Here is a 57,671-nt window from a genome sequence, read left to right as displayed (position 1 = left end):
GCGCCAGACCCAGTTTGAAACCGAGGTCGACGTGGTCGGACTCGGGACGCGGCGCCCGCCGCGGGCCATCGCCGAGGCGCTCCAGGCGTCCGGCGAGCTGCTGCAGGTCGTGCGGGTGCGCCGGCAACGCCGCACCGGCGAGCCGTTGATGGTCACCGACGCCTGGCTGCCGACGGAACTGGCCGGCGCCTTGACCGAGCCCGCGCTGCGCCAAGCGCCGCTCTATGAGTTGCTGGCGGACGCCGGGATCGTCGTCGATCGCATCCGGCACGAAATCACCGCCGAAATCGCGGGCCCGCGCACCGCACATCTGCTGGACATCTCGATCGGCGCCGCGGTGCTGCGCGTCAACCGCCTGGCATTCGTGTCGGACGCGCCGCATCACCACCTGTCGGTTCTGTTATCGCCCAGCCGCAGTCGCGTGTTGCTCAGCCAGACGGCGGACGAACTGGAAACGGGCGATGGTTTGACGATCGCTCACGATGTCGCGGCGCCGCGCTAACGAGCGAGCCCGACCCCGGGGACGAATCGACCCACCCTGGCGGCGTAGGAGCGATACGCGTCGCCGTGCGTCCGCAACAGGTACGGCTCCTCGACGCGACGGACCTGGAGCTCGATCGTGGCGACCAGCAGGATAAGGCCCGCGAACGCAACGACATTGGGCGTCACCAACGCGATACCGAAGCCGAAGGTGAACATCGCGGTATAGATGGGGTTGCGGATCCGGCCGTACACGCCGGTGTGCACCAGCGTCGTCGTCTCCCTCGGGTCAACCCCGATCCGCCAGGAATCGCCCATCTCGAGTTGCGCGTACACCGTCGCGGCGATGCCGCCCGTCGCCACCACGATGCCCACGGCCTGGATCCAGGCCTCGTCCAGCAAGCCGACGGGTTCAACGACCCTGGCCTCCTGCAGGATTGGCGCGCTGACCGCCACCGTGAGCGCGGCGACGAAGCCGACGCCGGCCAGGCGTTCCAAAACGCCACCGGTACGGATGCCGCGAAATCCCGTCGAGCCGGTCCGCCGGTACTGCAGCCAACTGCGCCAGCCGAATCCGAGGATTCCGAATATCGCGAAGAGCACCAAGGCCATGTCGGCGGCGGCCGTCGCCGGCATGCAGGCTCCCATGACCGCAGGCATCGCAGCGAGGGTACATCAATCGGTTTGGTCAGGAAAAGCGTCTCGCAGCGCCGTGTCGATCGCGTCGGCGCGCGGCGCGCAGTCACCGGCGCCGGGCACCAGGGTGGCCAGCGCGCCCGCGGCGCAGGCGCGCCGCAGCGCGGCCAGTCGCCCGGCCCTCGAGGCCGGACTTGGGCAGTCGCCGCGCGGCCAACTCGCGGCCAGCGCCCCGGCGAAAACGTCGCCCGCGCCGGTGGTGTCAACGGCTTTGACCTTCGGTGCGGGTACCACGAAATCGCCGTCTTCGCCGACATAGCGCGCGCCGCGCGCCCCCAGGGTGATCACCAGGTGGGTCGGCTGCCACGGCCAGCATTCGGCCTCGGTCTCGTTGGCGATCACCACGTCCGTGGCGGCCGCCAGTTCGGCCAACCGGCTTTGGTCCTGGCCGGCGGGTGAGGCGTTGACGACGACCACCGCCCCCGTCGAGCGGGCTTCGCGCGCCGCCGCAGCGGCCGTCGGCACCGGAATCTCCAACTGCGTCAAAAGCACATCGCAGGTGCCGACCGCCCGGCAAGCGTCGGCCGGGGTCAGCCGCCCATTGGCGCCCGGCGCGACGAGGATGGTGTTCTCGGCGCCGGCATCGACCACGACGACGGCGGTACCGCTCGACCCCGAAACCTCGATCGTCCCGTCGAGCCCAACATCGTTCGCCCGCAGGTGGGCCCGCAACCGTGCGGCGGCCGCGTCGTCGCCGAGGGCACCGACGAAGCGCACGCGCGCGCCCGCGCGGGCCGCCGCCACCGCCTGGTTGGCGCCCTTGCCGCCGGGAGCGGAGGTCAGCGACGAGGCCAACACCGTCTCGCCCGGCCGCGGCAGGGCATCGACGTCGAACGTCAGGTCCATGTTCACGCTGCCGACCACGCAGACCCGCGTCATGACGCCGACGTTAGTCGGGCGGGAATTCCGACGGACGATCGCCGCCGGGAACCGCGAAAACGACTATTGCGGCCGAACCGTAAGCCCGGGTTGGGCCTTTTGCCGCTAATCCTTCGCGGCATTCGCCAATATCGTGATGTCCGCGCGTTAGTCTGCTGCGTGATCGGTGTCAATCCGGTCGGAAGGAAGGGGGAAAGGCGAATGACGCTGACCGAGCCGAAAATGGCCGAACCGGCGTCTGAAAACACGCCGGAAACCGCCCCTGAATCCGTGTCGACCGAAAAGCCGCGCCGGGGAGCGCGCCGGCCGCTGGTGTGGCACCGCTTCCGCTTCGGCATCCAGTCCAAGATCCTCATCGCGATGCTCCTTTCGGGGATCCTCGGCGTGTCCGTGATCGGGCTCATCGGGGCCATATCCGGCCGCAATGCCCTGCGGCAAGTCGAGTCCGAGCGGCTGATCGAGCTGCGCGAGTCGCAGAAGAGGCAGGTCCAGGCGCTGTTCCGGGAGGTGACGAATTCCCTGATCGTCTACAGCAGCGGATTCAGCGTCAACGAGGCCACCGCGGCGTTGACGGCGGGCTTCAACCAATTGGGAAATTCGTCGATCACCCCCGCTCAACAGCAGGAGCTCGTCAACTACTACCAGAACCAGATGATCGCGCCGATCAAACGGATCAACGGCAACGAGATCGACCTCAACGCGGTGCTGCCGACTTCCCCGTCGCAGAAATACATTCAGGCGTATTACACCGCGCCGCCGAGGCCGACCCCCGACTCGCTGCCCGTCGAGGACGCGGGCGACGGCAGCGCATGGTCGACGGCCAACGCGCGCTTCGATTTCTACATGCGCTCCATCGTCACCCGCTTCGATTATCGCGACGCGCTGCTGCTCGACATGCAGGGCAACGTCGTCTACTCCGTCCGCAAGGGCCCCGACCTCGGGACCAACATCCTCACCGGGCCCTATCGCGAATCGAAGCTGCATGACGCGTACGACAGGGCGCTGCGCTCCAACGACGTGGATTTCGTCTGGATCACCGACTTTCAGCCCTATCAGCCCGCGCTCGACGCGCCCACGGCGTGGGTGGTCTCGCCGGTCGGCATGAACGGCAAGATGGACGGTGTCATGGCCCTTCCGGTGCCGATCGCGAAGATCAACAACATCATGACCGCCAACAAGCACTGGCAAGCCGCCGGCATGGGCTCCGCGACCGAGACCTATCTCGCCGGCGCCGACGGCCTGATGCGGTCGGACTCACGGGAATTCCTGGAAAACCCCCAGCAATACAAGCGAGACGCCATCGACGCCGGCACGGCGCCTGACGTCGTGGAGAGGGCGATCCGGCTGGGCGGCACGACGCTGGTGCAGCCGGTCGACACCGCGGGTCTTCGCGCCGCCAGGCGCGGGGAGACCGGCACCATGAGCTCCGTCGACTACACCGGCAACAAGGAATTGGAAGCCTATGCGCCACTGGACATTCCCAATTCCGACCTGCACTGGTCGATCCTGGCCACGCGGGACGACTCGGACGCATTTGCGCGGCTGGGCAGGTTCAGCAAGACACTCGTGATCGCGGTCACCGCGCTGGTGTTCGTGATCAGCGTCGCCTCGATGGTGATCGCCGGGACGGCGATGCGGCCGGTCCGGCGCCTGGAGGAGGGCACCCGCAAAATCAGCTCCGGCGACTACGACGTCAACATTCCGGTCATGACGCGGGACGAAATCGGCGACCTCACAGCGGCTTTCAATGAGATGAGCCGCAACCTCGCGATCAAGGAAGAGCTGCTCAACGAGCAGCGCAACGAAAACAACCGCCTGCTGCTGGCGCTGATGCCGGAGTCGATCGTCGAGCGGTATCGCGAGGGCGAGGCGACCATCGCCCAGAAGCACCAGGACGTCGCCATCATCTTCGCCGACATCGCCGGGCTGGACGAGCTTTCCAACGACCTGCCGGGCGACGAGCTGGTGCGGATCGTCGACGAGCTGTTCCGGCAGTTCGATTCGGCGGCGGAAACTCTTGGCGTCGAACGTATCCGCACCTTCCACAACGGTTACCTCGCCACCTGCGGGGTGATCACCCCGCGATTGGACAGCATTCACCGAACCGTCGACTTCGCCGTCGAGATGCGCCGCATCATCGAGCGGTTCAACAGCCAGACCGGCCACGAGTTGGGCCTTCGGGTCGGAATCAACACCGGCAACGTCATCAGCGGGCTGGTGGGCCGATCCAGCCTCGTCTACGACATGTGGGGCGCCGCGGTGAGCCTGGCCTCCCAGATGCACAGGGGCGCACCGCAGCCCGGCATCTATGTCAGCACCCCGGTCTACGAGGCGATGCGCGACGTTCGGCACTTCACGCCCGCGGGCACGATCTCGGTCGGCGGCACCGAGCAGGCCATGTACCGGTTGTCGGAGCGATGATGAACGCCTGGAACTCCTCGTGGTTCTACTGGGCGGTGGGTATCGCCGTCGGATTTCCGATCTGCTTGATTTTTCTTACCGAGCTGCACCACACGCTGGTCCGCCGGAACAGCCGCGTGGCCAGGCAGGTTGGCCTGCTGCGCAATTACCTGCTGCCCCTCGTCGCGCTCTTGCTGCTGCTCGTCAAGGCGTCGCAAATTCCCGCCGGGGAGGTGCCGGTGCGGCTCCTCACCACGGTGTTCGGCTTCCTGGTGCTGGTGCTGATGTTGTCCGGGCTCAACGCCACCGTGTTCGAAGGCGCGCCCGAAGAGAGCTGGCGTGCGCGCCTGCCCGCCATCTTCCTCGACGTCGCGCGGTTTGCCCTGATCGGCGTCGGGCTGGTGCTGATCCTGTCGTATATCTGGGGCGTGCGGGTCGGCGGCCTGTTCACCGCGCTGGGCGTCACCTCGGTCGTCATCGGCCTGATGCTGCAGAACTCCGTCGGCCAGATCGTGTCGGGCTTGTTCATGCTCTTCGAGCAGCCTTTCCGGATCAACGACTGGCTGGACACCGGCACCGCGAAGGGACGCGTCGTCGAGGTGAACTGGCGGGCGGTCCACATCGACACCGGCAGCGGAATGCGGGTGACGCCGAACTCGGTGCTGGCCACGACGGCGTTCACCAACCTGAGCCGCCCGGTGGGGACCCACAAGCTGGCGATGACGACGACGTTTTCGCCCGCCGACCCGCCCGACCGGGTGTGCGCCATGCTGTCGCGCGTCGCCCTCGGTCTGCCGCAGCTCAAGGCCGACAGCGTGCCCCGGTCGGTGCCCGTCGGCGCCGGGGAGTACCGCACCTCCATCGGGCTGACCTCACCCGCCGACGACGGCGCCGCGAAAGCAACCTTCCTGCGCTGGATCTGGTACGCCGCGCGGCGCGAAGGCCTGCACCTGGACAACAGCGACGACGACTACTCGACCCCAGAGCGGGTGGAGAAAGCGCTGCGCACCGTGGTGGCGCCGGCATTGCGGCTGAACGCCGACGAACAGCGGTCGCTGCATTCGTGCGCGAAACTCGTCCGGTACGGTGCCGACGAAACCGTGGAATACGCGGGTCAGATTCCGAGCGGTATGACGTTTCTGGTCGAGGGCCGCGTGCAGCTGACCGCGATGGCCGACGACGGATCGATCGTCCCGATCAGCACGCTGCTCGAAGGTTCGTTCCTGGGATTGACCGCACTCACCCGGCAGCCGAACATGGCGAGCGCGTACGCGCTCGACGAGGTGACCGCGCTGGAGATCGATCGCGAACACGTCGAGCACCTGGTGATGCGTGAACCGTTGCTGCTACAGAACTTCGGCCACATCCTCGACGAACGGCAGAGCAAAGTGCGGCAGGCGCGCCGCGGTGAGCGGGTCGCCTGAGGCTCCCGCTCTGACCTGGCCCGCTGGGGACCGTTACCCTTAATAAATGAGTCTGCAAGCCCCAACGCGCCCTGACTTGCGCCGGGAGGTCCACGACGCCGCGCGCCGCGCCCGGGTCGCCGCCCGCGCGCTGGCGTTGCTGCCGACCGTCGCCAAGGACGCGGCCCTGCAGTCGGCGGCCGACGCGATAGGCGCCCACACCGAGCGGATCCTGGCGGCCAACGCCGAAGACCTCGACGCGGCCCGGGCGGCCGGCACACCGACCGCGATGCTCGACCGGTTGGCGCTGGACCGCAAGCGCGTCGAGGGAATCGCCGCCGGCCTGCGCCAGGTCGCCGGGTTGCCGGACCCGGTCGGGGAGGTGCTGCGGGGCTACACCCTGCCCAACGGGCTGCACCTGCGCCAGCAGCGGGTGCCGCTCGGCGTGGTCGGCATGATCTACGAGGGCCGGCCCAACGTCACCGTCGACGCGTTCGGGCTGGCGCTCAAGTCCGGCAACGCGGTGCTGCTGCGCGGCAGCTCGTCGGCGGCGAAGTCCAATCAGGCGCTCGTCGACGTGTTGCGCGGGTCGCTGATCAGCGAGGACCTGCCCGCCGACGCGGTTCAGCTGCTCTCGGCCGCCGATCGATCCACGGTCACCCACCTGATCCAGGCGCGCGGACTGGTCGACGTGGTGATCCCGCGCGGGGGCGCGAGCCTGATCGACGCGGTGGTGCGCGACGCCCGGGTCCCCACCATCGAGACCGGAGTCGGCAACTGCCACGTGTACGTGCACGAGTCCGCCGACCTGGACGTGGCGGAACGGATCCTGCTGAACTCCAAGACCCGTCGGCCCAGCGTCTGCAACGCCGCCGAGACGCTGCTGGTCGATTCCGCGATCGTCGCGGAGGCCATGCCCAGGCTGGTCGGCGCCCTGCAGGATGCCGGGGTGACGGTTCATCTCGACGCGGATGAGTCCGACCTGCGCCGCGAGTACCTGTCGATGGACATCGCGGTGGCCGTCGTCGACGACGTCGACGCCGCGATCGCCCACATCAACGAATACGGCACCGGGCACACCGAGGCGATCGTGACAACGAATATGGCTGCGGCGCAACGGTTTAGCGACGGGGTCGATGCTGCCGCGGTGATGATCAACGCTTCGACGGCCTTCACCGACGGCGAGCAGTTCGGTTTCGGCGCCGAGATCGGCATCTCCACACAGAAGCTGCATGCGCGCGGCCCGATGGGATTGCCGGAACTGACCTCGACCAAGTGGATCGCGTGGGGAGACGGGCAGACCCGCCCGGCCTGACGCCAAAGCCTGAGGAGAACTGAGATCGTGAGTGTGCCCGCCCGGCCGGCGCCGCTATTCGCCGACATCGACGACGTCTCGCGACGGTTGGCCGAGACCGGCTACCTGCCCGACACCGCGACCGCGACCGCCGTGTTCCTGGCCGACCGGCTCGGCAAGCCGCTGCTGGTGGAGGGACCGGCCGGCGTCGGCAAGACCGAGCTGGCCCGCGCCATCGCCCAGGCCACCGGCTCGGGGCTGGTGCGCCTGCAGTGCTACGAGGGCGTCGACGAGGCCCGCGCGCTCTACGAGTGGAACCACGCCAAGCAGATCCTGCGGATCCAGGCCGGGTCGGGCGACTGGGACCAGACCAAGGACGACGTGTTCAGCGAGGAGTTTCTGCTACAGCGTCCGCTGCTGACCGCCATCCGGCGCACGGACCCGACGGTGCTGCTGATCGACGAGACCGACAAGGCCGACATCGAGATCGAGGGCCTGCTGCTGGAGGTGCTGTCCGACTTCGCGGTGACCGTGCCCGAACTGGGCACCATCACCGCCGCGCGGACACCGCTCGTGGTGCTGACCTCCAACGCCACCCGCGAATTGTCCGAGGCGCTCAAGCGGCGCTGCCTGTTCCTGCACATCGACTTCCCGAGCCCCGAGCTGGAGCGGCGCATCCTGTTGTCCCGCGTCCCCGAGCTGCCCGCGCACCTGGCCGAGGAATTGGTGCGCATCATCGGCGTGCTGCGCGGGATGCAGCTGAAGAAGGTGCCGTCCATCGCCGAGACCATCGACTGGGGCCGCACCCTGCTCGCGCTGGGCCTGGACACGATCGACGACGCCGTGGTCGCGCAGACACTCGGCGTGGTCCTCAAGCATCAATCCGATCAGCAGCGCGCCGCCGGCGAGCTCCGGCTCAATTAGGACGCCGTGATGGCCGCCCGCCGCATCCGTCCCAGCCGCCCGCTGGCCCCCCACGGGCTGCCGGGCCATCTGGTCGGTTTTGTGGAAGCGCTTCGCGCGCAGGGTATTTCGGTGGGCCCGTCGGAGACGGTGGACGCCGGGCGGGTGATGGCGACCCTGGGCCTGGCCGATCGCGAGGTGCTGCGGGAGGGGATCGCCTGCGCCGTTTTGCGCCGGCCCGATCACCGCGAGACCTACGACGCCATGTTCGACCTGTGGTTCCCCGCCGCGCTGGGTTCGAGGGCGGTGGTCACCGACGACGAGGGCGGCGCGGCGCAAGACGACTCGCTCCCGCCCGACGATGTCGAGGCGATGCGCCAGATGCTGCTGGACCTGCTCACCGAAAACCCCGAGCTTGCCGACCTGGACGAGCGCCTTGTCGCGATGATCGCGCGGATCGTGGAGGCCTACGGCAAATACAGTTCCAGCCGGGGCCCGTCGTTCTCGTCGTACCAGGCGCTCAAGGCGATGGCGCTGGACGAGTTGGAGGGCAAGCTGCTGGCGGGACTGCTCGCCCCGTACGGTGACGAGCCCACCCCCACCCAGGAACAGATCGCCAAAGCGCTGGCGGCCCAGCGGATCACGCAGCTGCGCAAGATGGTCGACGCCGAAACCAAGCGGCGCACCGCCGAGCAGTTGGGCCGCGACCACGTCCAGATGTACGGCATCCCACAGCTTTCGGAGAACGTCGAGTTCCTGCGCGCGTCGGGCGACCAGCTGCGCCAGATGCAGCGGGTGGTGGCGCCGCTGGCCCGCACCCTGGCGACCCGGCTGGCGGCCCGCCGGCGGCGCTCCCGGGCGGGGACCATCGACCTGCGCAAGACGCTGCGCAAGTCCATGTCCACCGGCGGGGTGCCGATCGACGTAGTGCTGGCCAAACCCCGCCCGGCGCGGCCGGAACTGGTTGTGCTGTGCGATGTTTCGGGTTCGGTCGCCGGGTTCAGTCACTTCACCCTGCTGCTGGTGCACGCCCTGCGGCAGCAGTTTTCGCGGGTTCGCGTCTTCGCGTTCATCGACACGACCGACGAGGTGACCCACATGTTCGGCCCGGAAGCCGACCTGGCCGTGGCGATCCAGCGGATCACCCGGGAGGCCGGTGTGTACAGCCGCGACGGGCACTCGGACTACGGCAACGCGTTCGTCTCGTTCGTACAGGCCCACCCGAACGCGCTGTCGCCGCGCAGCTCGCTGCTGGTGCTCGGGGACGGGCGCACCAACTACCGCGACCCGGCCATCGATGTGCTGGTCGACATGGTGACCGCCAGCCGCCACGCGCATTGGCTCAACCCCGAACCCAAGCACCTGTGGGGCAGCGGCGACTCGGCGGTGCCGCGCTACCAAGAGGTCATCACGATGCACGAATGCCGGTCCGCAAAGCAGTTGGCGGCGGTGATCGACCAGCTGCTGCCGGTGTGACGGCGCGTCGGCCCGCTGAGCTGGGGAATCAGCGCCGCGCCTGAGCTCAAGTAAGCTGGCAAATCGTGCAAAAGCAGCTTCGCCGGCTCGGGGTGATGGGCGGGACGTTCGATCCCATCCATTACGGCCACCTGGTGGCCGCCAGCGAGGTCGCCGACCTGTTCGACCTGGACCAGGTGGTCTTCGTGCCCAGCGGCCAGCCGTGGCAGAAGAGCCGGCACGTCTCCGCCGCCGAGGACCGGTATCTGATGACGGTGATCGCCACCGCGTCCAATCCGCGGTTTTCGGTGAGCCGGGTCGACATCGACCGCGCCGGGCCCACCTACACCCGGGACACGCTGGCCGACCTGCACGCGCTCAACCCCGAATCGCAGCTGTACTTCATCACGGGTGCCGACGCGCTCGAGTCGATCCTGTCGTGGCAGGGCTGGGAGGAGCTGTTCGGGTTGGCGCGCTTCATCGGCGTCAGCCGGCCCGGATACGAGCTGCGCCGCGAACACGTCACCGGCGTTCTGGGCGAGCTGACCGAGGACGCGCTGACCCTCGTCGAGGTTCCGGCGCTGGCGATCTCGTCGACCGACTGTCGCCGGCGCGCCGAACAGGGCCGCCCGCTGTGGTATTTGATGCCCGACGGTGTCGTGCAATACGTTTCGAAGCGCCGGCTGTACCGCACAGCCGAAGGATCAACGCGCCCAACGACATTCGCGGCGGGAAACAACACGTGACCGCCACCCGGGAAGCCATCGAGATGGCCACCGTCGCGGCGCGCGCGGCCGCCTCCAAACTGGCCGACGACGTGCTCGTCATCGACGTCTCGGGCCAGCTGGTGATCACCGACTGCTTCGTCATCGCCTCGGCGTCCAACGAGCGGCAGGTCAACGCGATCGTCGACGAGGTCGAGGAGAAAATGCGTAAGGCGGGCTACCGCCCGGCGCGGCGTGAGGGTGCCCGGGAAGGGCGCTGGACGCTGCTCGACTACCGCGACATCGTCGTGCACATCCAGCACCAGGACGACCGCAACTTCTATGCGCTGGACCGGCTGTGGGGCGACTGCCCGGTGATACCGGTGGACCTGGATGAGCGGGGCGAAGACCCATCCGATTCCGACGACTCGGACGACGCGGCGAGCGCGCGATGAGGATCCGCCGTCTGGTGATGTTGCGGCATGGGCAGACCGACTTCAATCTCGGCAGCCGGATGCAGGGCCAGCTGGACACCGAGCTCAGCGAGCTGGGCCGCGCGCAGGCGGTCGCCGCGGCCGAGGTGCTGGGCAAGCTGCAGCCGCTGCTGATCGTCTCGTCGGACCTACGGCGCGCGTACGACACCGCCATCAAGCTGGGGGAGCGCACGGGCCTGAAGGTCTGGGTCGATGAGCGGTTGCGCGAGACCCACCTGGGTGACTGGCAGGGTCTGACGCACGCCCAGATCGACGTCGAGGCGCCCGGCGCCCGCCTGGCCTGGCGCGAGGACGCGACGTGGGCGCCGCACGGCGGGGAAAGCAGGGTCGACGTGGCCGCCCGCAGCCTGCCGCTGGTCGCCGAACTGGTATCGGGGGAGTCGGAGTGGGGCGATGAGAACCAACCGGATCGGCCGGTGGTGCTGGTCGCCCACGGCGGCCTGATCGCCGCCCTGTCGGCCGCGCTGTTGCGGCTGCCGGCCGCCAACTGGCCGGTGCTGGGCGGCATGGGCAATGCCAGCTGGGTGCAGTTGTCCGGCCACTCCGACGATTGGGGCGCCGGCGCCGATTTCGATGCCGTCCGCTGGCGCCTCGATGTGTGGAACGCTTCCGCGCAGGTTGCGAACGATGTCCTCTGAGCCGTCCCGCACGCAGGGGTCCAGGCCCACCCTGTTGGTGTTCGCCGATTCCCTGTCATATTACGGGCCGACCGGGGGCCTGCCCGCCGACGATCCCCGCATCTGGCCCAATATCGTTGCCACGCAACTGGGTTGGGATGTGGAGCTGATCGGGCGCATCGGCTGGACCTGTCGCGACGTCTGGTGGGCGGCGACGCAGGACCCGCGGGCCTGGGCGGCGCTGCCCCGGGCTGGCGCGGTGATCTTCGCGACCGGCGGGATGGATTCGCTGCCCTCGGTGCTGCCGACCGCGGTTCGCGAGCTGATCCGCTACGTGCGGCCGCCGTGGCTGCGGCGCTGGGTCCGCGACGGCTACGCGTGGCTGCAGCCCCGGCTCTCGCCGGTGGCCCGGTCGGCGCTGCCGCCGCACCTGAGCGCCGAATACCTCGAACAGACCCGCGGCGCAATCGATTTCAACCGCCCCGGCATTCCGATCGTGGCGTCACTGCCGTCGGTGCACATCGCCGAGACATACGGCAAGGCCCACCATGGCCGCGCGGGGACGGTGTCCGCGATCACCGAGTGGGCGGAGCAACACGACGTCCCCCTGGTCGATCTCAAAGCCGCTGTCGCGGAACAGGTCATGAGTGGGCGCGGTAACCCCGACGGCATCCATTGGAATTTCGAAGCCCACCAGGCGGTCGCGGAGCTGATGCTCAAGGCCCTTGCCGAAGCCGGCGTTGCCGGCGAGAAGCCGCGCGGGTAACGCGATGCCAGTCGTGGTGGTGACCGATGCGTCGTCGCGCCTGCCCGCCGATCTGCTCGAAAAGTGGTCCATCCGCGTGGTTCCGTTGCATATCCTGCTCGACGGCCGCGACCTGCGCGACGGCGTGGACGACATTCCCGACGACATCTACCAGCAGCACGCGACCACCGCGGCGGCCACCCCGGCCGAACTGGCCAACGCCTATCAGCAGGCGCTGGCCGACAGCGGCGGTGACGGCGTGGTGGCGGTGCATCTTTCCTCGGCGCTGTCCGGAACCTGCGGCGCCGCCCAACGCACCGCGGCCGACCTGGACGCGAACGTGCGCGTCATCGACTCGCGTTCGGCCGCAATGGGAACGGGGTTCGTGGCGCTGGCCGCCGCGCGCGCCGCGGCCGACGGCGGCGACCTGTCCGTCGTCGCGGGCGCCGCGACTTCGGCGGTGTCGCGCGGCCACGCGTTCGTGGTGGTGCACCGCCTGGACAACCTGCGCCGCAGCGGGCGGATCGGCGGGGCCAAGGCGTGGCTGGGGACCGCGCTGGCGCTCAAGCCGCTGTTGCGCATCGATGACGGCAAACTCGTTCTCGCCCAACGGGTGCGGACCGTGACCCACGCGACCGCGGCGATGATCGACCGGGTCTGCGAGGTCGTCGGCGAGAGCCCCGCCGCCCTGGCCGTGCAGCATGTGGCCAACCCGGAGGGCGCGAACGAGGTGGCGGCGGCGCTGGCGCAGCGGCTACCGGCGTGCGAGCCGGCGATCGTCAGCCCGCTGGGGCCGGTGCTCGGGCTGCACGTCGGCCCGGGGGCCGTCGCGGTGTGCCTGGACTTAGCTCCTGGCGGCTGACGCCACCGGTGCCGTGACGGCGCGCGGACGGCCGTAGTCACCGCGCGGGTGAACGACGAGCGGCCACCAGAACCAGCGACCGAGCAGGGTGGCGATCGACGGCATTAGTAGTGTGCGCACGACCAGGGTGTCGAGCAGCAGGCCGATGCACACCGTCGACCCGAACTGCCCCAGCACCCGCAGCTCGCTGCCGAGCATGGACGCCATGGTGAAGGCGAACACCAGCCCCGCGGCGGTCACCACCCCACCGGTGCCGGCCATCGATCGGATGATCCCCGTCTTGAGTCCGTGATGGATTTCCTCTTTGAACCGCGACACCAGCAGCAGGTTGTAGTCAGATCCGACGGCCAGCAGGATGATGACCGACAGCGCCATCACGATCCAGTGGATTCTGATGCCGAACAGGTCCTGCCAAATCAGCACCGACAGCCCGAATGACGCGGCGATCGAACTGGCCGCCGTGCCGACGATCACCAGCGCGGCAACCACGCTCCGGGTGAGCAGCAGCATGATCGTGAAGATCAGCGTCAGGGCCGACACCACGGCGATCATCAGGTCGTATTTCTCGCCGTCGGCCATGTCCCGGAACGTCGCGGCGGTTCCACCGAGATACACCCGGGCATCCGACAGCGAGGACTGTTTCAACGCCTCCTGCGCCGCGGTGCGTTCGGCGTCGACTCGGGCAATGCCCTCTGGACTCATCGGATCGCCCTGATGGGTGATGAAGAACCGGGCCGACTTGCCGTCGGGTGACAGGAACATGCGAAGGCCCGTCTGGAAATCGGGGTTGTCGAAGGCCTCCGGCGGCAGATAGAAGAAGTCGTCGTTCTTGGACTGATCGAAGCTCTGCCCCATCACGATGGCGGTGTTGCTCATCGCTTCCATCTGATCGATCATCGCCTTGAACGTCTGGTAGAGCGTCAGCGTGATGCCCCTGGTGTTCTTCAGGGTCGAGATCAGTACGGGGAACAGCGCATTCAGGTCGTGGGTGGCCTTGGCGGTGTGTGCGATATCGGCGGTGAGGTAGTGGAACTGCTCGGCGAGCTGGTCGAAGCCGTCGAAGGTGTCGAAGAGGGACCGTATGCCGATGCACAACGGGATGTCGTAGCAGTGCCGCTCCCAGTAGAAGTAGCTCCGTACCGGCCGGAAGGTGTCGTCGAAATCCGCGATGTGGTCGCGCAACTTGTCCGTGATCTGCGACGTCACCTCGGTGGTCTTTGCGCTGTCGTCGGCGGCGTTGGCCAGGTCCAGCGACACCTCGTACTGGCGTTGCGTGGTGTCGATCTGGGTCTGCAGATCGTCGGCCATCCTCAGGATGTCGGCGATGCGGTCCTTGAGGAAGCTCATGTTCTGCATCGTCGTCTGACTCTGGATGCTGTTCTGGAACGGAATCGAGCTGTGCTGGATCGGGATTCCCAGCGGCCGGGTGATGTCCTGGACCATGGCGATGCCCTGCGTGCGCATCTCGTTCTTTGCCACCCGGTCCAACACCAGCATGTCGGCCGGGTTTCGCATGTCGTGGTCGGACTCGACCATCAACAGGTCGGGGTTCATCCGCGCCTCGGAGAAATGCCGGTTCGCGGCCTCTTGCCCCTGATTGGACGGGGCTGACAACGGCAGGTAATGGCGGTCGTTGTAGCTCGTGTGGAAACTCGGCAGGGCGATCATGCCGACCAGCACGACCGCGGCACTGACGGCCAAAATCGGTGCGGGCCAACGCACTACCGCGGTGCCAACCCGGCGCCATAGCCGGCCACGCTTGGCTTGCTTTTCGAAGAGGTGGAAGCGACTGCCGATGAAGACCACCGCGGGGCCTAGGGTGAGCCCGGCCGCGACCACGACCAGCATGCCGATCGCCACGGGTGCGCCCATGGTGTTGAACCAGGGTAACCGCGAAAAACTCAGGCAATAGGTCGCCCCTGCGATCGTCAGGCCCGAGCCGAGGACGACGGGAGCAACACCCTTGAATGTGGTGTAGTACGCGCTTTCTCGATCCTCACCGCTGGCCAGCGCTTCTTGATACCGGCCGACCAGGAAGATGCCGTAGTCGGTCCCGGCGGCGATCGCCAGCATGGTGAGGATGTTGGCGGCGAAGGTCGTGAGCCCAAATGCGTCGTGATACGCCAGAACCGCGACGACCCCTCGCGCACACGCCAGGGCCACGAAGGTCATGAACAGCTGCACGAGCGTGGTGACGATGGACCGGTAGACCAGCAGCAACATGATCGCGATGGCGCCCAGCGTGAACAGCGTGATCTTGGCCAGGCTGGCGTTGCCGATGATGTGCATGTCGTCGGACAGCGCGGCGGGACCGGTGACGTAGGCCTTCACCCCGGGTGGCGCCTTGTTCTCGTCGATCACCTTGCGGACCGCGTCCACGGACCCGTTGGCCTGCGTGGTGCCTTGATTACCGGCAAGGTTTATCTGCACATAGGCGGCCTTGGCGTCGGCGCTCTGCGCCCCGGCCGCGGTCAGCCGGTCTCCCCAGAAGTCCTGGATGTGCTGGATGTGCTTGGAATCCTGCCGCAGCTGGCGAATGACGTTGTCGTAGTAGCGGTGCGCGTCGTCGCCCAGGGGTTGTTGGCCTTCCAGCACGATCATGACGGTGCTGTTGGAATCGAATTCGCGGAAGTTGTGCCCCATCCGCATCATGGCCTTCATGGACGGAGCGTCCAGTGGGGCCATCGGCGCCGAATGCGCTTCGCCGACGACTTCGAGTTTGGGAACGATCGTGTTCACCAGCACCGTCACGAACACCCAGGCCAGGATGATCGGTATCGCGAAGATTCGGATCGCGTGGGGAAGATAAGGGCGGTGGCCGCGATCCGCCATGCTGGGCTTCTTGGTCGTGATCGGGCCCGTGGCGTCGTCGTCTTCGGCGCTTCTGGTGCCGGAACCGGCCTTGTCGATGTCGGTCATGCGGACTTCACCAGGCAGAAGGTTTGGGCGTTATGGCCGTCGGAATTCTGGTTGTCGCGGACGACGCCGTCGACGGTGATCTTGCAGCTGATCCGGCTGCCGTCGCTTTGCGCCATGATGTTGGCGCTCACCGAGGGAAGCGTGGTGGAGATTGTGGTCGACCAGGGCAGCGGCGCGTTGTTGATTTGGTGGGTGTTGGCGTTCTCGTCCCAGTAGTTGATGTTCGCGGTGGATCCGGGCGGTCCCGAGATGTCGTACACGACGACCTTCGGATTGAACTGCACGATCTCGATCCCCCTGCCCGCATTCGCGTTGAGGTCCTGGGACCCGAAAATTTTGTGTAGCCGCGAGACCACCAAAGCCGAGACGGCGAGCACGACCACCAACACCACAGGAATCCACGCTCGCTTGAGCGCCCGGGCTAGGGCCTTCACTACCTTGACCGCCTTCCGCTCGCCCCCGCGGCCACCGCCGCCGACAACGCCGGTTGCCGATACATTGCTCAGCTAAGCATCGTAGACCTAGTGCACGGAACCGTTCCTCCGGGTTTGGGCTTTCGGGGCGGCCGACACGGGGTCAGCGCGCCACCCGGCCCGTGACCGGCGGCAGATCGGCAAGCGTCACTATCCCGGGCCTGGCAGCGACGACGGCCGGGACGGCATTGGTCACCGGCATCGCGGTGTAGATCATTCCCAGCCCCATGAATCCGGGCTCCGTCCAATCCTTCGGCGGCAGGCAGTGCAGGACGGTGCGCATGTTGGGCAGGCCGAACACCTGGATGACGTGGCCGTGCTCGAGCGGTTTGGGGGGGACGACGTGGCTGCCCATGGTCCAGTTGAATCCGACGCTGACGACGTTGCGGTCGCCTTCCCAGCCGCGGTGGTAGCCGTAGACGCTGCCGACCGTTCCCTCGGGGATCTTCATGAAGCCCAGATCGGAGTCGGCGGTGGCCGCGGTGAACGTGACGTCGAACGTCATCTTGTCCAGTTTGGCGCCGATCGCGTCGGCCATCATCGCGGCCGATTCCGCGAAGACCTCGCTTTCCCGGCGCACGTTCTCCGCCAGTCCCGGGGTGTCGGGGTCTTGCGAGAACCCCATCGCCGTCTGCGTTTCCGCCGACTCGTAGGTCGAGCAGTCCACCGACTCGGTGATGCGGATCTCGTCGACGCGCTCGCACGATGCGGACAGCACCATCCCGACCATGTTGGTCATCCCGGGGTGCGCTCCGCTGCCGAAGATCGTGGAACCGCCCCGTTCGCAGGCGTCCTGGATGCGCTTGCGGTCCTCCGGCGTCTGCTTGCCGCCGGTGATCCAGGCGGCGCTGGTGCACACGTTGACGCCCGCCTCCAGCAGCCGCACCAGTTCGTCGACGCTGGGCCACAACGGGTTGTAGCAACACGCGTCGGGTCGAAGCGCCAGCAGCGCATCGATGTCATTGGTGGCCTTGATCCCGGTCGGCTCCGGCCACCCGGACAGCTCGGCGGCGTCCACGCCGACCTTTTCGGCTCCGTGCGCGTACACCCCGACCAGTTCGATGTCCGGCCGGCCGATGATGGCGTGCAGCGACCGCCGCCCGATGTTGCCGGTCGTCCACTGGATCACCCGGAACGGGCGGTCTGCGCTGGTCGTGGTCATCAGGGGGCTCCTTTGCCGGTGCGATTGGACTCATTATGTTCAACCAGGCCCACGCGCACGCGGGCCGGTCGTCCCAATCACCAGGCCGGCCGAGTCCTCAAGCAGGTTCTGTCCGCGCGTCCAACCGGGCGAACTGGTCCCGGCGGTATTGCTCGACACAGGCCGCGCGCCGGATCTTGCCGCTCGTCGTGGTCGGAATCGACCCCGGCGGCACCAGGACGAGGTCCCCGACATTCACGCCGTGCGCGTTGGATATTGCGGAGGTGACATCGCGCTTGACACAGGTGAGCCAGCGCTTAATGTCCTGGGCATCCTCGTGGGAGCGGCCTCGCTTCTTGAGCTCGACGACGGCGACCAGCTTCTCGGTGCTGCTCACCGGAACCGATATCGCCGCGACCCGACCACCCGTGATCTCCTGAACGGTTGCCTCGATGTCCTCGGGGTAGTGATTGCGTCCACGGATGATCAGCAGATCCTTGATGCGACCGACGATGAACAGGTCACCCTCGAAGACGAAACCCAGATCGCCGGTCCTCAGCCACGGTCCGTCGGGTGTGCCCGGCGACGGGTCGGCGAGCACCGCGCCGAAGCAGCGCTGCTCCTCCGGCGGTTTGCCCCAGTAGCCGTCGGCGACGTTCGGCCCGTGTATCCAGATCTCGCCGACCGAACCCGGCGCGCACTCGCGGTTCGTGTCGGAGTCGACGATCCGCAGCGTGGGTGATTGCGGCACTTTGTATTTGACCAGCGCCGTGCCGGCCCCTTCCGCAGATCGCCGGGCACGGCCCGCGGACAGCTCCTCGATGTCGAATGCAACCGCGTCCGATGATTCGTTCCAGGTGCCGGCCGTCACGAAGACGGTCGCCTCCGCCAAACCGTACGAGGGACGCATCATATGGTCCCGAAAATTGAAGTGGGCGAACCGATCAACGAAGCGGTGCAAGGTGGCCGACTCGACGCGTTCGGCACCGCTGATGATGCCCAATACCTCGCCGAGGTCGAGCCCGGCCAGGTCGGCGTCGGTCGTCTTGCGGGCGGCCAGATCGAAGGCGAAGTTGGGCGCCGCCGACCACGTATGGGGATTTTCCGCCAGGGCTCGCACCCACCTGGCCGGCCGCTCCAGAAACGCAACGGGACTGGTCAGCTCGCCGCGATAGCCGCCGAGGATCGGCGCGCAGATTCCCAGCACCAAGCCCATGTCGTGGTAGAAGGGCAACCACGACACGATCGTGGCGTCCGCGGGGGCTTTGACGTTGGAATCCGCGAAGAAGCTGCGCATCAGCTGCTCGAAGTTCACCTGCAGATTGCGGTGCGAGACGATGACCCCGGTCGGCGCCCGGGTCGAACCCGAGCTGTACTGCAGATACGCGATGCTGGGCGGATCGGCTGCCCGGACGCCTGTTCCGGGATCGACATCCAGGTTCATCGAATCGATTTCGACAATCTCGGGCACAGCGTCGAGGCGCGCCTGGTCGACGTACTCGGCGATGTCTTCGGCCACCGCGGAGGTCGTGAGGACAACTGACGGAGCCGCGTCGGCAAGGATCGGGCTGACGCGTTCGTGACTGGAACCGCGGTGGGGCAACGGGAGCGGGACGGCGATCAGCCCGGCCTGCATGGATCCCAGGAATGCCGCGATGTAGTCAAGGCTTTGGGGGGCCAGGATGACCGCCCTGTCTCCGACCGACCCGTGCGGGCGGAGCGCGTGCGCCACATTCAAAGTCCCGCGGGACAGCTGCGCCCACGTGAGGATCTCGGGAACTCCGGCCCAGTCGTCGGCGTAATCGGTAAAGGTGTACGCCACGTCGTGGGGCCGCAGGCTGGCGCGTCCGTGCAGCATCGACAGAATCGTTGATCGAGGCATCGGGGTTAGATCACGTCCGTACTAGTTGGTCGACTCCGCTGGAGTCAGTGGTCGGTTTGCAGTGCGCTGTGCGACAACACGGACATGGCACCGGCGAGGATCTGGGAGAACGGGTCGGCGCCGCCGCCGAACGTCGCCTGGTTGGCCGGCGCGGTGACCTCCGCCGGATCGAAACCGTGCACCGGGTCCACCTGAACCGGAGCGGTCGACGGGTCGTCGTTTCGCGAATAGCCGGCGTTCACCCGGGGCAGCAGGATCGCGTCGAGCTTGTTGAGCGTGTCCTCCGGAATCCCGATGTATTTCAGCGGCATGACCAGCGGAAGGTGTTTCTCCGGCACCATGATGGTCGTGTCTTTCGCGCCCCGGGAGTTGATCGTGGTTCGGATGTTCTGCGGCGGCACCATGCTCCGGTTCGTGAAGGCCACCGCGGTGTGACCGGTCGCGAGGCCCATGAGCGTGTTGGCGAAGGCGAACAGGTTGTCGGGCCGGTCGGGGAAGTCCGCGATCGAGTCGTACGCGGCCACGAACCTGTCGGTGTCGTACTGGCTCTCGTAGGTCGGCGGCATGGTGTAGTCGAGCGCGGGAACGGTGCTGCCGACCGGGAACACGGCGGTCAGGAAACTCTGACCGAAGGCGTGATGCCCGATCGGGTCGCCGAATGTGGCGAAGTTCAGCGTGTCGGGCGGGGGAGCGGTCGGGTCAGTCGCCAGCCGCGCCTGCGCGCCGTCGACCACGAACCCGCCCTCGGACAGGCCGATCGCCGTACCAGGGCGACCGCTTTTGATCGCGGCAACAAGGTTGTCCACTCCCGCGTCGACCGACTCGCCGACGCTGGGGCCGTCCAGGCCCAGACCCGGGATGATCTCGTCGCCGGCCTTGCCGATTCCGGGGAAGAGCCGCCCCAGCACGTGGCCCTGAACCTGTCCCGCCGGGTAGTTTACGATTTCGCGCTGCTGGCCGGGGAACCATTGCGCACCCTCCTGACGGATGTACTCGTCGTAGGGGATGCCGAGAACGTGAGCGCCGCCGAGAGCGTACGCCGTCTGGTCGCCCGGGGCCCCCGGTGTCGGCGGTCCGCCGATGGGCGTCTCGTCGGCCGATGCCGCCCCGACGCCGAAATACACTGTGGCGCCGACAGTTACCAGCGCGGTAGCCCTTGCGAGTGTTTTATTCATCCTTACTCCCGACCGCTCTGCTCTAGTCTCACACATCACGCTGGCCCGTCAACGGATTGCTGTTCCGCGCGTCCGACCGTCGATGTCGGCCGCCGTACCTGCACTTCTGACGGCCACCAGTTCGCCCACCCGAACAGCGCCGCGATGGCCGGAACCGTGATGGTGCGCACCAGGAAGGTGTCCAGCAAAATTCCCACACCGATCACGAAACCGCCCTGAACCACGGTACCGATGCTGGAGAACAGCAGGCCGGCCATCGAGGCCGCGAAGATCAGACCCGCCGCCGTGATCACGCCGCCCGTCGAACCGAGCGTGCGAATTATGCCGTAACGCACACTGTTCGGGGACTCGTCACGCATTCGCGAGACGAGCAGCATGTTGTAGTCGGCGCCCACCGAGACCAGCACCACGAATGCCAGCGGGGGCACGCTCCAGTGCAATTGCTGGCCCAGCATGAACTGGAAGAACACGACTCCGATCCCCACCGCCGACAAATACGAAACGACCACGGATGCAACCAGATAGAGCGGCGCGACAATCGCACGTAGCAGCGCGATCAGGGTCAGGAGCACGACCAGGAGGGTCACCGCGATGATGAAGCGGATGTCGTGCTGGTAGTAGTCGCGCGTGTCCTTCAGGCCGACGGTGTATCCCGCCATCGAGACCTTGGCGTCCGCCAGGGCGGTGTTCGGTTGGGCTCCCCGGGCGGTCGCAGCGATCGTGTTGACCTGATCCATGGCTTCGGTGCTGAACGGATTGAGCTTGGTCTGAACCAGATACCGCACCGAGTGGCCGTCCGGCGAGATGAAAACCTTTGCAGCCTCCTGGAACTCTTTGAGATGTAGCAGCTGGGCCGGGATATTGAACCCGGCCATCGCCGGTTGTGCCGCGTCGTGCTTCAAGGACAGCAAGAATGCCGCTGACTCACTGAGCCCGGCGCCCAGCTTCTTGACCTGCTCGACGAGTTGCGCCACCGCGTCGGCCACTTGCCTGCTCCCACCGGCGAACCGGTCCGCGCCGTTTTGCAGGGTGTTCAGGTTCGACTGCAGGCCACCGGGCTGATCCACCCCCATCGAGTGCAGCACGTTGGTGAGCTTCGTGACCGCATTGCGCAGCCGGTCCGTCGACGCCTTCAGGGTCTGTTTGTCCGGATACGCCTGCAGCTGGTGGGACAGGTCGTTGATCGCGTCGAGGTCTGCCTGGTCGCGCGAGCCGACCAACTGCTCAAACGTGCCTCGGGTCGCGCTGCACGACGGGTCGGCGTCGCAGACGGGGTTGCCCTGCAGCGCCGCCAGCACCGGGCCAATCCAGGCAAACATGTTCTTGGCGGCTGAGAAATTCCAGCCCATGGCGTTGGTGAGCGAGTTGACATGGTCGACCAGTTGGGCCGCGATGTCGACCTGTCTGACCAGCGCGTCGCCGCTGTACTGGGTTTTTGTCGCGGCAAAGGCGTTTTCCAGTTCCCGGACGCCGGCGGCCAGCTGGCTGACCTGGCCGCGGACTTCGCCGAGGCTGTCGGCCAGCGTGCCGGCCCCCTCGACCAGCCGGTTGAGGTCGTTGGTGCGTTCGTTGATCAGGGTGGACCCGCCCGCCAGAAAGCTGCCGATCGCGCCCGCCTGATAGGTGGCGCGGAATTGTTCCGGCACGTTTCCGGTGGGACGGGTGATGCCGCTGATCGCGGCGATATTCGGCAGTTGGCTGACGCGGTCCGCCATCTGTTCCAGGTCCGCGAGGGCCTGCGGCGTCCGAAGATCATGCGGTGATTGGACGAGGATGTACTCCGGAATGGATTGATTGACCGGGAAATGGCGATCCAGCGCGGCATACCCGATGGAGCTCGGGGCCGAAGGCCGCAGGGCTTTGCGGTCGTCGTAGTTATAGCGCACCAAGCCGGCGCAGCTGGCCAGGATGATCAGCACCAACGCGCTGGCAACCAGGTGGGCCCTCGGCCGGCGCACGATGCGGATGCCCGAGCGCCGCCAGAACCGGGCGGTCAGTTCGCGCCGCGGCTTGACCCAGCCGCGTGGCCCGGCGAGCACCAGAATCGCGGGCAGCAACGTCATGGCCGCGAGGAATGCCACGCCGATCCCGATCGCCGACGACACTCCGACCGTTTCGAACACTCCCATCCGCGCGAAGCTGATCAGGAGAAAGGTGAGTCCCACGGTGGTGGCGGACGCGGTGATCACCTTGCCGATCGAGATCATCGCCCGCCTGACCGCCTGATCGAAATCCGCACCCGTCCGCAGATAGTCGTGATAGCGGCTGGTGAGAAAGACCGCGTAATCCGTTCCGGCGCCGGCCATGATCGCGCTCAGAAACACGATCGACTGGTTCGACACGCCCGAGCCGGTCAGCTGCGAGTAGCCCGCCACCAGCGCCTGGGCTATCACCAGCGACAAGCCGATCGTGATCAACGGCAGCAGCATGGTGACCGCGCTGCGGTACACCACCAGCAGGACGATCAGCACCAGAACGGAGATCGCCAACTCGATCGGAAGCCGATCCCGGTTGCCCGCGACCGTGAGGTCGGCGACGGTCGCCGCGGGGCCGGTGAGGTTCGCGGTGAGATGTGTCCCGGGGGGAGCCTGTGCCAACGAATGTTTGACGATGTCGCTGATCCGGTTGAACGCGGCGTAGGACTGCGGAGTGCCCAACTCGCCCGCGACGCCGACCGGCAGCACCCAGGCCTTATGGTCCTGGCTGGTCACGACCGAACGCAGGGGCGGCGTGCTGATGAAATCCTGCAGCATCACGACGTCTCGCGGGTCCGCGCGCAGGGCGTCCACCACTTTGCGGTATCCGGCCTCGTCGTCGGGGCTGAGCCCCTTGGCCCCATTGTCGCTGGTTAGCACCACCAGCAGCAGGTCTTCCGAGCCCGATTCGTGAAACGCCTCCGTCATCTTCCGCGCGGTGACGCTCGACGGTGCATCGCTGGGCAGGATCGCGAGCGGATGCTTCTGGGCCATCTCGCCCAGGGACGGGAGGGACAGTGGCAGGGCGACCGCAATCGCGACCCAGAGCCCTATCACCGCCCAGGGCCACCGCACCACGAAATCGGCTAGCCGTCGCATATTGGCCTCACCTCAAACCACACAATTTCCCACTCCGAGCCATTGAACTACTCCGCGCTAGGCGACGCGTCCCCAATGCCCGCTGTCCGCGACCCGCGCGCATACGGACCTCATCGCTTCCATGTAGCGGGTAACCGATTTCTGGGCGATCGGATTGTCGGGATACATGATCGCCATTGCCGTGCCCTCCCCGTATCGAAACACATAGATGGTCAGTTGATACGAATAGCGGCCGTCGGAATAGATTCCTAAATTGTTCGCGTAACCCAGGTCGGCCGCGGCCAGGACGGCGTTGAGCGGTGCGGCTCCGCCATGCAAGAAGTTCGAGACCGGAAAATTCGGCTCCGGCCAGTGCAACCACGGCGCCAGTTCCAGGACGCGGTAATACGGCACCTTCGCCAGGTCCAGGCCCGAATCGAAAGAGGCCTGCGCCGCCCAGGCGGCGTCGGCGAACGAGGCCGCGGCTATCGGCACGGTGATCGGGACAAGGCCGGTGAACCAACCCTGCGTCATGAAATTGTCCGTGGTCCGGCGGGTGTCCCTGGGGGTGAGGCCGTAGTAGGTGAGGGCGCCCGTGAACTCGTGCTCTACCAGGGCGAAGCAGGCGAACAGGCCGCCGATGAAGCGCGCACCGACCGCCGTGCAGGCCGATTCGAATCGCTCCGTCTGCTCCGGGTCCATCAGGAATTCGGAGAGCAATTCGCTTTTGCTCGGCTCCGAAGGATCACCCAGCGGGAGCGGAAATTCGGGAAAGCCACCGTTGTTGTTCTCGGCGAAGTCGATCCAGGCACGCACCTGCGGTGAATCCAGGGTCAACGTCGACGCGTACTGGCGCTCGCGCGTGCAGAAGTCGTTGAAGCTGCCGGCCCGGGGCAGCGCGAGGGGTTCACCGCCGCCGCTCAACGCCGCGTACATTCCGTTGGCCTCGAGCATCGTCGTGCCGATCAACGTCGCGTCCCCGTGGACGTGGTCCATGGCGACAAAGAAAGTGAAGTGATCGTCGTTTCGGACGATTCCGAAGGTGAAGCAACCCCACTCCAACGGATTCGGAATGGCCACCAGGTGCGCGCGTATTTCGTCGACCGTCATGGTGCCGTGGTCGATCGGCGTGAATTCGATATCGGCGGCATCCGCGAGGGTGTGCCTGATGAATTCGCCATTCTCGGCGGGCTCGAACCAGCTGCGGAACGTGTCATGCCGACGGAGGTACGCGTTGACGGCGTGGTCCATGGCGGAAATGTCGCACTCGCCGGGTACCTCACAGGTGGCGATGATCTGTCGCGAAAAGTCGAGCCCGGCGGCGGTCCGCTCGTGGTAGTTGCGCAGATGCTGGCCCTGCATGTAGCTGACCGGCACCGAACTGACCGGCGCTTGGCGGGCCTTCTCCAGGGCCGCGGCGGTCGGATGCCACGAGATGACCGCCCCCGCGGTCGGCCTCCAATCACCGAGCGAGCCGATCCTAATTTTCCCGATGCGCAAATGTGCTCCCCAGTTTCACGGCGGCACGTCCGCTCCGCCGGTAGCGAGACCCAAGATAGCCCCTCGCGCTGCCAACGTCCCCGACATGCACAGATCCGCGCGCAACGGCTCACCCGCCCGGCCCGCCGTGGTGATCGAACCCCCTGGGCGACCGTCGAGGCGGGCGCGGCGGGACCCGCACGCGACAACCTGTGCGCGTCGCGCCACCGCGAATCGGCCCGTGCTTGTAATACTGGTAGGCGTAGTGGATTCGGCTGCGGCAACCCGGCCCGGATGTGTAGATTCGCGATGACAGTCGCTGTAAGGCAGTACCCGGGGGGGTTCTGCCAGCTCTGGTCCTGGGTGTGTGCAGTGGGCGGCCTAGGACGTGGTTCGAAGAAACCACGGCTCCGGCGCCGCAAGGGCCCGCGGGCATCAAATTTTCCGGTCGAAACGGGGAGGACAACCGCATGACATTCGTCGAAGACCCGATGGAGCGGTCGTTGGCTTCCGGGGGCTTCGCGATCGTCGGGTACGCGGCGCGTTTTCCGGGTGCGGCGGATGCGGACGAATTCTGGCGGGTGCTGGCCGAGGGCCGGGACGCGATATCGGAGGTGCCCCAGGACCGTTGGGATGTCGACGAATTCTTCGATCCGGATCCCGATGTGCCCGGGAAGGTTGTGACCCGTCGGGCGGGTTTTGTCGATGACGTAAGGGGGTTCGACGCGCCGTTCTTCGGGATGTCGGCGCGTGAGGTCAGGTTGATGGACCCGCAGCATCGGCTGCTGCTGGAGACGGCGTGGCGGGCGGTGGAGCATTCGGGCACCGCGCCAACGGCTTTGGCGAACACCAACACCGGTGTGTTCATGGGTCTATCCACCCACGACTACCTCGGAATGATGTCGCACGACCTGACTTCCGCCGAGATCGAGGCATATCTGGCAATTGGGACGTCGTCTGCTGCAGGATCGGGGCGGATCAGCTATCGAATGGGTCTGCAGGGCCCGTCGGTCGCCGTCGACACCGCGTGCAGTTCGTCGTTGGTGGCGATCCACCAAGCATGCCAAGCGCTGCGGTTGGGGGAATGCGACCTCGCGCTGGCCGGCGGCGCGAACGTCATGCTCACCCCGGCGACCATGATCACCTTTTCCCACGCGCACATGCTCGCGCCCGACGGCAGGTGCAAGACCTTCGATGCCGCCGCGGACGGCTATGTGCGCGGCGAGGGTTGCGGTGTCATCGTCGTCAAGCGGCTCGAGGACGCGATCCGAGACGGCGACCGGATCCGGGCCGTCATCCGGGGCAGCGCGATCAATCAGGATGGCGCGTCGGGCGGATTGACGGTGCCCAACGGCATTGCCCAGCAAAGGGTTATCGCCGAGGCGTGCAAGCGCGCCGGCGTCGCACCCGGCGACGTCGGATACCTGGAGGCACACGGGACCGGGACGTCGCTCGGCGATCCGATCGAAGCGCAGGCCGCGGGCGCGGTGTTCGGCGAGGGCCGCGACCCCGCCCGGCCGCTGTTGATCGGTTCGGTCAAGACGAACATCGGCCATCTGGAGGCCGCCGCGGGAATCGCGGGCGTGATCAAGGTCATCCTGTCGCTCGAGCACGAGTTGCTGCCGCAGCACCTGCACTTCCGCAATCCGTCGCCGCACATTCCGTGGGAACGGCTTCCCGTCCAGGTCGTGCAGGAGGCCATTGCCTGGGAGCGCGACGGTCGGCCACGCATCGCGGGAGTCAGCTCGTTCGGCTTCGCCGGGACCAATGCGCACGTCGTGATCGAGGAAGCTCCGGTGACGGTCGGTGGGGCGGGTCAAGGCGCGGTGGCACCGGGTCCGGGCGACCAACGGTTCAGCGTGCTTCCGCTGTCGGCGCGCACGCCCGCCGCGCTGGTGCAGATCGCCGATCAATACCGCAGCTGGTTGAGCGCGCACCCTGAGGCCTCGTTGACCGACGTGTGCTTCACCGCCGGGGTGGGGCGAGCGCACTTCGAGCACCGGGCCGCGTTGGTGATCAACTCGAAGGAATCGGCCACGGAACTGCTCGGTGCGCTCGCGGACGACCGTCCGGCGCTCGGGCTGCTGCGCGGGATATCCGACGACACGCCGAAGACGGCGTGGCTGTTCACCGGTCAAGGCAGCCAGTACCCGGGCATGGCCCGCGAGCTGTTCGACACCGAGCCGGTGTTCGCCGAGGCGGTGACCCGCTGCGCGGCAGTGGTCGCGGACGTCCTCGAAAAGCCGTTGCTGGATGTGATTTTCGACGTGGACGGCCCCGGCAACGAAGAGACGCTGCGGCAGACCTCCTACGCCCAGCCTGCCTTGTTCGCCGTGGAGATGGGCCTGGCCCGGCTGTGGCAGTCGTGGGGCTTCGAACCCGACGTGGTGCTGGGCCATAGCGTGGGCCAGTACGCGGCCGCCTGCGTCGCGGGCGTGCTCAGCCTGGAGGACGGCGCGCTGCTGATGGCCGAGCGTGGCCGCCTTTTCGGGAGCTTGCCCGCGGGCGGCCGCATGGTCGCGGTGTTCACCGCCGCCGAGCGGGTCGAGGGCCTCACCGACGAATTCCCGAGCCTGTCGGTTGCCGCCTACAACGGTGCCAACACCGTACTTTCCGGACCCGCGCAGGATCTGGACCAGGCGGTGGCCGGGCTGGCGGCCGACGGTGTCCGGTGTGACTGGTTAGACACCAGCCACGCGTTCCACTCCTCGCTCCTGGATCCGATCCTCGACGAGTTCGAGGCGTACGCGAACCGGTTCGATTTCCGCCCGCCGCAACGGATTTTGGTGTGCAACCGCACCGGCGCAGCGCTCGGCAGGAGCGTGAAACTCGATGGCTCCTATTGGCGTCGCCACGCGCGCCAACCGGTGGAATTCGCCAAGAGCGTGCGCACCCTCGCCGAGCTGAATTGCAGGGTGTTGCTGGAGATCGGCCCGCAACCGGTGCTCACGGCCGCGGCCCTGCGGGCGTGGCCCGACCCGGGCACGGCGCCGCGGGCCATCGCCTCGCTGCGGCGAAACGCCGCCGACCACCGCCAGCTCAGCGAAGCCCTCGCGGGCGCCTACGTGCTGGGCCACCTACCCGACTTCGGCGGCGTCATCGGACCGGCGCACAAGGTCGACCTGCCGCCCTACCCGTTCCAGCATCGCGAGTACTGGTACCGCGACACTCGGGAGCGCCCAAACCAACAACAGAACACCGCCGCGAGCACCGAAACCGTCCGGCTTCTCGAGGACGGCCGGATCGAGGAACTCGCCGCACTGCTCGACGGTGCGAACGGCGATCAGCAGACCGTGAACGTGCTGACGAAGCTTGCGGCACAACACAACCAGCAGCGTGAGATCCGGTCCATCGTGGACGACCGCTACGAGGTTCGCTGGGAGAAATCCATCGCCGAGGCCGCAAACGCCACCGGCGCGGAAGCCGGCGAGCGATCGGCGTGGCTGCTCATCGGCAATGATGCCGACGCGGTTGGGCCGTTGGTCGACGTGCTGACCTCGCGTGGCCATCAGCATCGGGTTCTCGGGTTGCCGGTGTCCGACGCCGACGAGGAACAGCTGGTGGCCGCGTTGCGCGCCGCGGAGGCGGACGAATCGACGTCGCACATCCTGCACGTCGCGGCGCTCGACTCCGACGCCGCACCGTCGGCGCGGTCGCTGCTGCGGATGCAACACCGAATCCTGGGCGGCACACGGCGGCTCTTCCGCGCCGCGGTGTCCGCCGAACTGCGCCGGCCCATCTGGGTGGTAACGCGTGGCGCGCAACGGGTCACCGACGCGGACACCGTGTCACCGGATCAGAGCTGCCTCTGGGGATTCGGTCGGGCCGCCGCGCTGGAGCATCCGCAGGCGTGGGGCGGACTGGTGGACCTGTCGCCGGGCCGGGAAAACGAAGCCGACGAATGGTCGCGGCTGATCGACCAGTTGACGGCGGCGCCGCGCGACACGGCCGTCCGGGAAGATCAAGTCGCGCTGCGTGATCAAGCGGTCTACGTTCCCCGGTTGGTTCGGCGGGGCGGGCAGGCGGGCGCCGCACCGCTGGCGCTGCGCGACGACGCAACCTACCTGGTGACCGGGGGACTGGGTTCGGTCGGACTGGAAATTGCCGGATATTTGGCCGCGCACGGCGCCCGGCACCTGGTGCTGACCGGCCGGCGCGCGCCCACCGATGCCGCCCAACGGCGCATTGATGCCATCGGCGAACAGCACGGCTGCGAAGTCCGGGTCATCGCGGCCGATGTCGCCGACGCGCACGCCGTCGCCCGCCTGCTGGCCATCATGCAGGCCGAACTGCCGCCGGTGGCCGGCATCGTGCACGCCGCGGGCGAGATCGGCACCACGCCGCTGCGCGCCCTGGACGACGCCGAGGTGGATCGGGTATTCGCCGGGAAGGTTTGGGGTGCTTGGAATTTGAGCGAAGCCGCCTTGGACACCTTCGGCCTGCGGCTGGACTTCTTCGTGAGCACCTCCTCGATCGCCTCGGTGTGGGGCGGTTTCGGTCAGACCGCCTATGGCGCGGCCAACGCCTTCCTCGACGGGCAGGCCTGGCGGCTGCGCGAGCACGGCGTTCCCGCGATCAGCGTGAATTTCGGTCCCTGGTCGGCGGGCATGGCCGACGAGCAGGCCCGTGCCCAACTGGATCGGCGCGGGGTCCTGACGTTGGGGCCCTCCGATGCGTTGGCGGGGATGGCCGAGCTCATGGCGGCTTCCTCCGCGCAGGGGGCGGCCAACGGGGTGGTGGCCCGGATCGACTGGGCCCGCTTCCTGCCGCTCTATCAGCAAGCGGGGCGGCGGTCATTGCTGGCGGAGCTGGAACGTGAGGTGCCGGCTTCCGTGCAGGCGGCGACGCTGTCCGGGCCGTCCGGGACGACTCGACTCGTCGAGCGGCTCACCAACGCGCCGGTGCAGCAGCGCAAAAAGCTTGTCGTGGATTACCTGCGCGAGGCGGTCGCGGAGGTGACGCGAGTCGACGCCTCGGAGATCCGCGAGGACGCCGGGTTCTTCGATCTCGGCATGGATTCGCTGATGGCCATCGAATTGCGGCAGCGGCTCGAGCAAGGAGTGGGCCAGGAGATACCGGCGACCCTGGCGATGGACCACCCACGCCTGGTCGACGTGGCCGACTATCTGCTGGGCGACGTACTCGGTCTCAGCGAGCAGGCGGACGCCAGGCCCCGTCGGGCGCCGGTCGTGACGACGCGCACGGATGAGCCGATCGCGATCGTCGCGGTGGCGTGCCGTTTTCCCGGCGCGCCGAATCCCGAAGCGTTCTGGGAGGTGTTATCCGGCGGTGTCGATGCGATCCGGGAGATCCCGGAGGACCGATTCGACATCGACGAGTTCTACGACCCGGACCCGGAGACGCCGGGCAAGATCTACAGCCGCTTCGGCGGATTCATCGACGAGATCGACGGATTCGACCCGGAATTCTTCGGGATTTCCCCGCGCGAGGCCGTTTGGATCGATCCGCAGCAGCGGCTCATGCTGGAAACGGTCTGGGAGGGCCTCGAGAGGGCGGGGTACGCGCCATCCGCCTTGCGCGGCAGCCGAAGCGGCATCTTCGTGGGGGTGGGCGCCAACGAGTACTCGCATCTGCTGTCCGCCGAGTCGGTCGAGAAGCTCGAGCCCCACTTCATCACCGGCAATGCGCTGAACGCCATTTCGGGCCGGGTCGCGTTCGCGCTCGGACTGGAGGGACCGGCGGTCGCGGTCGACACCGCGTGCAGCTCGTCGCTGGTGGCCGTCCACCAGGCCTGCCAGGCACTGCATTCCGGTGACTGCGATTTGGCGTTGGCCGGTGGGGTGAACGTCTTGCTGAGTCCGGTGACGATCATCGCCGCGTCGCGCGCCAGGATGCTTTCCCCCGTCGGGCGATGCAAGACCTTCGACGCCTCCGCCGATGGTTATGTGCGCAGCGAGGGCTGCGGGATTCTGGTACTCAAGAGGCTCAGCGACGCGGTGCGCGACGGCGACCGCGTTTGCGCCGTCATTCCGAGCAGCGCGGTCAATCAGGACGGCGCATCCAGCGGTCTGACGGTGCCCAATGGTGGTGCGCAGCAACGGCTTATCAGCGCGGCGCTGTCTCGCGCCGGTCTCGTCGGCGGGGACGTCGACTATCTGGAGGCGCACGGGACGGGTACCGCTTTGGGTGACCCGATCGAGGTGCAGGCGGCGGGGGCCGTGTTCGGCGCCGCCCGTGCCGCGGACCGGCCGTTGCTGATCGGATCGGTGAAGACCAACATCGGCCACCTCGAGTCGGCATCGGGGGTCGCCGGCCTGATCAAGGTCGTGCTGTCGCTGCAGCATGAAATGCTGCCGCAAAGCCTGCATTTCGAGACGCCGTCGCCGCACATCCCGTGGGATTCGCTGCCGGTGCGGGTCGTGGACAGGGCCATTCCGTGGCAGGCCAACGGAAAACCGCGTCGTGCCGGCGTCAGCTCCTTCGGGTTCACCGGCACCAATGCGCACGTGGTGATCGAGGAGGCGCCACCGCTTGCCGCGACCGCCGACGAGTACTCGACGAGCGACATCTTCCGCGACGACACCGCCTCGTCGGAGTCGGACGCTCAAGCGGAACCGGTCGAGGTGCTGCCGCTGTCCGCGCGGTCACCGGAGGCGCTGGTGGCGTTGGTCCAGCGATACGGGGAATGGCTGAATGCCCACCCCAAGGTCGACATCGCCGACGTGTGCTTCACGGCGGGGGCGGGGCGTTCGCATTTCGAGCACCGGGCCGCGCTGGTCGTCGATTCGGTTCAGGGCGCCCGCGAGGTGTTGGCCGAGTTGGCCGAGAACCGGATGCGACCGGGGGCGGTGCGAGGCGAGTGCACCGACCGGCCGACGACGGCGTGGTTGTTCACCGGGCAGGGCAGCCAGTACCCGGGGATGGCGCGCGAGTTGTTCGACGCGGAACCGGTTTTCGCGGACGCGGTGACCCGCTGCGCCGAGGCGGTCGACGGGATGCTGTCGCGCCCGTTGCTGGAGGTGCTGTTCGCCACCGACAGGGAAACCGGCGGTGCAGCCGCAAAGATGCTGCGGCACACCTCTTTTGCTCAGCCGGCGCTTTTCGCCGTCGAGATGGGCCTGGCCCGGCTGTGGCAGTCCTGGGGCATCGAGCCCGACGTGGTGCTGGGGCACAGCGTGGGCCAGTACGCGGCGGCGTGTGTGGCCGGGGTTTTCAGCCTCGAGGACGGGGCACGGCTGATCGCCGAGCGCGGCCGGCTGTTCGGCAGCCTGCCCGACGGCGGCCGAATGGCGGCGGTGTTCGCCGATGCCAAGTACGTCGAGGAGATCGCCGGCGACTTCCCCCGGGTGTCGGTCGCCGCCTACAACGGGCCGAACACCGTGCTCTCTGGACCCGGCGGGGATCTGGAACAGATCTCCGCCCGGTGCGGCGGTGACGGGATCCGGTGCAGCTGGCTGGAAACCAGCCACGCGTTCCACTCGGAGCTGCTGGACCCGGTGCTGGATGAATTCGAGTCGTACGCGGCGCGGATGGAGTTCGCCGTGCCGACGTTGCCGCTCGTCTGCAACCGCACCGGCGCCGTGCTCACGGCGGAAACCCCGCTGGACGCGCAATATTGGCGGCGGCATTCCCGCCAGCCGGTGCAGTTCGCCGAAAGCGTGCGCACCATCGCGGCGCTGGGCTGCTCGGTGTTGATGGAAATCGGCCCGCAACCGGTTCTGACCGGCGCCGCGGTCCAGGTCTGGCCGGAACATCTGGCCGCCCCGCGGGCGATCGTTTCGCTGCGCAAGGGCATCGGCGACCGGCGCCAGATCGCGGAAGCGGTGGCCGCGGCCTACGTCAGCGGCCACCGGCCCAATTTCGCCGCGCTGCATCGTCAATCCCGCCACCGACTGGAACTGCCCACCTATCCGTTCCAGCGCCGTCACTTCTGGCCCAAAACGTCCGGGATCGCCGGTCTCGACGGACCGGGGGCCGGCGTGTCCGGAATTTTGGGTAACGCAAAAGATCTCGCGTCCGGCGACTGTGTCTATACGAGCCGGCTGTCGGTCAAGTCGCAGCCGTGGCTTTCCGATCACGTCATCTACGGCACCGTCGTCGTTCCCGGCGCGACCTACGCGGCGATGGCCCTCGCCGCCGTCGGGACACCGGCGCGGGTGCAGGACGTCTTCTTCTACGAGCCGATCATCCTGCCCGAGAAGGCGTCTCGCGAGGTGCAGCTGACCCTGCATCCGCTGGACGCAGGCGGCTGGAGCTTCCGCGTGCACAGCCGCCCCTACGGCGTCAGCGATGCCGAATGGTCGCTGAACGCCGACGGAACGGTCGCCACCGGCGTCGCCGATGTCGAGGCGGAGTCCCCGGACTCCCCGGAATCCGCGGAATCCGTCGACGCGACGATCGAGCGGATGAACCGCATGCGTCCGCAGCAGCTCTTTGAGACCTTCGCGGACATGGAGCTGGCCTGGGGCCCCAGCTGGTCCGGTTCGTTGAAGTCGCTGTGGCTTGGTGAGGGCGAGGCGATCGGCGATATCAGCGTCGGCGAGGAACTGACCGAACACCTCGGAACCGAGCCGATGCATCCGGTGCTGATGGACCTCTGCACCGGCGTCGCGTTCCCGGCGTTCCCGGCGCTTCTCGCCGCCGAACAGGGTGTGAACGATTTGTTCCTGCCGCTGCGGTACGGCGCGGTGGAGCTGCGGGAGAAGATGCCCCGGCGGTTTTACTGCCGCGCGAAATGGCACGCCAGCGACCTCGACAGCGAAACCCAGGTCTTCGATCTCGACTTCGTCGACCGGGATGGCCGCCGCCTCGGCGGGATTCGCGAGTTCACGGTCAAACGCGCGCCGCGGGAGGCGTTACTGCGCGGGCTCGGCGGCGACGCCACCCGGCTGTTGTACACCCTCGGCTGGCACGAGGTGCCGGCGCCGCCGTCGAACGCCGACGCCGAGGGCACCCGAAATGTGAACGGCACCTGGCTGGTTGCGGGATTCGATGAGCTGGCGGCCGAGCTACCGGGCTGCATCGCTTTCGATCCGACCACCGATCAGGAGCCCGTGGGGCGGCTGTTGGCCCAGGCCAAGGAGCGCGGTATGCCGTTCTCCGGGATCGTCTGGCGCAGCGCCGGACCGAGCGCGGAAGAGTCGGAGGCGCAATCCGCCGCGCGCCTGGAGGCGGAGATCGCCCAGCTGCTCAGCGTCGTGCACACCGTGCAGGCCGACGGGACGGTCAAACTTCCCAACGGGCTGTGGATCGTCACCGAACGCGCCGTGGCCACCGAATCCGGCGAGCCGGTCGACCCGGTGCAGGCGGCCCTGTGGGGCCTCGGGCGCACCATCCTCAACGAGGAACCCGCCCTGCGCTGCAGGCTGGTCGATTGCGACGGGTCAGAGCAGGCCGTGCACTTGCTGGCCGGTCTTCTCGGCGCGCCGATCGAGGAGCCCGAACTCGCGGTGCGGCAAGGCAAATTCTTGGCGTCCCGGCTGCTGCAATGGTCGCGCAGCGGTCATCTCGCGATGCCGCGGGCAACCGATTACGTCCTGGCGCCCACCGAACGCGGCGCCATCGACAACCTGCGCCTGAGCGAGGCCGAGGTGCCGCCGCCGGATGGCGGCTATGTGCAGGTCCGCGTGAAGGCCGCCGGTTTGAACTTCCGGGACGTGCTCAACGTGCTGGGTCTCTACCCGGGCGATCCGGGCCCGATCGGCGGTGACTTCGCCGGTGTCGTCACCCAATTGGGTGGCGGCGTCACCGGGCTCGAGGTCGGCCAGCGCGTCTTCGGCTTCATGCAGGGCGCGTTCGCCAGCCGGTTCAACGTGCCGGCCCAGTTGCTGGCGCCGATTCCCTCTCGCCTCAGTGCGGTGGATGCGGCGACGATTCCCGCCGCTGCGCTGACGGCGCGGCTCGCATTCGACTGGGCGCAGCTGAAGCCCGGTGACCGCGTCCTCATCCACGCCGCCAGCGGCGGTGTCGGGTTGGCCGCGATCCAGCTGGCGCAGCAGCACGGCGCGACCGTCTTCGCCACCGCCAGCGCCTACAAGCGCGCGACGCTGCGCAAGATGGGCGTGGAACACGTCTACGACTCGCGCAGTACGGATTTCGCCGACCAGATACTGGCGGACACCGGCGGCGCGGGTGTCGATGTGGTGCTCAACAGCCTGACCAACGAGGGGTTTGTCGAGGCGACGGTGCGGGCCACCGCACAGGGCGGCCGGTTCGCCGAGATCGCCAAGCGCGACATCTGGACTCCGGAGCAGATGGCGGCGGCCCGCCCGGACATCGCCTACGAGATCGTCGCGCTGGACACGGTTACCTTCCAGGAGCCCGAACGCATCCGTGGCCTGCTGGGCGAGGTGTCCCACGGGTTGGCCAGCGGCGAGTGGACACCACTGCCCGCCGAGATCTACCCGCTGACGGAGGCGAAGACGGCGTTCCGCCGCATGCAGCAGGCGCGCCACGTCGGCAAGATCGTGGTGCAGATGCCCAAACCGCTTCAGCCGCGGGGTGATCGGAGCTACCTGATCACCGGTGGGCTCGGCGCGATCGGCCTGCACATGGCCGCCTATCTGGCCCAGCTCGGTGCCGGTGACATCGTGTTGACCAGCCGCCGCGCACCCGACGCGGACGCACAACGCGCGATCGATGACATCACCGAGCGCTACCGGTGCCGCATCCACGTCTTCGCGGCCGACGTCGGCGACGAGGCGCAAGTCGAAAGTCTGCTGGCGCGGATCCGGGCGGAGTTGCCGCCGCTCGCGGGGGTGGGGCATTTCGCGGGCGTCCTCGACGACGCGCTGCTGTCCCAGCAGAACCTGGAGCGCTTCCGCACGACGCTGGCGCCCAAGGCCTTCGGCGCCTGCTACTTGGACAGGTTGACCAGAGACGACGATCTCGACTTCTTCATCGTGTCCTCCTCGGTGGCCAGCCTGCTCGGTTCGCCCGGCCAGGCCAACTACTCGACCGCCAACGCGCTGCTCGACGGCCTGGTCGCGGAGCGAAAGGCGCACGGCTTGCCGGCGACCGGCGTCAACCTCGGTCCCTGGGGCAAGGGGGGCATGGCGTCTTCGGAGGCCGCGCGCGCCAATCTCGGTGCGCAAGGCCTGATTCCGTTGGAACCCACGGCCGCCCTCAATGCGCTCGCCGAGGCCGTCGCCAGCGGGACCGGGCAGGCAACCGTGATCAAGGCCAACTGGCAGCGCGCCGCCAAGCTGCTGGGCGCGTCCCGGCCGCCGATTCTCGACCTGGTGTTGCCCAGCGCGGTCACGGAGGCGACCGGCGACAGCGAGTTGTTGCGGCAACTGCAGGAAATACCGGTGGCCCAGCGCGCCGGCTTCATCACCGAATTCCTGCAGCGCGAGGTGCAGGGCTTCCTTCGGCTCGCCCAGCCCCCCGCCGCAACCAGCCGGTTCCTGGACCTCGGTACGGATTCACTGATGGCGGTCGAGCTGCGCAACCGACTGTACAGCCAGTTCGGTGGGGCGTTCACGATCAACGCCACCGCGGTATTCGACTATCCGACGATCGGGGGGCTCGCCGAGTACCTCGCCGGTCAGCTGCTGGATTCGGAGCCGGAGCCGGTCCCGGCCCCGGAGGAGGCGGAAGCGCCGGCGGTGGATGCGGAATCGCCTACCGCGGAGGCGGAATCGCCTACCGCAGATCCGAGTTGATGCCCGCTCGCGTCAGTCGGCGATATCGAATCCGGAGATGACCTTGGTGGGGCGCACTCGCACCACGAGTTCGCCCGGAACGGCGTTGCGGCGCCCGAACTCGTCGGCGCGCTCGGCACCCATGTAGCGCGCGCCGGTCCGCGTCGCGATGTCCAGCACGTCGGGCTGGTGCTCGCTCACCGAGGCCACGCCCTGCACCTGGACGAACGAATACGGCGGATGCGGGTCGTCGACACAGATCGCGACCCGCGAATCCCTGGCCAGCGCACGACCTTTCGAGGTGTCGCGGCCGGTGGTGAACACCAGCTGGCCGTCGTCGACGACGAACCAGACCGGTGCGACCAGCGGCCGCCCGTCGGCGGCGACGTACCCGAGCATCCCGGTGCGGGTGCCGGCCGACAGGAACTCGACCACCTGCTCGGAGAGCTCGGCCATGCGCTAGAGGCGGGCCAGGTCGTAGTCGCCGAGGTGGTCGATCAGGTTGTGCAGGTGGTCGTTCGAGGTGCCCAGCGTGTGCTCGATCGCGGTGAGCCGGGCCGCGTAGTGGCTGACGGGGTACTCCGCGGTCACACCGATTCCGCCGTGCATCTGGATCGACTCCTGCGCGATGTGCCGCCCCGACCGGCCGATCTGCACCTTGGCGCGCGACGCGATCAGCGGGTCGAGGTTGCCGTCGGCGATCGACATCGCGGCGTAGAAGCTCATGCTGCGCGCCACCTCCAGCGACACGTATATGTCGGCGGCCCGCTGGGTCAGCGCCTGGAATTTGTTGAGGGTCACGCCGAACTGCTTGCGGGTCTTGAGGTAGTCGGTGGTCAGGCGGAGCGCTTCCTCCATTGCGCCGACGGCTTCGGAGCACAACGCCGACTGGATGCGGATGACGGCGTCGCGAATGGCGAGCGAGGCGTCACCCCCCTCGCCGAGCGGTTCGGCCGCGGCGCCGTCGAGATCGACCTGCGCGCCGCGCTGCCCGTCGAACGTCCGGTAGGGGTGCCTCGCCACCGCGGCCGCGTCGACCAGGAACAGGCCGGTGCCGCCGTCGGGCAATGCGGCGCTGACCACCAACGCGTCGGCGCAGTCACCGGCGAGCACCGGGTTCTTGCGGCCGCTCAACGTCCATGAATCACCTTGCCGCACAGCGGCAGTGGTGACCATAGCGGTTGGGGTGCGGTGGCCCGGTTCCAGGTGGGCGAAGGCCAGCAGGCGTTGGCCGGCCGCGACCTCGTCGAGCTGTTGTTTCTGCGCGTCGCTGCCCAGCTCGGCTATCAGCGCGCCCGGTGCCAGCGCCGCGTGCAGGATGGGTTCGGGGGCCAGCCGGCGCCCGACCTCGGTGAGCACCACCATGATCTCGATCTGGCCGGCCTCCTCCGGCTCGAACCCGAGGCCGAGGATCCCGGTGTCGGCGAGCTGGCTCCACACATCCCGGCTCCAGCCGAGGTCGGACCCGATGACCTTGTTGCGACTCTCCGGGTCGTAGGTGCGCGACAGCAGGTCGCGGGTGGTGTCGCGAAGCAGGGCCTGCTCGTCGGTCAACTGAAAGTCCATTGCTGCCTCACAATCCGAGAATGGTGGACGCGATGATGTTGCGCTGCACCTCGCTGCTGCCGCCATAGATCGACGTCTTGCGATAGTTGAGGTAGTGCGGCGCGCTGTGTTGCGCCCACGACGGCGATGAGATGTCTTCGCCATCGGCGGGCAGCGCGTCCGGGCCGGCGACCTCGACCAGCAGCTCGGTCGCGATCTGCTGCAACTGGCTGCCGCGCAGCTTGAGCACCGACGACGCCGGGTTGGGCTGGCCGTCCGCGGAGTCCGAAACCACCCGCGACTGCGTGAGTTCCAGTGCCAGGACCTCGTTTTCGGCCTCGGCGAGCCGCGCCGCGAACAGGGGATCGTTGAGCATCCCGGTTTCGGCGGCGTGTTTTTTCACCTCGGCGAGGCGCACTTTGGTGCGCCCCACACCGGCGATGCCGGTGCGTTCGTTGCCAAGCAGGAATTTCGCGTACGACCAACCCTGGTTCTCTTGTCCCACAAGCTGATCGACGGGCACCCGGACGTCGGAGAAGAACAGCTCGTTGACCTCCTGGCCGCCGTCGATCGTCTTGATCGGGCGCAGGGTGATGCCCGGTGTCTTCATGTCGAAGAGCAGAAACGAGATGCCGGCCTGCCGCTTGGGCGCCTGCGGGTCGGTGCGCACCAGGCAGAAGATCCAGTCCGCGTATTGGCCGAGGGTGGTCCAGGTCTTCTGGCCGTTGACGATGTAGTGGTCGCCGTCCCGGACCGCGGTGGTGCGCAGCGACGCAAGGTCAGAGCCGGCCTCGGGCTCGGAGAAGCCCTGGCACCACCAGATGTCGAGGCTGGCCGTCGGCGGCAGGAAGCGTTCTTTGATCTCCTCGGAACCGAATTCGGCGATCACCGGGCCGACCATCTTGGTATTGAAGTTCAGCGGCTCGGGCACGCACGCCAGTTGCATTTCGTCGGCCCAGATCTGGTGCTGGGTGGGCGTCCAGTCCTTGCCACCCCATTCGACGGGCCAACTCGGCACCGCCAGACCGTGCTCGTGCAGGATCTTGTGGCTGGTGACGATGTCTTCGCGGCGCACCGAGGCCGAGCCCTGGCGCACCCGGTCCCTCAGCTCTTCGGGGATCTGGGTGGTGTAGAAGGTGCGAAGCTCGTCGCGGAACGCGGCTTCCTCCGGTGTGAGCGCCAGTTGCATGGCCGCCTCCTTTGGTTGAGGTGAACGTCGCGACCCTTCCCATCTTTACCCATCCTGTTCGGTGGTTGTGCACAGCCTCGAATTGGTCCACACCCCGGCACCGGGACGCTGTCGCGCGGGGCCGTCGTGGCGGTCGGCGCGCCTACCGTCGGCGCATGCGAACAGAACTGCCCGGCGAGCGACTGCAGCGGCGCCTCGGTGCCGACCCGGAGACCGATTCGGCAGCCGAGCCCGCCGACGAATCGTCGGACCCAGAGGCCCCGGACTCGGCCGAATCAGAAGACCCGAACTCACTGTTGCCGCGCTGGCTTCCCGACTCGGCCGACGACCGGGGCTGGGTGGCGAAGATGCGCGCCGACCCCGGCCGCGCCGGTGCCATCGCCCTGGCGGTGGTGGCCGCCCTCGCGGTGCTGGTGGCGGTGTTCACCCTGCTGCGCGACCGGCCGGCGCCGGTGATGTCGGCCAAGCTGCCACCGGTGGAGAAGGCCGCCACCGCGAGCCCCAGGTCGTCGGCCAGCCCGGGCGCCGGGCAGCCCGCCGGCCCCGACCGGCCGATGGTGGTCAGCGTGGTCGGGCTGGTGCACACCCCCGGGTTGGTCACCCTGGCGCCCGGCGCCCGCATCGCCGATGCGCTGCAGGCCGCCGGGGGACCAGTGAACGGCGCCGACACCATCGGACTGAACATGGCCCGCCCGGTCGGCGACGGCGAGCAGATCGTGGTCGGGCTCGGTCCCGTCCCGGGGCAGCGGACGGCGCTGGGCAGCGCGGTGTCCGCCGGCACGTCGCCGGCAGCCGGGGCGCCGGGGCCGGCGTCGGGGACGGTGAAGCCGAGGGCCGGCGAGGTGCTCGACCTCAACACCGCGACCCAGGAGCAGCTGGACGCGCTGCCCGGGGTCGGGCCGGTCACCGCCGCGGCGATCGTGGCCTGGCGGCAAGCGAACGGGAAATTCGCCAGCGTCGACCAGCTCGCCGACGTCGATGGCATCGGCCCGGCGCGGCTGGAAAAACTGCGCCCGCTGGTTCGTGTCTGACGGCGGTGCGCGACGCGGCCCACGCCGACCCAGCCTCGGCGCGCCTCGATGTGCGCCTGGTCCCGGCCGCGCTCACCACCTGGGTGGTCACCGCCGCCGGGATCTGGTGGCCGATCGCACGCGCGGCCGCGTGCTGCTGCGTCGTGCTGCTCGGCGTGGCGGCGGCGCTGGCGTGCTACGCGGCGCGCGGGCCGGCCCGCGCCCGGCCGCTGCGGACGCTCGGCGCCGGCCTGGTGGCGGTCGGCGTGGTGGGCGCGGGGTACGGGCTGGCGATAGCGCTGCGCACCGACGCGGTCGCTCACCACCCGATCGCCGCGGCGTTCGGTACGACCGCCCCGGTGACGGTCAGCCCCACCGAGAGCGCGCTGCCCCTGGGCCCGGGCCGGCTGATGTTTCGCGCCACCCTGCAGCGCCTGCGCGACGACAAGGTGTCCGGTCGGGTGGTCGTCTTCGCGCGGGCATCGGACTTCGGCGACCTCACGGTGGGCCGGCCCGTGCGGTTCACCGCACGCATCAGCCGTCCGGGCCGCCGTGACCTGACGGTCGCGGTGCTCAACGCGTCGGGCCGTCCGACAATGGGCACCGCCGGTGCCGTGCAGCGCGCCGCCCACGCCGTGCGCGGCCGGCTCGCCGTCGCCGCCCGCGAGACCCTGACCGCCGACGAGGCCGCGATGCTGCCCGCCCTGGTTCTCGGCGACACCTCGGCCGTCACCGGCCAGACCAGCCGCGACTTTCGCGCGGCGGGCATGACACACCTGACCGCGGTGTCGGGGGCCAACGTCACGATCGTGTGCGGTGCCGTGCTGTTCTCGGCGCGGTTGATCGGCCCGCGCGCCGCAGTCGCTCTCGCCGCGGTGGCGCTGGTGGCGTTCGTCATCGTCGTGCAGCCGACGGCCAGCGTGCTGCGGGCCGCCGTGATGGCCGCCATCGCGCTGACGGGCGTGCTGTCGTCGCGTCGGCGCCAGGCGATTCCGGCCCTGTCGGCCGCGGTGCTGATGTTGCTGGCGCTCGCTCCGCAGCTCGCCGTCGACGTGGGCTTCGGGCTATCCGTGCTGGCGACGGCCGCGCTGATCGTCATCGCGCCGGCCTGGTCGCGGCGCCTCGTCGGCAGGGGCTGGCCCAAGCCGCTGGCCGACGCGCTCGCCGTCGCGTGCGCCGCGCACATGGTGACCGCCCCGCTCGTCGCCGGCATCTCGGGCCGGGTCAGCATGGTCGCCGTGGCGGCCAACCTCGCGGTCGCGCCCATGATCGCGCCGATCACGGTGCTCGGCAGCGCGGCGGCGCTGCTGTGCGTGGCGTGGCCCGCCGGCGCGCAGCTGTTGATCCGCTTCACCGGCCCCGAACTGTGGTGGGTCCTGCACGTGGCGAGGTGGTCGGCCGGCGCGCCCGCGGCGACGCTGCCCGTGCCGGCCGGTGCGCCCGGTGTGGCGCTGGTCGCCGCGGGCACGGTGTCGGTGCTTTTGGCGGCCCGGCTGCTCTGGCGGTGGCGCTGGTTTCGCCGGGCGGTCGGATGGGCCGGGGGAGTGGTCGCGGTGTGCGCGCTCGGCTGGTCGCTGTCGGGGGTCGTCGCTGGGTCGTGACACCATCGTGGGGTGAGCGATGTTGCGCACCTGCACCTGGTGTTGGGGGACGAGGAGCTGCTGGTCGAGCGGGCGGTGGCCGACGTGCTGCGGTCGGCGCGCGAGCGCGCCGGTACCAATGACGTCCCGGTGAGCCGGATGCGGGCCGGCGACGTCGGCACCTACGAACTCGCCGAGCTGCTGAGCCCGTCGCTGTTCGCCGACGAGCGCATCGTCGTGCTGGAGGCGGCCGCCGAAGCGGGCAAAGAAGCGGCCGCGGTCATCGCCGGGGCCGCCGCCGACGTTCCTTCGGGCACGGTGCTGGTAGTGGTGCATTCGGGCGGCGGGCGCGCCAAGGCGCTGGCCACCGAGCTGCAGTCGCTCGGCGCCGAGGTGCATCCGTGCGCCCGGATCGCCAAGCTCAGCGAGCGCGTCGACTTCATCCGCAAGGAGTTCCGCGCGCTGCGGGTCAAGGTCGACGAGGAGACCGTGACGGCCCTGCTGGACGCCGTCGGCTCCGACGTGCGCGAACTGGCCGCCGCCTGTTCACAACTCGTCGCCGACACCGCCGGTGACGTCAACGCCGCCGCGGTGCGCCGCTACCACAGCGGAAAGGCGGAGGTGAAGGGCTTCGACATCGCCGACAAGGCGGTCGCCGGCGACGTCGCGGGGGCCACCGAGGCGCTGCGCTGGGCGATGATGCGCGGCGAACCGCTGGTGGTGCTGGCCGACGCGCTGGCCGAGGCCGTGCACACCATCGGCCGGGTGGGTCCGTTGTCCGGCGACCCCTACCGCCTGGCGTCGCAGCTGGGCATGCCGCCGTGGCGCGTGCAGAAAGCCCAGAAGCAGGCCCGGCGCTGGACGCGCGAGACGGTTGCGGTCGCGATGAAAGTGGTGGCGGAACTCAACGCCAACGTGAAGGGGGCCGTCGCCGACGCGGACTACGCGCTGGAATCGGCGGTCAGGCAGGTCGCCGAATTGGTGGCCGACCGGGGCCACTGACAGGCCTCAGCGGCCCGGTACTCAGATCTTGTTGAGGGCCCGCGCCAGCGCCGACTTCTTGTTGGCGGCCTGGTTCTTGTGGATCACGCCCTTGCTGGCCGCCTTGTCCAGCTTGCGGTTGGTCGAGACCAGCAGCTCCGCGGCCTTCTCTTTGTCGCCGCCGTCGGCGGCCTCGCGGAACGCGCGGACGGCGGTACGCAGCGAGGACTTCACCGACTTGTTGCGAAGCCGGGCGCGCTCGTTGGTCTTGATGCGCTTCTGCTGCGACTTGATGTTGGCCACGCGTGAGTTCCTTCTACGAATCGGTGTTTGCGGTGCTTTTCGGGGGGCGCCCCACACCCAATAGCGACTGCCCAGGTTATCAGTCGGTTACGTTTTCTCCCAAAACGGGAACCCGTGGCCTGCCAGAATGGCGATGTGAGGCAGCATCTGAAAAGTGAGTCTTCAACTGGAGAAAACCAGGCGTGGATCCCGCGGTGCCAAGCGTTCTGAGGTGCGCTTCGAACGGATTTTCAGCGGCTACAACCTGACGTCGGACGCCTACGCGCTGGCCTTCGACGAGATGTTCGACGCCCAGGGCAATGTCCGCGGCCCGTACAAGGGCATCTACGCCGAGCTGGTGCCGTCGGACGCCTCAGACCTGGAAGCCCGCTCCGAAGCGCTGGCCCGTGCCTTCATCGACCAGGGCATCACCTTCTCCCTGTCCGGCCAGGAGCGACCGTTCCCGCTCGACCTGGTGCCGCGGGTGATCTCGGCGGCCGAATGGACTCGGCTGGAGCGCGGCATCATCCAGCGCGTCAAGGCCCTCGAGATGTACCTGGACGACATCTACGGCGATCAGGAGATCCTGAATGACGGCGTCATCCCGCGCCGGCTGATCACGTCCTGTGAACACTTTCACCGACAGGCATTCGGCATCGTCCCGCCCAACGGCGTGCGTATCCACGTAGCCGGCATCGACCTGATCAAGGACGAGAAGGGCACCTGGCGGGTGCTCGAGGACAACCTGCGCTCGCCGTCAGGGGTGTCCTACGTGATGGAAAACCGGCGCACCATGGCCCGGGTCTTCCCGAACCTGTTCGCGACTCACCGGGTGCGCGCGGTCGACGACTACGCCGCACATCTGCTGCGGGCGCTGCGCAACTCCGCGGCCACCAACGAGGCCGACCCGACCGTCGTGGTGCTGACCCCTGGCGTCTACAACTCGGCCTATTTCGAGCATTCGCTGCTGGCCCGGCAGATGGGCGTCGAACTCGTCGAGGGGCGCGACCTCTTTTGTCGGGACAACCAGGTCTACATGCGCACCACCGAGGGCGAAACCCAGGTGGACGTCATCTACCGGCGCATCGACGACATCTTCCTGGACCCGCTGCAGTTCCGTGCTGACTCGGTGCTCGGGGTCGCCGGTCTGGTCAATGCCGCGCGCGCCGGCAACGTCGTCATCTCGAGCGCGATCGGCAATGGCGTCGGGGACGACAAGCTCGTCTACACCTACGTGCCCACCATGATCGAGTACTACCTGGGTGAGAAACCGTTGCTGGCCAACGTGGAGACCTTCCGTTGCTGGCTCGCCGACGAACGCGAGGAGGTGCTCGACCGGGTCAACGAGTTGGTCATCAAGCCGGTCGAGGGGTCCGGCGGGTACGGAATCGTGTTCGGGCCTGACGCCTCCGAAAAGGAGTTGGCCGCCGTTAGCAAGAAGATCCGCGACGATCCGCGCAGCTGGATCGCGCAGCCGATGATGGAGCTGTCGACGGTGCCGACGCAGATCGACAGCGCGCTGGCTCCGCGCTACGTCGACCTGCGTCCGTTCGCGGTCAACGACGGTGACGAGGTCTGGGTGTTGCCGGGCGGTCTAACGCGGGTGGCGCTGGAGGAGGGCTCGCGGGTGGTGAACTCCAGCCAAGGGGGCGGCTCGAAAGACACGTGGGTGCTGGCGTCGTCGCGCGCGTCGGCGGCCGACCGCGAGCTGGGGGCCGCCGAGGTGGTGCGTTCGCTGCCGAAATCAAAGGCGAGCGTGGACAATTCGACTCAGCAGCAGCCGAACGGCGACCACCCCCGCGAGTCCGCACCGCCGAAGAAGAAGCAGAAACAGCAACAAGAGCAACACCAGCAGCGACGGGTGGTCCACTGATGTTGGCCCGCAACGCCGAAGCGCTCTATTGGATCGGTCGCTACGTCGAGCGGGCCGACGACACCGCACGGATTCTGGACGTGGCGCTCCATCAATTGCTGGAAGATTCGAGCGTCGATCCCGACCAGGCATCACGGGTGTTGTTGCGGGTGCTCGGCGTCGAGGCCCCCGACGACGAATTGGACGTCTGGTCGCTGACGGATCTGGTGGCCTACAACACCGACGACCGTGGCGGCACGTCGATCGTCGAGGCGATCACGGCGGCGCGTGAGAACGCGAAGTCGGCGCGGGAAGTGACCTCCATCGAGATCTGGGAGTGCCTCAACACCACCTACAACGCCTTACCCGAACGCCAACGCGCTGCCAAACGCCTCGGGCCGCATGAATTTCTGTCGTTCATCGAGGGCCGGGCGGCGATGTTCGCCGGCCTGGCCGACTCCACCTTGTCTCGTGACGACGGATACCGCTTCATGGTGCTGGGCCGCGCGATCGAGCGCGTCGACATGACGGTGCGGCTGCTGCTGTCGCGGGTGGGCGACAGTGCGTCCTCGCCGGCCTGGGTGACGCTGTTGCGTTCGGCCGGCGCGCACGACACCTATCTGCGTACCTACCGCGGCGCGCTGGACGCCGGTCGAGTGGTCGAGTTCATGTTGCTCGACCGACTGTTCCCTCGATCGGTGTTCTACTCGCTGCGGCTGGCCGAACACAGCATCGAAGAGCTGGTCCACAACCCACAGAGTCGGGTGGGGGCCACCGTCGAAGCGCAGCGACTGCTCGGGCAGGCGCGCAGCGAACTGGAGTTCATGCCGCCCGGGGTATTGCTCGACACGCTCGAGATGCGCCTGGCTGCCCTGCAGAAGACGTGCTACGACGTCGGAGAGGCGTTGGCGCAGCAGTACTTTCACGTCACGCCGTGGGTGGCTTGGTCGGATGCCGGCCACAGTGCCGAGCTGGTTGCACGCAACGGAGACACCTGATGTGGCGGCTACGGGTGGTGCATACAACCGGATTTGCTTACCAATCGGCGGTCACGGCGTCCTACAACGAGGCCCGGCTGACCCCACAATCGGATACCCGGCAAAACGTCATCCTCAACCGGGTGGAAACCATCCCGGCGACCCGGTCCTACCGTTTCACCGATTACTGGGGCACCGCCGTCACGGCATTCGACCTACATGCCCCGCACACCGATCTGACGGTCACGTCGTCTTCGGTCGTGGAAACCGAGCAGCCGGAGCCACCGGAAACCGATGTCCGCTGGGACGACCTGGAATCCGAGGCGGTGATCGATCGCTTCGACGAATTTCTGACTCCGACCGACCACACCCCGGATCCCAAACGGCTGCGGCCCATCTACAAGCGGCTTGCCAAAGGGCATGAGCCCGCCGAAGCGGTTGTCGCCGCGGCCAAGTTCGTGCACGAGGAGCTGGACTATCTGCCGGGCACCACCGGCGTGCACACGTCGGGCCTCGAGGCGCTGCACGCGGGCAAGGGTGTCTGTCAGGACTTCGTTCACCTTTCGCTGATGCTGTTGCGCGGCATGGGAATTCCCGCGCGCTATGTGTCCGGATATCTGCATCCGAAAAAAGACGCCGTCGTCGGCGACACCGTGGATGGCCGCAGCCACGCCTGGTTGCAGGCCTGGATCGGCTCCTGGTGGAATTACGACCCGACCAATGAGAGCGAGATCAACGAGCAGTACGTCAGCGTGGGCGTCGGCCGCGACTACACCGACGTGTCCCCGCTGAAGGGCATCTATTCGGGCGAGGGCGCGACTGACCTCGACGTGGTCGTGGAGATCACCCGACTGGCCTAGCGTTCAGGTCATGAACGATTCACCGGCAGGCCGAAACCTACGGCCCCTGCTATGGCTTTCCGCGCTTTGTCTCGGCGTGCTTTTTGGCGGGATCGCCATCGGTATCGCGCTGGGCGGCGTGATGCCGCTGCCGTACGGGCCCGCGTCCGCCGTCACCGCGTACGTCCGCGCCCAGCCGCTCGCCATTCAAGTGATCGCCACCGCGGTGTTCGCGTCGTCGGTGCCGCTGGCAATCTACGCGGCGACGGCCAGCGCCGGGTTGCGGCAACTCGGCGCCCCGGGGGCCACGATCGCGCTCGCGGGCGGCATCCTGGCGGCTGGAGCCCTGGGCCTCACCGGTTTGCTGGCCTGGACGCTGTCGAGGCCGGACGTCAGCGCCGACGCCGCGTTGGTCCGTGCCATCTACTTCCTGGTGTTTCTGGTCGGCGGCCCGGGCCACATCGTGGCGCTGGGGCTGCTGGTGGCGGGCATGGCGGTGGCCAGCCTCGTCTTGGGGTTGACGCCGCGCCCGGTGGCCTGGGCCGGCTTGGCGATCGCGGCCCTGGCCGAGTCGGCGACGCTGGTGCTGGTGTGGCCCGAACTCGGCGCGATCCTGCCGATCGCGCGGGCCTCGGGCCTGGCCTGGCTGGTGCTGGCGGGCGTGTTACTGCCGTTGCGCCGCAACGACATTCGCCGAATGGCGGCTACGCCCGCGGGCTGACCTCGACGCGGTGCAGGTCGTCGCCGAGCTCGATGCGGCCGCCGAATTTGGTGGCGGCCAGCGCGCGCCACTGCTCCTCCTGCCCGGGCACCGGCGCCGGCACGTAGTGCGTCATCACCAGGGTGCCCACGCCCGCTCGCTCCGCGGTCGTCGCCGCCTCCTCCACCGAGGAGTGGTAATCACAGATGTCTTGAATCCGCTGTTGCGGGATGTTGACGACGATGTCCTTGCGGATCACGGTGTGCACCAATGCGTCTGCACCGCTTGCCAGTTCGTCCAGACCAGCGCAGGGGACCGTGTCTCCGGCCAGCACCACCGACGTGCCGCCGGATTCGATGCGGAAGCCGATGGTCGGCGCCACCGGCCGGTGGTCGGTCGGCCCGACCCGGATCGACACCCCGTCGCGGTCCCACACCGCGCCCTCGGTGCATTCGTGCACCTCGACCGCCGGCGGCGCGTTCAGATCGGCGTGATGGGCGATCCGGTAACCGATGTCGTGGCCGAATGCCTTCAGCGTCGCCGCCACGGTCTCGGCGGTGCCGGGCGGCCCGATGATCGGCAGCGGCGCGGGATCGGGCGCGAAGGTGGTGATCCAACGGGTGATCAGGAGGTCGCCCAGCTCGCCGATGTGGTCGCTGTGCAGGTGGGTGAGCAGCAGCGCCGACAACCCGGCGGCGCCCACGCCGACGGCCGCCGCGCGCTGCAGCACCCCACGCCCGCAATCCACCAGGAACACCTGCCCGCCGGCCCGCACCAGGGTCGACGGTCCGGCGCGGTTCGGGTCGGGGATGGGGCTTCCGGTGCCCAGCAGGGTGATCTCGATCATGGCCCCATCCTCGCAAGCCGCACAGGGCGGCAGGCGCATTTGACCGATCCGAGTTTGGCTCCGGAATCGGGGGGTATGGGAGCCCGCGGTTGCCGCTTTTCGTGTTGGCTTTCCCGCCGGGCGAGTTAGCCGTAGCCTGATGTGAAGCGGATCACAACCGGCTGGAGGCCTTGATGCGGATTGCGGACGTCTTGCGGAACAAGGGCGCGGCGGTGGTGACGATCAACCCCGACGCGACCGTCAAGGAGCTGCTCGCCGGCCTCGCCGACCAGAACATCGGCGCCATGGTGGTGGTCGGCGACGAGGGCGTCGTCGGCATCGTCTCGGAGCGCGACGTCGTGCGCCAACTGCACACCCACGGCGCCAGCGTGCTGTCGCGGCCGGTCTCGAAAATCATGACCGCCAACGTCGCCAGCTGCACGAAATCCGACACGGTCGATTCGTTGAGCGTGCTGATGACGAAGAACCGGGTGCGCCACGTGCCGGTGCTGGACGGCAAGAAGCTGATCGGCATCGTCAGCATCGGTGACGTGGTGAAGACCCGCATGGAGGAGCTCGAGGCCGAGCAGCAGCAGCTGCAGTCCTACATCACGCAGGGCTGACCGGGCCTAGCTCCAGGCGTAGTCCGCCCGTAGCCGGGCGGCGATGACGTCGAAGATTTCGCGATCCAGGATCGCGCCCTCGCGGCGAATGCCCTCCTCGGGCACGTCGAGCACCCGGTCCAGGCGAACCCAGCTTGCCCGGCCCTCGTAATCCCAGGCACCGGCCCCGATCCCGACCCAGTCGCGATCACCGGCGTGGCGCTCCTGGCTGGACACCACCAGCCCCAGCAAGACGCGGCGGTCACGGCCCACGACCAGCACCGGTCGATCCTTGCCGCGCGTCGGATCGTCCTCGTAGGCCACCCACGTCCAGACGATCTCGCCGGGATCGGCCCGGCCGTCGAGGTTGGGGGCGTAGACCAGCTTTCGCGCCCGCTGGGCGGTGGGAAAGCTGGTGCTGGTCACCGGCCGCCCCGCCGCGATCTCGGCCGGTGACTGTGGTGCGGCGGCGGCGATGACGTTCGCGGTGATCTTCACGGCGCGCTCGAGTTCGCGCGCGACGACCTGGGCGGTCTGCGCGTAGATCACCACATTTCGGGCGAACCGCTGCAACGTCTTCCATTGGGATTTCCGGGGAGACGCCATATTCGCAGCATAACCGCGGGCGGCCGGGTGCGAATGTGTCCAAGTAGGTCCCGACGACCCCGCACAGATACCCTGGACATACCGCCCAGGCGGCCGCGAGCAGGCCCAGACCAGGAGATTCCCATCAGCAGTTTCGCCGACAAGACCTTCACCCCGCCGGCGCAGATTCGGAATTTCTGCATCATCGCTCACATCGACCACGGCAAGTCGACGCTGGCGGACCGGATGCTTCAGCTCACCGGCGTCGTCGATGAGCGGTCGATGCGCGCCCAGTACCTCGACCGGATGGACATCGAGCGGGAGCGCGGGATCACCATCAAGGCGCAGAACGTGCGGCTGCCGTGGAAGGTCGGGGACGAGGATTACGTCCTGCACCTGATCGACACCCCGGGCCACGTCGACTTCACCTACGAGGTGTCGCGCGCGCTGGAGGCCTGCGAGGGCGCGGTCCTGCTGGTGGACGCCGCCCAGGGCATCGAGGCGCAGACCCTGGCCAACCTGTACCTGGCGCTGGACCGTGACCTGCACATCATCCCGGTGCTCAACAAGATCGACCTGCCGGCCGCCGACCCCGACCGCTACGCGGGCGAGATCGCCCACATCATCGGCTGCGAGGCCGGGGATGTGCTGCGGGTGTCCGGCAAGACCGGGGAGGGCGTCGCCGACCTGCTCGATCACGTCGTCCGTGAGGTCCCACCACCGCAGGGCGACGCCGACGCGCCCACCCGCGCGATGATCTTCGACTCCGTCTACGACATCTACCGCGGCGTGGTCACCTACGTGCGCGTGGTGGACGGCAAGATCACCCCGCGGGAGCGCATCGCGATGATGTCGACCGGCGCCACCCACGAACTGCTCGAGGTCGGCATCGTCTCGCCCGAGCCCAAGCCCAGCGAGGGCCTGGGGGTGGGGGAGGTCGGCTACCTGATCACGGGCGTGAAGGACGTCCGGCAGTCCAAGGTCGGCGACACGGTGACGACGGCGCGGCACGGCGCCACCGAGGCGCTGACGGGCTACCGCGAACCCAAGCCGATGGTCTACTCCGGGCTGTATCCCGTCGACGGCTCGGACTACCCGGATCTGCGCGACGCCCTGGACCGGCTGCAGCTCAACGATGCCGCCCTGACCTACGAGCCGGAGACGTCGGTGGCGCTCGGATTCGGTTTCCGCTGCGGCTTCCTGGGCCTGCTGCACATGGAGATCACCCGCGAGCGCCTGGAGCGCGAATTCGACCTGGACCTGATCTCGACGTCGCCGAACGTCGTCTACCGGGTCGTTAAAGAGGACGACACCGAGATCGTGGTGACCAACCCGTCGGACTGGCCGGAGGGCAAGATCCGCGTCGTCTACGAACCCGTGGTGAAGACCACCATCATCGCCCCGAGCGAGTTCATCGGCACCATCATGGAGCTGTGCCAGTCCCGGCGCGGCGAGCTGGGCGGCATGGATTATCTGTCGCCCGAGCGGGTGGAATTGCGTTACACCATGCCGCTCGGCGAGATCATCTTCGACTTCTTCGATTCCCTGAAGTCGCGCACCCGCGGCTATGCCAGCCTCGACTACGAGGAGGCGGGCGAGCAGGAGGCCGAACTGGTCAAGGTCGACATCCTGCTGCAGGGCGAGGCCGTCGACGCGTTCAGCGCGATCGTGCACAAGGATTCGGCGTACGCGTACGGGAACAAAATGACCACCAAGCTCAAGGAGCTGATCCCGCGCCAGCAGTTCGAGGTGCCGGTGCAGGCGGCGATCGGATCGAAAATCATTGCCCGCGAGAACATCCGGGCGATCCGCAAGGACGTGCTGTCCAAGTGCTACGGCGGTGACATCACCCGCAAACGCAAACTTCTGGAAAAGCAGAAGGAAGGCAAGAAGCGGATGAAGACGATCGGCCGGGTCGAGGTGCCACAGGAGGCGTTCGTTGCCGCACTGTCCACCGACGCCGCCGGGGACAAGGGTAAGAAGTAGCCGTGCGCATAGTTGGGCCCGCGACGGCCTTGATGTTGGTCGCCGCGTTGGCCGCGGGCTGCGGCGGGGTTGTGGATGGCACGGCGAAGCCGGCGCCGAATCTGAAGCCGCGACCGCTTTCCGGCGACACCGTCCGGCGCGTGCTGCTCGACGGTGACGCCCTGTCGCGGATGCTCAACCAACCCTTCGCGACCCGCAAGCCGGCCGAGTTCGGCGGTCCCGACGCGCTGAGCCAGAAGGACGAAACGGTATCGCCGGCCAATTGTCTCGGCGTGACGGCGATGCTGCAGAAAAGCGTCTACCAATCCGCGGACGTCAAAGACGTTGCGTCGCAGGCGTGGTGGAACAACGGCGATCCGGCGCAAGTGATCAGCGTCATCGAGGGTGTGGTGGCCCTGCCCTCCGCGGCGCAGGCCCAGGCCCTGTTCGCGCAATTCTCGCAGCAGTGGCAGCAGTGCAACGGCGCCACGACGACGGAGCAAAACGGCCCGATCAGCACGACCAACGTCATCAGCGACGTTCGCGTGCCGGATGCCTCCAAAACCATTGTCGCGGCGACCAATACCGCGACGTCGGTGCTGCCCAACATGCCACCGCTGCGGCCCACGCCACAGGCGCGAGCCATCGGGGTGCGGTTGAACTGCCTCGTCGAGGTGGAGGTGGTCTTCTTCGGCGACCGGCGTCCGTCGGACCCGGGATCGGGCAACCTTGACACCAGCAGCGTCGACGTCGCGCGCGCGATGATGGACAAGGTCAGCGCCCTGAGCTGACGCCGCCCCTTATCGCGGCCTGAGACATTGCTGCCTTCCCGCTGAGGCTTCGGTGTGTCTTACTGCGCCCCAGGCCTCCCAAAAGTAAACTTTCGGTGAACTAAAAGGAGCCGAAAGGTGAATGACGCGCATATGAGAGGTAAATCACAGCGACGATGTCCCACGCGCCTGGCACGGCGCTGGTGCAGCGTGGCGGCGCTGCTGCTCGTGATGTTGACCGCCGGCTGCGCCGCGGTTGTCGACGGCACGGCCCGCCCGGCGCCGGGCATGGCGCCGCGATCGCTGACCGGGCAAACCATCAAGCAGGTACTACTCGGGCACCGGGCGTTGTCGCGAATCCTCAACCAGTCCTTCAAGATTGACCCGCACTTCCGGCCGCGGTTCGGCGGCCCGGACGCGTTGCTGGACGACGGGTGGCTCTCGCCCGGCGACTGCCTGGGCGTCGCGTCCATGCTGCAGCGAGCCGTCTATCAATCCAGCGAGGTGCGCCACGTCGCGGTGCAAACCTGGCGGCACGCGCCCAAGTCCGTTGAGGTGACCAACGTGCAGGAGGGCGTGGTCAGCCTGCCCAGCCCCGCGGACGCCCAGGCGCTGTTCGACAAATTCGCCCGGCAGTGGCAGCAATGCGATGGCACGACGATGCCCTTGTCCGGCACGGTTTTCCGGCTCAAGGCCACGGTCGCCAACGTTCAAACCGCGGATTCGGTTGTGGCGGCCGATATTTCGATGGGGTTCGCCTCGCGCAGCACGGATTCGGCGTCGCTCCCGTCGGGGCGTGCGCTTGGTGTCCGCGGCAATTGCCTGGTCGAGGTCGAGGTCGCCTTCTTCGGTAACACGGAACCGTCGGAGCGGGGCGCCGATCCCCGGGCCCGTGCCGTCGACATCGCGCACGCCATCCTGGACAAGGTCGGCGCGCTGAGCTGAGGCGTTCTATACCGGCGCGTTGGCCGGCTGGAAGGTCCCCGAACCGTCGGCCTCCTCCTCGGCCCGGATGACGTGGACCACGGCATTGATCAGGGCCAGGTGGGTGAACGCCTGCGGGAAGTTGCCCAGGTGCCGCCCGGTGCGCGGCTCGATCTCCTCGGCGTAGAGGTGCAGCGGGCTGGCATAGGACAGCAGCCGCTCGCACAGCCGCTTGGCGCGATTCACCTCGCCGATCTCGACCAGCGCGGACACCAACCAGAAGGAGCAGATCGTGAACGTGCCCTCCTCGCCGGACAGCCCGTCGTCGGTCTGCTCGACCCGGTAGCGCAGCACCAGGCCTTCCTCGGTGAGTTCGTTGGCGATCGCCAGGACGGTGTTGCGCACGCGCGGGTCGTCCGGCGGCAGAAACCGGGTCAGTACCACCAGCAGCAGCGAGGCGTCCAGCGCGTCGCTGCCGTAGCGCTGGGTGAACACGCCGCGGGAGTCCACGCCGTGCTCGAGGATGTCGGTCTTGATCTCCTCGGCGATGGCCCGCCATTGCTGGGCGTAGCTCTTCTCGCCCTGTCGCTCGGCGAGCTTGGACCCGCGGTCGAGCGCCACCCAGCACATCACCTTCGACGACGTGAAATGCTGCGGCTCCCCGCGCACCTCCCAGATTCCGCGGTCGGGCTCGCGCCAGTGCTTGATCGCCTCTTCCACCTGCTTCTTCAGCACCGGCCAGAGGGTCTCCGGGATCTGCTCGCGCGACTTGGCGTGCAGGTAGAACGAGTCCAGGATCGAGCCCCAGATGTCGTGCTGAACCTGGTCGTAGGCGCCGTTGCCGATCCGCACCGGCCGGGCGTGGTCGTAACCGGAGAGATGGTGCAGCTCCTCTTCGACCAGGCTGCGCTCGCCGCCGACGCCATACATCACCTGCAGCGGGTGGCGCTCGTTGTTGTTGGCGCCGGAAACGTCGGCGATGAAGGCGAAGAAGTCGTCGGCCTCGCGGTCGAGTCCCAGGGTGTAGAGGCCCCACAGCGCGAACGTCGAGTCGCGGACCCAGGCATACCGATAGTCCCAGTTGCGTTCGCCGTGCGGCGTCTCGGGCAGCGACGTGGTGCTGGCGGCCAGCAGCGCGCCGGTCGGCGAATACGTCAGACCCTTCAGCGTGAGCGCGCTGCGCTGCAGGTAGGCGCGCCACGGGTGGTCGGGGAAGTTGCCGATGTTGATCCACTGCCGCCAGCACTCGGTGGTCTGCCACATCCTGTCGGCGGCCTCTTCGTAGGTCTGCGGCGCCGGGTGCTTCGTCCAGCTCAGGGCGACGAACACGTCGTCGCCCTCTTTCATCCGGGTGCGCGCCCGCGCTTCCCGGCCCTCCAGCCCGATGCGCAGGTTGGTGGTCAGCCGCAGCGTCGGGTGCGCGTCGGGCTGTTTGCTGGCGCGCGCGATGGCCTCGCCGTAGGCGTTGGCCGAGTACTCCCAGGTGACGCCGACGCGGTGGTAGTCGAAGGCCGGCTCGCAGCTCATCATCAGCTCGACCGTGCCGCTGACGCAGCGAACCGTGCGCAGCAGGATGTGCTCGGCGTCCCAGTCCATCGGGGTGCGGCGATGGGTTCGCGAGCGGCGCTCGATGTCGTGCCACGGGCCCATCACCAGCGCGTCACGCACGATCAGCCACCCGGTGTGGGTTTGCCAGGTGGTCTCCATGATCAGGCTGCCCGGAAGGTAGCGGCGCGCCGACGGCACCGAGACGCCGTAGGGGCCCAGCCGGAAGTGGCCGGCGCTACGGTCCAGGATCGCGCCGAACACGCTGGGGGAGTCGGGTCGGGGCACGCACAGCCATTCGACCGACCCGGCGGGGGAGATCAGGCACGTCGTCTCCCAGTCGGAGAGGAACGCGTAGTCGGCGATCGGCGGAAACGGGTTCCGCAGCGACGCGCTGGGCGCGAGCGGCGCGGGCGCGCTGAAATCGATCGGCGCAGCCAGCGCCGTTTCGGGCGGCGCCTCGAACGCTTCCAGGGGTGCCTCCGCGGGAGCACCGTCGGCCGGCTGGTCGGCGGGTTGGGCGTGCAGGACCATGCCGACATCATCGACTGTCAACCTGCCCGGCGTCCAATGTTTCCATTGGGTGTCGGGGTCCACCCGCCGCGCGTGGCGTGCCCGGCCAATTGGTTTCGGGTGGCGCGGCGAATAGTGTGAGCCGGGTGGGCGGGTTCCTGAATTGGTGGGACGGCAACGAGCTGTGGCTCTCGGGCCTCGCGTTTGTGCTGCAAGCCATGATCGTGATGCCCGTCGTTTTGGCGGTGGCTTACGTCGCGGCCGGACTGCTGGACCGCCTGCTCGGAAGGGGCATCAAGTTGATGCGCCGCCTTCGGCACGCCGATGGGGCGCCCGGGTAACGCGCATGCCTCGATCGCACGTGACGTTGATTCTGGTCACGCTGGTGGTGCTGGTGATCGTCACATGGCTAGCGACGCACTGACGCTGAAGCCGGCGCGCGGTGGCGGCCCGGCGAATTCCTGTTAGGCTTCGCGACATGCACATGGCAACCGGCGTCGTGGAATGCGCCGTCGTTGTGCACTGTTGTCGCTGACTCCCACCCGTGCGCGGTTTGGTAGGAGTCGTCGACTCTCCTGAAGTCGTATCGCCTTTCCGCTACAACGGGATCCCGAAAGTCGTCCCGCTTGAACAGCAATGAAAGGCCACCAATGCTCACCGACATCGGCAGCCCCGCGCGCTGGCGGCCTGTCGCCTTACTCGCGTTGATCGTCGGTGTCGTCGCCGCGTGCCAGGGCGGCCCCAGTGACGTCGTTGGCGGCAGCGGCCCCAGCAACGCGCATGCGAGTCTCACCCTGGTCGCCTATTCCGCCCCCGAACCCGGTTGGAGCAAGGTGATTCCCGCCTTCAACGCCTCCGATGAGGGCAAGGGCATCCAGGTGATCACCTCGTACGGTGCCTCCGGCGACCAGTCCCGCGGCGTGGCCGAGGGCAAGCCGGCCGATCTCGTCAACTTCTCGGTCGAGCCCGACGTCACCCGGTTGGTCAAGGCGGGCAAGGTTTCCAAGGACTGGAACACCGACGCCACCAAGGGAATCCCGTTCGGGTCGGTGGTCTCGCTGGTGGTGCGCAAGGGCAATCCGAAGAACATCAAGGACTGGGATGACCTGCTGCGGCCCGGCATCGAGGTCATCACGCCGAGCCCGCTGAGTTCGGGGTCGGCCAAATGGAATTTGCTCGCCCCGTACGCCGTCAAGAGTGAGGGCGGCGCCAACGGTCAGGCCGGCATCGACTTCATCCATAAGTTGGTGAGCCAACACGTGAAACTGCGCCCCGGCTCGGGCCGGGAAGCCACCGACGTCTTCGTCCAGGGCAGCGGTGATGTGTTGATCAGCTACGAGAACGAGGCCATCGCGACCGAGCGGGCGGGCAAGCCGGTCGAGCACGTCAACCCGCCGCAGACGTTCAAGATCGAGAACCCGTTGGCGGTGGTGACCACCAGCCCGCACCTGGACGCCGCCGTCGCGTTCAAGAACTTCCAATACACCGCGGCGGCGCAGAAGGTGTGGGCCCAGGCGGGCTTCCGGCCGGTCGACCCCGCCGTCGCCGCCGATTTCCGGGACCAGTTCCCCGCGCCGGCGAAGCTGTGGACGATCGCCCAACTCGGCGGCTGGGGCACGGTGGACCCGCAGCTTTTCGACAAGAACACCGGCAGCATCACCAAGATCTACACGAAGGCCACCGGATGACGGCCACCGTTACGCCGGGTGCCGACCGGGTCACCTGGCCCCCCCGCGGAGCGGGCACCACATCGTTGCGGGTCGGCGTGGCGACGCTGTGGCTGTCGGTGATCGTGCTGCTGCCGCTGGCGGCCATCGCGTGGCAGGCCGCCGGCGGCGGCTGGCACGCGTTCTGGCTCGCCGTCACGTCGAACGCCGCGTTGGAATCGTTCCGGGTGACGCTCACCATCTCCACCGGCGTGACGGTGGTCAACCTGATCTTCGGGCTGTTGATCGCGTGGATGCTGGTGCGCGACGACTTCCTCGGCAAGCGGCTCGTCGACGCCATCATCGACCTGCCGTTCGCGCTGCCGACCATCGTCGCCAGCCTGGTGATGCTGGCCCTGTACGGGAACAACAGCCCGGTGGGGCTGCACCTGCAGCACACCGCGTGGGGCGTGGCGGTGGCGCTGGCCTTCGTCACGCTGCCGTTCGTGGTGCGCGCCGTCCAGCCGGTGCTGCTGGAGATCGATCGAGAGACCGAGGAGGCGGCCGCGTCGCTAGGAGCCAGTGGCCCGAAGATCTTCACCTCGGTCGTGCTGCCGTCGCTGACCCCGGCCCTGTTATCCGGTGCGGGCCTGGCGTTCTCGCGAGCGATCGGCGAATTCGGT

Annotated in this window: 41 protein-coding genes and 1 pseudogene (2 of these 42 cut by a window edge); 26 read left to right on the top strand and 16 right to left on the bottom strand. The window is 68.0% G+C overall.

Annotation, left to right across the window (positions count from 1 at the left end; translation table 11 throughout):
• Window positions 1–502 carry the 3' portion of a GntR family transcriptional regulator gene (locus AC5Y2S_RS13340; protein ID WP_499956607.1) on the top strand. Its footprint begins 341 nt before the window's first position, so only the last 502 of its 843 coding nucleotides appear in the window; its start codon lies off the left edge, out of view; its stop codon occupies window positions 500–502.
• On the opposite strand, the gene AC5Y2S_RS13335 is transcribed toward AC5Y2S_RS13340, so the two are convergent.
• Both AC5Y2S_RS13335 and AC5Y2S_RS13330 read right to left on the bottom strand, forming a co-directional pair.
• Window positions 499–1,140, bottom strand: coding sequence for a methyltransferase family protein (locus AC5Y2S_RS13335; RefSeq protein ID WP_499956606.1), 642 nt, complete (start codon window positions 1,138–1,140; stop codon window positions 499–501). The two genes, AC5Y2S_RS13340 and AC5Y2S_RS13335, sit on opposite strands and share 4 nt — an antisense overlap.
• 15 nt (window positions 1,141–1,155) lie before the next feature.
• Entirely contained in the window at window positions 1,156–2,055 is a 900-nt protein-coding gene (locus AC5Y2S_RS13330; protein WP_499956605.1) for a PfkB family carbohydrate kinase, read from the bottom strand.
• Window positions 2,056–2,256: 201 nt separating this feature from the next.
• Between AC5Y2S_RS13330 and AC5Y2S_RS13325 the strand changes: the two genes are divergently transcribed.
• From AC5Y2S_RS13325 to AC5Y2S_RS13280, 10 genes are all read left to right on the top strand, one after another.
• On the top strand, window positions 2,257–4,476 hold the full coding sequence (locus AC5Y2S_RS13325; protein ID WP_499956604.1) for an adenylate/guanylate cyclase domain-containing protein: 2,220 nt from the start codon (window positions 2,257–2,259) through the stop codon (window positions 4,474–4,476).
• Window positions 4,476–5,879 (top strand): mechanosensitive ion channel domain-containing protein, encoded by a 1,404-nt coding sequence (locus AC5Y2S_RS13320; protein ID WP_499956603.1) that lies wholly within the window; start codon window positions 4,476–4,478, stop codon window positions 5,877–5,879. Before AC5Y2S_RS13325 ends, AC5Y2S_RS13320 begins: the two co-directional genes overlap by 1 nt.
• 46 nt (window positions 5,880–5,925) lie before the next feature.
• Window positions 5,926–7,173 carry a glutamate-5-semialdehyde dehydrogenase gene (locus AC5Y2S_RS13315; RefSeq protein ID WP_499956602.1) on the top strand — a complete coding sequence of 416 codons (1,248 nt, stop codon included), beginning with the start codon at window positions 5,926–5,928 and terminating at the stop codon, window positions 7,171–7,173.
• Between the two features lie 27 nt (window positions 7,174–7,200).
• Complete coding sequence (locus AC5Y2S_RS13310) at window positions 7,201–8,076, top strand: AAA family ATPase (protein WP_499956601.1); 876 nt, start codon at window positions 7,201–7,203, stop codon at window positions 8,074–8,076.
• 9 nt (window positions 8,077–8,085) lie between these two features.
• Window positions 8,086–9,531: a vWA domain-containing protein gene (locus AC5Y2S_RS13305; RefSeq protein WP_499907393.1), complete on the top strand. Its 1,446-nt coding sequence runs from the start codon at window positions 8,086–8,088 to the stop codon at window positions 9,529–9,531.
• Between the two features lie 65 nt (window positions 9,532–9,596).
• Entirely contained in the window at window positions 9,597–10,256 is a 660-nt protein-coding gene (gene nadD, locus AC5Y2S_RS13300; protein ID WP_499956600.1) for a nicotinate-nucleotide adenylyltransferase, read from the top strand.
• Window positions 10,253–10,669, top strand: a complete 417-nt coding sequence (rsfS, locus tag AC5Y2S_RS13295; protein ID WP_499907381.1) for a ribosome silencing factor — start codon at window positions 10,253–10,255, stop codon at window positions 10,667–10,669. Before nadD ends, rsfS begins: the two co-directional genes overlap by 4 nt.
• Window positions 10,666–11,346: a glucosyl-3-phosphoglycerate phosphatase gene (gene gpgP, locus AC5Y2S_RS13290; protein ID WP_499956599.1), complete on the top strand. Its 681-nt coding sequence runs from the start codon at window positions 10,666–10,668 to the stop codon at window positions 11,344–11,346. Before rsfS ends, gpgP begins: the two co-directional genes overlap by 4 nt.
• Window positions 11,336–12,091 carry a diglucosylglycerate octanoyltransferase gene (gene octT, locus AC5Y2S_RS13285; protein ID WP_499907377.1) on the top strand — a complete coding sequence of 252 codons (756 nt, stop codon included), beginning with the start codon at window positions 11,336–11,338 and terminating at the stop codon, window positions 12,089–12,091. The genes gpgP and octT overlap by 11 nt, the downstream gene beginning before the upstream one ends.
• 4 nt (window positions 12,092–12,095) lie before the next feature.
• Window positions 12,096–12,932, top strand: a complete 837-nt coding sequence (locus AC5Y2S_RS13280; protein ID WP_499956598.1) for a DegV family protein — start codon at window positions 12,096–12,098, stop codon at window positions 12,930–12,932.
• Here the strand turns inward: AC5Y2S_RS13280 and AC5Y2S_RS13275 are convergent.
• The 7 genes from AC5Y2S_RS13275 to AC5Y2S_RS13245 form a co-directional block, all read right to left on the bottom strand.
• On the bottom strand, window positions 12,915–15,851 hold the full coding sequence (locus tag AC5Y2S_RS13275; protein ID WP_499956597.1) for an MMPL/RND family transporter: 2,937 nt from the start codon (window positions 15,849–15,851) through the stop codon (window positions 12,915–12,917). The two genes, AC5Y2S_RS13280 and AC5Y2S_RS13275, sit on opposite strands and share 18 nt — an antisense overlap.
• A complete protein-coding gene (locus AC5Y2S_RS13270; protein ID WP_499907371.1) occupies window positions 15,848–16,285 on the bottom strand; it encodes an MmpS family transport accessory protein in 438 nt (145 codons plus the stop codon). Before AC5Y2S_RS13270 ends, AC5Y2S_RS13275 begins: the two co-directional genes overlap by 4 nt.
• Window positions 16,286–16,427: 142 nt before the next feature.
• Entirely contained in the window at window positions 16,428–17,486 is a 1,059-nt protein-coding gene (locus AC5Y2S_RS13265; protein ID WP_499956596.1) for an NAD(P)H-dependent amine dehydrogenase family protein, read from the bottom strand.
• A 97-nt stretch (window positions 17,487–17,583) separates the two neighbouring features.
• Window positions 17,584–19,347 carry an AMP-binding protein gene (locus tag AC5Y2S_RS13260; protein ID WP_499956595.1) on the bottom strand — a complete coding sequence of 588 codons (1,764 nt, stop codon included), beginning with the start codon at window positions 19,345–19,347 and terminating at the stop codon, window positions 17,584–17,586.
• A 44-nt stretch (window positions 19,348–19,391) separates the two neighbouring features.
• Window positions 19,392–20,522: an acyltransferase PE gene (gene pe, locus AC5Y2S_RS13255; protein WP_499907365.1), complete on the bottom strand. Its 1,131-nt coding sequence runs from the start codon at window positions 20,520–20,522 to the stop codon at window positions 19,392–19,394.
• 35 nt (window positions 20,523–20,557) lie between these two features.
• Window positions 20,558–23,596, bottom strand: coding sequence for an MMPL/RND family transporter (locus tag AC5Y2S_RS13250; RefSeq protein WP_499956594.1), 3,039 nt, complete (start codon window positions 23,594–23,596; stop codon window positions 20,558–20,560).
• A gap of 57 nt (window positions 23,597–23,653) precedes the next feature.
• Complete coding sequence (locus AC5Y2S_RS13245) at window positions 23,654–25,075, bottom strand: condensation domain-containing protein (protein ID WP_499956593.1); 1,422 nt, start codon at window positions 25,073–25,075, stop codon at window positions 23,654–23,656.
• Between the two features lie 449 nt (window positions 25,076–25,524).
• Here AC5Y2S_RS13245 and AC5Y2S_RS13240 point away from each other — a divergent pair, with 449 nt between their 5' ends.
• On the top strand, window positions 25,525–36,678 hold the full coding sequence (locus AC5Y2S_RS13240) for a type I polyketide synthase (RefSeq protein ID WP_499956592.1): 11,154 nt from the start codon (window positions 25,525–25,527) through the stop codon (window positions 36,676–36,678).
• A 12-nt stretch (window positions 36,679–36,690) separates the two neighbouring features.
• Here the strand turns inward: AC5Y2S_RS13240 and AC5Y2S_RS13235 are convergent, their stop codons facing one another.
• The 3 genes from AC5Y2S_RS13235 to AC5Y2S_RS13225 are packed head-to-tail and all read right to left on the bottom strand — an operon-like array spanning window position 36,691 to window position 39,391.
• Window positions 36,691–37,113 carry a PPOX class F420-dependent oxidoreductase gene (locus tag AC5Y2S_RS13235; protein ID WP_499907358.1) on the bottom strand — a complete coding sequence of 141 codons (423 nt, stop codon included), beginning with the start codon at window positions 37,111–37,113 and terminating at the stop codon, window positions 36,691–36,693.
• Between the two features lie 3 nt (window positions 37,114–37,116).
• Window positions 37,117–38,223 (bottom strand): acyl-CoA dehydrogenase family protein, encoded by a 1,107-nt coding sequence (locus AC5Y2S_RS13230; RefSeq protein ID WP_499956591.1) that lies wholly within the window; start codon window positions 38,221–38,223, stop codon window positions 37,117–37,119.
• A 7-nt stretch (window positions 38,224–38,230) separates the two neighbouring features.
• On the bottom strand, window positions 38,231–39,391 hold the full coding sequence (locus AC5Y2S_RS13225) for an acyl-CoA dehydrogenase family protein (RefSeq protein ID WP_499956590.1): 1,161 nt from the start codon (window positions 39,389–39,391) through the stop codon (window positions 38,231–38,233).
• Window positions 39,392–39,546: 155 nt separating this feature from the next.
• Between AC5Y2S_RS13225 and AC5Y2S_RS13220 the strand changes: the two genes are divergently transcribed.
• The 3 genes from AC5Y2S_RS13220 to holA are packed head-to-tail and all read left to right on the top strand — an operon-like array spanning window position 39,547 to window position 42,983.
• Complete coding sequence (locus AC5Y2S_RS13220) at window positions 39,547–40,422, top strand: ComEA family DNA-binding protein (RefSeq protein ID WP_499956589.1); 876 nt, start codon at window positions 39,547–39,549, stop codon at window positions 40,420–40,422.
• A 50-nt stretch (window positions 40,423–40,472) separates the two neighbouring features.
• Entirely contained in the window at window positions 40,473–42,002 is a 1,530-nt protein-coding gene (locus tag AC5Y2S_RS13215) for a ComEC/Rec2 family competence protein (RefSeq protein ID WP_499957040.1), read from the top strand.
• 30 nt (window positions 42,003–42,032) lie between these two features.
• A complete protein-coding gene (gene holA, locus AC5Y2S_RS13210; protein ID WP_499957039.1) occupies window positions 42,033–42,983 on the top strand; it encodes a DNA polymerase III subunit delta in 951 nt (316 codons plus the stop codon).
• Window positions 42,984–43,004: 21 nt separating this feature from the next.
• On the opposite strand, the gene rpsT is transcribed toward holA, so the two are convergent.
• Window positions 43,005–43,265 (bottom strand): 30S ribosomal protein S20, encoded by a 261-nt coding sequence (rpsT, locus tag AC5Y2S_RS13205; RefSeq protein ID WP_066930353.1) that lies wholly within the window; start codon window positions 43,263–43,265, stop codon window positions 43,005–43,007.
• A gap of 154 nt (window positions 43,266–43,419) precedes the next feature.
• Here rpsT and AC5Y2S_RS13200 point away from each other — a divergent pair, with 154 nt between their 5' ends.
• The 4 genes from AC5Y2S_RS13200 to AC5Y2S_RS13185 are packed head-to-tail and all read left to right on the top strand — an operon-like array spanning window position 43,420 to window position 47,633.
• Complete coding sequence (locus AC5Y2S_RS13200; protein WP_499956588.1) at window positions 43,420–45,117, top strand: circularly permuted type 2 ATP-grasp protein; 1,698 nt, start codon at window positions 43,420–43,422, stop codon at window positions 45,115–45,117.
• Window positions 45,117–46,094, top strand: coding sequence for an alpha-E domain-containing protein (locus AC5Y2S_RS13195; RefSeq protein ID WP_499956587.1), 978 nt, complete (start codon window positions 45,117–45,119; stop codon window positions 46,092–46,094). The genes AC5Y2S_RS13200 and AC5Y2S_RS13195 overlap by 1 nt, the downstream gene beginning before the upstream one ends.
• A complete protein-coding gene (locus AC5Y2S_RS13190; protein ID WP_499956586.1) occupies window positions 46,094–46,933 on the top strand; it encodes a transglutaminase family protein in 840 nt (279 codons plus the stop codon). The genes AC5Y2S_RS13195 and AC5Y2S_RS13190 overlap by 1 nt, the downstream gene beginning before the upstream one ends.
• 10 nt (window positions 46,934–46,943) lie before the next feature.
• Complete coding sequence (locus AC5Y2S_RS13185; RefSeq protein ID WP_499956585.1) at window positions 46,944–47,633, top strand: hypothetical protein; 690 nt, start codon at window positions 46,944–46,946, stop codon at window positions 47,631–47,633.
• Here AC5Y2S_RS13185 and AC5Y2S_RS13180 read toward each other — a convergent pair.
• A complete protein-coding gene (locus AC5Y2S_RS13180; protein WP_499956584.1) occupies window positions 47,617–48,459 on the bottom strand; it encodes a ribonuclease Z in 843 nt (280 codons plus the stop codon). The two genes, AC5Y2S_RS13185 and AC5Y2S_RS13180, sit on opposite strands and share 17 nt — an antisense overlap.
• Window positions 48,460–48,632: 173 nt before the next feature.
• Between AC5Y2S_RS13180 and AC5Y2S_RS13175 the strand changes: the two genes are divergently transcribed.
• Complete coding sequence (locus AC5Y2S_RS13175; RefSeq protein ID WP_499881037.1) at window positions 48,633–49,061, top strand: CBS domain-containing protein; 429 nt, start codon at window positions 48,633–48,635, stop codon at window positions 49,059–49,061.
• A gap of 6 nt (window positions 49,062–49,067) precedes the next feature.
• Here the strand turns inward: AC5Y2S_RS13175 and AC5Y2S_RS13170 are convergent, their stop codons facing one another.
• Window positions 49,068–49,646, bottom strand: coding sequence for a type II toxin-antitoxin system PemK/MazF family toxin (locus tag AC5Y2S_RS13170; protein WP_499956583.1), 579 nt, complete (start codon window positions 49,644–49,646; stop codon window positions 49,068–49,070).
• On the opposite strand from AC5Y2S_RS13170, the pseudogene lepA reads away from it, so the two are divergent.
• From lepA to AC5Y2S_RS13155, 3 genes and pseudogenes are all read left to right on the top strand, one after another.
• Window positions 49,628–51,611, top strand: a pseudogene (lepA, locus tag AC5Y2S_RS13165) (translation elongation factor 4). The gene AC5Y2S_RS13170 and the pseudogene lepA sit on opposite strands and share 19 nt — an antisense overlap.
• 2 nt (window positions 51,612–51,613) lie before the next feature.
• Window positions 51,614–52,381, top strand: a complete 768-nt coding sequence (locus AC5Y2S_RS13160) for a sensor domain-containing protein (protein WP_499956582.1) — start codon at window positions 51,614–51,616, stop codon at window positions 52,379–52,381.
• Between the two features lie 189 nt (window positions 52,382–52,570).
• On the top strand, window positions 52,571–53,305 hold the full coding sequence (locus tag AC5Y2S_RS13155) for a sensor domain-containing protein (RefSeq protein ID WP_499956581.1): 735 nt from the start codon (window positions 52,571–52,573) through the stop codon (window positions 53,303–53,305).
• Between the two features lie 6 nt (window positions 53,306–53,311).
• On the opposite strand, the gene AC5Y2S_RS13150 is transcribed toward AC5Y2S_RS13155, so the two are convergent.
• Complete coding sequence (locus AC5Y2S_RS13150; protein ID WP_499957038.1) at window positions 53,312–55,363, bottom strand: glycoside hydrolase family 15 protein; 2,052 nt, start codon at window positions 55,361–55,363, stop codon at window positions 53,312–53,314.
• Window positions 55,364–55,488: 125 nt separating this feature from the next.
• Between AC5Y2S_RS13150 and AC5Y2S_RS13145 the strand changes: the two genes are divergently transcribed.
• From AC5Y2S_RS13145 to cysT, 3 genes are all read left to right on the top strand, one after another.
• Entirely contained in the window at window positions 55,489–55,683 is a 195-nt protein-coding gene (locus AC5Y2S_RS13145; RefSeq protein WP_499956580.1) for a hypothetical protein, read from the top strand.
• A gap of 309 nt (window positions 55,684–55,992) precedes the next feature.
• Window positions 55,993–57,030: a sulfate ABC transporter substrate-binding protein gene (locus AC5Y2S_RS13140; RefSeq protein WP_499956579.1), complete on the top strand. Its 1,038-nt coding sequence runs from the start codon at window positions 55,993–55,995 to the stop codon at window positions 57,028–57,030.
• Window positions 57,027–57,671 carry the 5' portion of a sulfate ABC transporter permease subunit CysT gene (cysT, locus tag AC5Y2S_RS13135; RefSeq protein WP_499956578.1) on the top strand. The gene runs 195 nt beyond the window's last position, so the window shows 645 of its 840 coding nt (coding positions 1–645); its start codon is at window positions 57,027–57,029; its stop codon lies beyond the right edge, outside the window. The genes AC5Y2S_RS13140 and cysT overlap by 4 nt, the downstream gene beginning before the upstream one ends.

The sequence above is a fragment of the Mycobacterium sp. NGS69 genome (assembly GCF_059812165.1).
Note: the sequence above shows the minus strand (reverse complement) of the source record. Positions and strands in the feature narration are given on the sequence as shown.

What these genes read in the sequence shown, in the direction of transcription:
- AC5Y2S_RS13335 (WP_499956606.1), bottom strand. Translation starts at nt 1,140, where the DNA reads ATGCCTGCGGTCATGGGAGCCTGCATGCCGGCGACGGCCGCCGCCGAC.
- AC5Y2S_RS13330 (WP_499956605.1), bottom strand. Translation starts at nt 2,055, where the DNA reads ATGACGCGGGTCTGCGTGGTCGGCAGCGTGAACATGGACCTGACGTTC.
- AC5Y2S_RS13325 (WP_499956604.1), top strand. Translation starts at nt 2,257, where the DNA reads ATGACGCTGACCGAGCCGAAAATGGCCGAACCGGCGTCTGAAAACACG.
- AC5Y2S_RS13320 (WP_499956603.1), top strand. Translation starts at nt 4,476, where the DNA reads ATGAACGCCTGGAACTCCTCGTGGTTCTACTGGGCGGTGGGTATCGCC.
- AC5Y2S_RS13315 (WP_499956602.1), top strand. Translation starts at nt 5,926, where the DNA reads ATGAGTCTGCAAGCCCCAACGCGCCCTGACTTGCGCCGGGAGGTCCAC.
- AC5Y2S_RS13305 (WP_499907393.1), top strand. Translation starts at nt 8,086, where the DNA reads ATGGCCGCCCGCCGCATCCGTCCCAGCCGCCCGCTGGCCCCCCACGGG.
- gpgP (WP_499956599.1), top strand. Translation starts at nt 10,666, where the DNA reads ATGAGGATCCGCCGTCTGGTGATGTTGCGGCATGGGCAGACCGACTTC.
- octT (WP_499907377.1), top strand. Translation starts at nt 11,336, where the DNA reads ATGTCCTCTGAGCCGTCCCGCACGCAGGGGTCCAGGCCCACCCTGTTG.
- AC5Y2S_RS13280 (WP_499956598.1), top strand. Translation starts at nt 12,096, where the DNA reads ATGCCAGTCGTGGTGGTGACCGATGCGTCGTCGCGCCTGCCCGCCGAT.
- AC5Y2S_RS13275 (WP_499956597.1), bottom strand. Translation starts at nt 15,851, where the DNA reads ATGACCGACATCGACAAGGCCGGTTCCGGCACCAGAAGCGCCGAAGAC.
- AC5Y2S_RS13265 (WP_499956596.1), bottom strand. Translation starts at nt 17,486, where the DNA reads ATGACCACGACCAGCGCAGACCGCCCGTTCCGGGTGATCCAGTGGACG.
- AC5Y2S_RS13260 (WP_499956595.1), bottom strand. Translation starts at nt 19,347, where the DNA reads ATGCCTCGATCAACGATTCTGTCGATGCTGCACGGACGCGCCAGCCTG.
- pe (WP_499907365.1), bottom strand. Translation starts at nt 20,522, where the DNA reads ATGAATAAAACACTCGCAAGGGCTACCGCGCTGGTAACTGTCGGCGCC.
- AC5Y2S_RS13250 (WP_499956594.1), bottom strand. Translation starts at nt 23,596, where the DNA reads ATGCGACGGCTAGCCGATTTCGTGGTGCGGTGGCCCTGGGCGGTGATA.
- AC5Y2S_RS13240 (WP_499956592.1), top strand. Translation starts at nt 25,525, where the DNA reads ATGACATTCGTCGAAGACCCGATGGAGCGGTCGTTGGCTTCCGGGGGC.
- AC5Y2S_RS13235 (WP_499907358.1), bottom strand. Translation starts at nt 37,113, where the DNA reads ATGGCCGAGCTCTCCGAGCAGGTGGTCGAGTTCCTGTCGGCCGGCACC.
- AC5Y2S_RS13230 (WP_499956591.1), bottom strand. Translation starts at nt 38,223, where the DNA reads ATGGACTTTCAGTTGACCGACGAGCAGGCCCTGCTTCGCGACACCACC.
- AC5Y2S_RS13225 (WP_499956590.1), bottom strand. Translation starts at nt 39,391, where the DNA reads ATGCAACTGGCGCTCACACCGGAGGAAGCCGCGTTCCGCGACGAGCTT.
- AC5Y2S_RS13220 (WP_499956589.1), top strand. Translation starts at nt 39,547, where the DNA reads ATGCGAACAGAACTGCCCGGCGAGCGACTGCAGCGGCGCCTCGGTGCC.
- AC5Y2S_RS13195 (WP_499956587.1), top strand. Translation starts at nt 45,117, where the DNA reads ATGTTGGCCCGCAACGCCGAAGCGCTCTATTGGATCGGTCGCTACGTC.
- AC5Y2S_RS13190 (WP_499956586.1), top strand. Translation starts at nt 46,094, where the DNA reads ATGTGGCGGCTACGGGTGGTGCATACAACCGGATTTGCTTACCAATCG.
- AC5Y2S_RS13185 (WP_499956585.1), top strand. Translation starts at nt 46,944, where the DNA reads ATGAACGATTCACCGGCAGGCCGAAACCTACGGCCCCTGCTATGGCTT.
- AC5Y2S_RS13180 (WP_499956584.1), bottom strand. Translation starts at nt 48,459, where the DNA reads ATGATCGAGATCACCCTGCTGGGCACCGGAAGCCCCATCCCCGACCCG.
- AC5Y2S_RS13175 (WP_499881037.1), top strand. Translation starts at nt 48,633, where the DNA reads ATGCGGATTGCGGACGTCTTGCGGAACAAGGGCGCGGCGGTGGTGACG.
- AC5Y2S_RS13170 (WP_499956583.1), bottom strand. Translation starts at nt 49,646, where the DNA reads ATGGCGTCTCCCCGGAAATCCCAATGGAAGACGTTGCAGCGGTTCGCC.
- AC5Y2S_RS13150 (WP_499957038.1), bottom strand. Translation starts at nt 55,363, where the DNA reads ATGGTCCTGCACGCCCAACCCGCCGACCAGCCGGCCGACGGTGCTCCC.
- AC5Y2S_RS13140 (WP_499956579.1), top strand. Translation starts at nt 55,993, where the DNA reads ATGCTCACCGACATCGGCAGCCCCGCGCGCTGGCGGCCTGTCGCCTTA.